This is a genomic window from Salinibacterium sp. NYA9b (genome assembly GCF_976973725.1).
This window is the reverse complement of record NZ_OZ333476.1, coordinates 1653115-1710785: the sequence shown is the minus strand read 5'-3', so window position 1 is coordinate 1710785 and position 57671 is coordinate 1653115. Positions and strand designations below refer to the sequence as shown.

Here is a 57671-nt window from a genome sequence, read left to right as displayed (position 1 = left end):
TGGCCTCATCGTCTTCACCGGGGTGATAGAACGGGGGCTGGTACGGATCTGCTTCGAGCGCGGCATCCGTAATCGGGATGTGCATTTCGTCGCGGAACTTCTTGAGGTTGTCGAGCGTGAGCTTCTTCATCTGGTGGGTCGCGTTGCGGCCCTCGAAGCTGGGACCGAGGCCGTAGCCCTTGACCGTCTTCGCGAGAATGACGGTTGGCTGGCCCTTGTGCTCACTCGCTGCCTTGAAGGCGGCGTAAACCTTGCGGTAGTCGTGACCACCACGCTTGAGGTTCCACACGTCGTCGTCCGAGAGGTGTTCAACCATCTTGAGCGTGCGGGGGTCGCGGCCGAAGAAGTTCTCGCGAACGTAGGCGCCAGACTCTGCTTTGTAGGTCTGGTAGTCGCCGTCGGGGGTTTGGTTCATGAGGTCGCGCAGTGCGCCCTCTGAGTCGTTGGCGAGCAGGTCATCCCACTCGCGGCCCCAGACAACCTTGATGACGTTCCAGCCGGCACCACGGAAGAAGCTCTCGAGCTCCTGGATGATCTTGCCGTTACCGCGAACCGGGCCGTCGAGGCGCTGGAGGTTGCAGTTGATGACGAAGTTGAGGTTGTCGAGCTTCTCGTTGGCTGCCCACTGCAGGGCTCCACGGCTTTCGACCTCGTCCATCTCGCCGTCGCCGAGGAATGCCCAGACCTGCTTGTCAGACACATCCTTGATGCCACGGTTGCTGATGTACTTGTTGTTCTGGGCCTGATAGATCGCATTGATCGGGCCAAGACCCATTGACACGGTGGGGAACTGCCAAAACTCGGGCATGAGGCGCGGGTGCGGGTAGCTCGAGATGCCATTCGGTGCCTGCGACTTCTCTTGACGGAAGCCCTTCAGCTGGTCTTCGCTCATGCGACCTTCGAGGAAGGCGCGAGCATACATACCGGGGGAGGCGTGGCCCTGGTAGAAGATTTGGTCTCCGCCAGATTCGTGGTCTGCACCACGGAAGAAGTGGTTGTGTCCTACTTCGTAGAGAGCGGCAGACGACGCGTACGTCGAGATGTGGCCGCCAACGCCAACGCCGGGGCGCTGCGCGCGGTGCACAGTGATTGCGGCATTCCAGCGAATCCACGCACGGTAGCGACGCTCGAGCTTTTCGTCACCGGGGAAGTCGGGTTCATCTTCTTTTGCAATGGTGTTGATGTAGTCGGTGGTCGGAACCATCGGCACACCAAGGTGCAAGTCTTTAGAACGCTTGAGAAGGCTGAGCATGATCTCGCGACCGCGCTCGTGGCCTTGTGCTGCAACGAGGGAGTCGAGTGATTCGTTCCACTCGGCGGTCTCCTCCGGGTCCTTGTCGGTGTTGGTTACCGAGTATGGGTCCTGGTCGTTTACCGTCACCGTTGACCTCTTTCGTGTAGAGAACAGAGTCGTGCGAGTCGAGGCACTACCGGGTTACGGATGTGATGGGATCGACTACGCCCATCGATTCTAGTTGTCGAATGCGGCAAGATTCGAACCGGGCCAATTTCTCCTGTAATTGTGGGGAATTCGGACGGTTTTCTGGGGGAAGGTTTCGTATGACCATCACGCGAGGGGCAATTGCGCCCGACTTTGAGCTTCGCAATCAGCACGGACAGACAGTTAGCGGGCAGGAACTGCTTTCACGACGAGCGGTACTCGTCGTTTTCATTCCCCTCGCGTTTTCTCCCGTGTGTACCGACGAGGTAACTCAGCTCAATGAGTGGCACGACGTTGCCGCCAGCGCCGGGGTCGAAATCGTCGTGATTTCTGCTGATTCGACGGCCACTTTGCGGGCATGGTCAGAGGCTGACGGCATCCGTCTCTCGTTGCTTTCTGACTTTTGGCCTCACGGAGCGACTGCGCAAGCCTTCGGCGTATTTCTTCACGACAAAGGTTTTGCGAGCCGCACCAGTTTCCTCATCGATAAAGCCGGAATCGTGCGGGATGTTATTAGTTCCGAGCTCGGCGAACCCCGCCTATTTGCTGACTACGAACGGGCAATCGAACAGCTTTCGTCCGACCGGTAGTGACGGTTTTATGGTGGGTGCGCAACCGGCACCAAAATCCCGTGTAACATTATCGAGCGCTGCTTCGCATTGCGTCGCTGCGGGCCTTTAGCTCAGCTGGTAGAGCGCCACGTTTACACCGTGGATGTCATCGGTTCGATCCCGGTAGGGCCCACCGCAACAGAAAACCCCCGTCATTGACGGGGGTTTTCTTCGTTTCCTGCGCACATTCGGCGCTATGCTCCCTGCACGACCCGCGGCAGTCCGGTCGATGCGGTCCCAACCTGACGAGGTGGAGCTCCATGTCGAATGACGTCTCAGATTCTGTGCTCGAGCGCGCGCACGACCATTCCCAGCGCTATCTTCAGAGCCTGGCTGCTCGCCATGTCGGTGCGCGCGCGGGGCGCGACGAGATGATGGCGGCGCTGCACGAACCACTGTCGACGCTCGGGCACGACGACCATGCCGTGATCGATCTCCTCGCTGACCAAGCGGAAACAGGGATGACCGACTGCGGCGCTCCGCGGTATTTCGGTTTCGTCATCGGCGGCGCCCACCCTGTTGCTCTTGCCGCCGATTGGCTGGTGTCAACGTGGGACCAGAATGCGGGCATCCACGCGATATCTCCTTTTGCTGCTGCCGTCGAGGAGGTCGCCGCTGAGTGGCTGCTTGACCTGTTCGGTTTGCCTGATGACGCCTCGGTCGGCTTCGTTACAGGCGGACAAATGGCGAACTTCACGTGCCTTGCGGCGGCCCGTCACAACGTGTTGAGGCAAGCCGGTTGGGATGTCGAACTCGACGGACTCGCGGGTGCGCCGCGAGTAACTGTCGTGGTCAGCGCCGCGGCTCACGTGACGATCGATGTGGCATTGCGGTACCTCGGATTTGGCACGCGTTCGCTCGTGACCGTCGACGCCGATGATCAAGGCCGGATGCGCGCAGACAGCCTGCGCGACGCGCTCGCCACCGTGCGTGGCCCCGTGATCATTTGTGCTCAAGCCGGAAACGTCAATAGCGGTGCGTGCGATCCTCTGCGCGAGATCGCCGAGATTGCCAACGAGGCGGATGCGTGGCTCCACGTCGATGGGGCATTCGGTCTCTGGGCCCGGGCCAGCGCTGAGCTAGCGCCCCTCGTCGACGGCATTGAGAACGCAGATTCATGGTCCACCGACGCCCATAAGTGGTTGAACGTTCCCTACGACAGTGGCGTCGCGATTGTGAAGCACGCGGCCGACCACCGTGCGGCGATGAGCGCATCAGCGGCCTATCTCATCCAGACCTCAGGGGCTGAGCGCGACGCAATCGATTGGGTTCCAGAACTCTCACGGCGGGCCAGAGCGATACCGATTTATGCCACATTGCGCACGCTGGGCCGCAAGGGCGTCGACGACCTGATCGCGCGTAGCTGCAGGCGTGCTCGCCACATGGCGTCGACTCTCCAACGTGAAGACGGTGTTGACGTGCTCAACGACGTTGTCCTCAACCAAGCGCTCGTGCGGTTTGCCGATTCTGACGACGTCACTCGTGCGGTCGTTGCTGGCGTGCAAGCGGAAGGCACCTGCTGGGTCAGCGGCACAACGTGGAACGGGCACGCGGCAATGCGAGTCTCGGTCACCAATTGGGCGACGACCGAACGAGATATTGATCTCAGCGCGGCCGCAATTCTTGAGGTCTACAGTGCCGAGCGAAGTCGCGGCATCCAATGATCTAGTAGCGCCGGTGAGCGCGCTCTGGATCGAACGGGCCGGTGAGCGTGCAGGCGCTTTGTTCACTCTCGTGGATCGGTCTATCCCTCATATTTGTTGCACTATCTGTTCTGAGTACGGCTCGGCATACCCGCAAAACATTGGTATCGCCTTAGGATTTGTGCATGGCATTCCACGACGACGTTGACGACGCGAACGATGCGAACGACAAAACGTCTTCAGAGCATGAGTTCGAACTACCCTTTCCGAAGCCCGCAACCGGCACATCTCCCGGTGCGGACTCGGCGAATGACACGACCCCTGACGGTCTTGTCGACCTGAGCGAAGCATCCACTGACGGCATTTTCAATCTGGATGCTGCGCTCAATGCAGACACGTCTGTGCCGGTTGCGCCGCCCGCAGACTCTGTCGCACCGCCGGCGCCGCCCGTTGGCGCCTCAGGATTTGCGCCCATCGACCTCAACGAAGAGTTCCAGCGCTCTGACGTCGCAGATGCGCTCGACCAGGGAATGCCTCCTTGGGCCATGGCGCCCGCTCCTGATCCCACACAGGCTGTTTCGCAGCTCGATGCTCCGAGTGATGCAGATTCCGAGCACGCCGCCGGACCGTCGGCAGCCGATGACGACGACGACGACCCCTACCAAATTCCTGCTGATTACACGACGCCAGATTTCTTCGCGTCCCGTATTTCTCGCCGACGCACTCCAGAAGAAATGGAAGCCCACGCTGCGGCAGTAGACGCTGAAAGCGACGCATTGGCTACTGCTCTTGCCGCTGGCGAGGCGGCAGCTGCCGGTGAGAGCGCAACTGCTCCGACTGAGCCTGCGCCGGTCGAATCCGCAGCCGCTCAGTCCGCACCGGATGATTCCGCGGCAACCGAATCTGCCCCCGTTGAATCTGCGCCGCTCGATGCTGCGCCAGTCGCACCTGAGCCGCTCGCGTCAGAATCGGTCGAGCCGGCCCCTGTTGCTGCTGACGCCATTGCGCCTGCCGCGGACGAGTTCGACGAAGATCTTGGTGCGTTCGATCTTGGCGCTACCGAGGGCGCAGATGACTCCGAAGAGTTCAGCTTCGAATCGCTCTTTGCAACGCAGGAACCAGAAGCAGCCGCGCCTCACGCGCCCGCTGAAGACGCACCGTCCGGTGACACACACTGGGCAGAGGTTTCCCCTGTCGCGGGTGACAGCTCCGATCCAATTTCAGCCGAATCGGATGCACCCGCTAACCACATCTGGAAGCTCGGGCCGCTTGAGCCCAACGTTCAGGGCTCCACTCCCGCACCGGCTCCTGTAGAGGAACAGGCTGCGGCAGAGGCGCCTCTTCCTGTGGAAGAAGTCATCGACGGTGCCCCCATGTGGAACCTCGACGGCAAGGATGCACCGGCCGTTGTCGAGGCACCGAGCCTGAATAGCGACGGGTTCCTTTCGCTCGATGAGGTTCTCACTCCTGACTCCGACGTTTCGGATATTGCGAGCGACGCTACTGTGCCCACAGCGGAAGAGGTCGCGCCGCAGGAAGACGCGACCGACTCAACTCTTGCCGATGCCGATGCCGATGCCGATGCCGACGCCGACGCGAGCACAGCTGCTGACGACGACGCTGAATCAAGCGAGTTCGCTAGCGCCCCGTCCGTAGCGAGCGTTTCGGCCTTCGACCTGGATGCTGCGTTCCGCGAAGCCGCTGATCCTGAGCCCTCTGCTGAGAACTCCGCGAGTGAATACCTTGCACCGCCCACGCCTGAGTCCGTGATCGAGCCTGAGTATGTCGCGGCACCAGCAGATCCGGCAGATTCAGTGGCCGCAGACGAACCAGCGTCGACGACGGAGCCCGAGCCGATCGAGGCCTTCGAAGAGGCGACCGAAGCGGTTGCCGAAGAGCCTCTCGACGTGTTCTTCCGCGCGCCGGCCGCAGAGACTGCTCTCGAAGAACCAGAGGAATTTGGCGCGGTTGAGTCCGCAGTCGCCGAAGCTGACGACACTGTGGAATCCAACGACGCTGCCGAACCCAGCGAAGTCTCCGAACCTAGCGAAGTCGCAGAACCTAGCGAAGTCGCAGAAGTCACTGACGCGGCCGAAGTAGATTCACCCTTCACGCGCCGTCAGTCGTTCATCGCACCGGCTGATGAGGAGCCGGCAGCGATTGCTGCAGACGCCGTCGAAACTTTCGACAGTGTGGCGCCCACGACTGAATCAACAGCTGCCATCGCAGAAGTTCCCGAGGTCGTTGAGCCCGTAAATCTCGCTACTGACGCTGTCGAATCGGCGTTCGTTTCAGAACCGGAAACAGAAGCGGAACTAGAAGCCGAAGCAGAAACCGAAGCAGCGTCTGAGGCAACGAGTGCTCCTGAGACTGAGATTGCTTTTGAGGCTGTGACGCTTCCTGAGGCCCCGAGCGCCCCGGAGGCAGCTGACGTTGTCGCTCCCGCGTTTGAACTCCCGGCCGAGCCCTTCGTCGAGTCTGCGGAACCTGCCGATCCTGCCGAACCTGCCGAACCCGTCCAGCCGAGCCCAGTTCAGGCCGCGCCGTTCGTTTCGAGTTTTGCCCCGGAAGCATCCTTCGTCCCGGTCGCGGAACCAACTCCCGCAGCAGAAGAAATTCCAGCAGCCCCAAACACTCCCGTTGCGGACGAGTCGGCGACTGCGGAAGCACCGGCAGCGAGCGAAGAACAGCCTGCTAGTGCAGAAACTGCGACAGATGACGACGTCCCGACGCCTCCCACCCGCCGTTCGATGGCGGATGAAGACATTCTGAACTGGGCAGACAGCCCCGAAAACCAGTCAACGGGAACGCTGAGCGTCATTGAGGTTCTCGAAGCTCAGTTGCGATTGCGCGAAGAAGAAGCCCGTGAGTACCGCGAATGGGAAACTACATTCCGGTCCCGAGGTGGCCCCGTCGCCGATCAGGTCATCGAGCAAGTTCGGTCCGAATTCTCGGATGTCGTCGACCACGATGAAGTGCCCTCTGCGGCTGCGGAGACTCACACGCCAGTCGAGCCCCAGGCAGAGACCGCGCACGTCGACATTGATCAGGCTGCTTCTCACTCCGCTGGAACAGCCAGCGAATCAGCGGATGCGCCTCCCGCAGTGCCGGAAGAATCGTCCGCCACAGTTGCACCCGCGCCAGCACCTGCTGCGGCCCAATTGCCGTCGTGGGACGTTCCGCCGCCCAGCGAGTCCTGGTCGCCTCCCGCGGACTTCGAAGACGAGATCCCCTTTGCTGCTCACGCAGATCCGGCCGGGTCGATCACACTTCCTGTTCTACGCGACGACTCTGAGCAGCCGTCTGTTGAGCAGCCGTCTGTTGAGCAGCCGTCTGTTGAGCAGCCTGCTGCTCCGGCAGCGGCTACCGAGCCCATTGCCGACCCCGCAGCTTCTTCGTTCGATGCCGACTCCGGCTTTCTTTCCTTGGGCGATGCTCCGGAAGCTCCCGCGGCCGAAGCGGAAGCTGCCGAAACGCCTGATGCTGCCATCGTTCCTGAAGCACCGGTAGTTCCTGAAGCACCAGTAGTTCCCGAATCGTTCGCTGCACCCGAGTTGCCTTTCGCCACACTGCCAGCAGCTGTGCCCGAGGCGCCCGAAGTGGCTGACGAGACCGCAGCTCCGGCCCCATCTGACGTTCAGGCTGCTCCTGAATTCCCCGCCGACGAGGATGGCGACTACGACGAGGTCGAATTCGCTCCGCCTGCTCTCGTGGAGCCGGACGTCGCGCCGAGCATTCCGCGCGCGAACCTCGACGAGCATGTCTCGTTCGGTGATTTCGGATTTGCTCCGCCGCCCGCAGACGGCGCATCGGACGAGGTTAACACTGAGGCCACCTCCGCTGAATTCGCTGTCGACTCCGCCGCGGATGACAACGACGAACCCTTCGCGTTCGATCTCCAAGCGGACCTGCCGAGCACCGCAGCATCGACGCCTGCTGAGGCGCCGATTGAAACCGAGCAGGACTCCGCAGAAACGACTGCTGTGGCCTCCGAGCCGGTTTCGGAATCTGCTCCCGACGATTCTGCAGCAGCGACCGCCACAACGGAGGGCGCTGCAGCTTTCAGCTTCGCCTCGACCGAGACTCCGAAGTACGTCGCATCGGAGCCGATCAGCTTTGATGACCTGCTGAAGACCGATGACATCGTGGATGCTGACGTCGATTCCGACGCCGATGAAGCGGATGTTGATCCATTGCAGGCGCTCCTCGCGAACGCCGCACCGCCTCTCCATGGTGACCCGCTCTCTGAAGTTCAAACTGGCTCGATGCCCATTGCCCAAGCCGCATTTGAAGCGGACGAGTCGGAAACGGATGACGCTGTTGACGACAGCGACCGCCTTTCGTACCCGACAGAGCTGTCCACCGCCGCATTCAGCGCCGGTGTGAGCGCTGCGCCAATCGACAGCGCTGCGCCAATCGACAGCGCTGCGCCAATCGACAACGCTGGCGCCGAGAACGTTCGCGCTGATAACGCCGATGACGAAATTCCCTTTGCCGCTGGGGCGGCAGGTGCTGCGCTTCTTGGTGGCGCTGCCGTTGCTGGTGCTTCGCTTGCGTCGCAGCCGGCACCAACGGGCGCTCCGGCACCTCTCGCTGCACCGCCAATCACTGAATCAGGCGCGGCTGCGCCAGCGCCGATCGATTCAATGCCTCAGCCAGTTGCTCATTCAACATCAGTTGTTGCTCAGCAGCCGCTCGGTCTTGATGAGGTCGCTCCTACTGCGCAGCGCGTCTTCAGCCTTGAGGAGAGTGGCCTGGAGCCGACTCCGGTTGATCGCCGCATCGGTCACGCCGCACGTCTCTTCTGGCTGTGGTTTGCTGCCAACTCGTCCATCGTGAGCCTCGGTCTCGGTGCAGCGGTATTCGCTGTGGGGATGAGCCTTCGCCAGTCGATCGTCGCTATCCTCGCGGGTGTCGCGCTGTCCTTCATTCCCTTGGGCCTCACAACTCTTGCGGGCAAGCGCAGCGGCCAGCCAACCATGGTTGTCTCGCGGTCGACGTTCGGGCTCCTCGGCAATATCGCTCCGTCGGCGGTTGCCTTAGTCGCACGACTCTTCTGGGGCGCTGTGCTCTTGTGGGTCTTGGCTTCTTCGGTCGCCATTGTGCTGATCGGCTCCGACCTCAACGGTGGTCTTGGCGACCGACAGTTGCTTCTCATCGCATTGGCACTGTCGTTCCTGATCGCGCTGGTAATCGCTTTCGCCGGTTACCCGCTGTTTGCGCGCATCCAATTGATTCTGAGCATCATCTCGGGTGTGCTGATTGTGGGCCTCATCGGCTTCACGGCGCAGTACATCGACGTTTCGCAGGCGCTCACCACTCCCGACGGTTCGTGGCTGCTGACAGTCACCGGCGCCGTCTTGGTGTTCAGCTTCCTTGGTTTGGTGTGGGCCTATAGCGGTGCAGATATTGCCCGTTACCAGCGCCCGTCCTCGAGCGGTCCAGCGTCGATGTTGTCTGCCACCTTTGGTGCAGCACTTCCCGCCTTCGTTCTCATCGCCTACGGTGCGCTTCTTGCGGCTTCTGACCCCGCAATTGCTCGCGGTTTCCTCGCTTCGCCACTCGACACCCTGCTGCTCTTGCTGCCGAGCTGGTACCCGATTCCGTTGCTGCTTGCTGCTGCACTGAGCTTGCTCTCGGGCATCACTCTGAGCCTCTACTCCGGTGGTTTCGCGCTCCAGGCAATTGGGGTGCGGGTGCCGCGTCAGTGGTCAATCGTCATCGTTGCGGTCGTGCTCGGTGCTCTCGGTATCCTCTTCGCCTTCGGCATCGATGGTGGAATCAACGAACTGTTCCGGGATGTCGCAACCACGCTTGCGGTCCCCACCGCTGCGTGGGCGGGCATCTTTGCTTCGGAGACCATGATTCGCACTCGCAAGCTCGACAGCGCTGGGCTGCTTGCTCGCGGTGGAGTGTATGCCGATGTCCGTTGGGTCAACCTCGGTGCCTACATCGTGATCTCGGTGATCGGCTTCGCTCTCACGAGCGCGACGATCAGCTGGCTTTCGTGGCAGGGGTACGGCTTTACGGCACTCGGCGTTGATCTGAGTTCTGACCTCGCCGGCACCGACCTTGGTGTGCTCGTCGCGCTTGGCCTCGGAATCCTGACGCCCCTGGTGGCAGGTATTCCAGCGATTCGTCGTCAAGAGGCCGAGCAGCCTGAGCGCGCACCGCGTCCCGCCTAGACTGATCGCGTGTCTACTACTGTCGCTCATGTCCTTGCCGCGGCCGAACGGCTCTGGCCTGCATCCGGTGCCGAGTCGTGGGATGCGGTGGGGTTAGTCGCGGGAGACCTCGACGCCCCGGTGTCTACGATCTCTTTCGCGGTCGACGCGGTCATCGACACCGTCGACGAGGCTATTGCTGGTGGTGCGGACATGCTCATTACGCACCATCCGCTGCTCCTGCGCGGAGTCACATCCATAGCCAGCGACCGCTACAAAGGCGCGGTGCTGACCAAGCTTGTGCGTGCTGAGTGCGCTCTGTTGGCCGCACATACGAACGCGGATGTCGTAGAAACCGGAACGTCAGGTCGCTTCGCCTCCAAGCTGGGCTTGTCGTCGATCGCCCCCATCGTCGCCGGTCAGACTCCCGATCGCGGCATTGGCCGCACGGGGCAACTGCCGGAGCCGATGACCCTCGGTCGTCTTGCTCGCCTGATCGCGGAGATTCTCCCGCCCACGGCTACCGGCGTTCGTGTTGCTGGTGATTTTGAGCAACTCGTTCAATCGGTGGCGTTGTGTGGGGGAGCGGGTGACGCATACTTGAACGAGCCTGCCGTGTTGGCGTCGGATGTCTACATCACGAGTGATCTGCGGCATCATCCGGCTTCTGAAGCTCGTGAGAATGCTCGGCTCCTGAATGGCCCAGCGTTGATCGATGTCTCGCATTGGGCGAGTGAATGGTTGTGGCTCGACGCTGCAGCCGAAGAGTTGCGGGCATTGCTGCCAGACGTAACGATTACGGTGAGCGAATTGCGCACCGATCCTTGGGATTTTGCGGTTGTGCAGTAAGCACACCGGTATACAGAGAGAAACATGACTATGGCATTGACCGCTAGCCCCGCTGATCAGGCGCTGCTCCTCGACCTGCAGGCCTTTGACACGAAGATTGCCCAGTTGGAGCACCGTGCAAAGAAGCTTCCTGAGCACGAGAAACTTACCGAACTGAAGCAGCACCGCGACAAGCTTCAGTTGACGATGTTAGAAGAGCGTGGCATCAAAGAAGACATCGAGCTCGAAATGAGCCGCGTTGAGTCGGATGTCACGGTGGTTGAGGCTCGCATCGCCCGTGATACTTCGCGCCTTGATGCGAGTTCGTCGGCCAAAGATGTTGCTGCGCTTGAGCAGGAGCTCGCCGCGCTGCGCACCCGTTTGAGCAACCTAGAAGACATTGAGCTTGCCGTCATGGAGAAGCTTGAAGCCCAGCAGAAGGTTGTAGACAATCTGACTGAGCAGGCGGACAACCTCCGTACCCAGGCCGCCGAGCTCGAAGCCAGCCGCGATGAAGCCCTCGTCGTCATCGAGGCGGAGTTGGGCACGACCCGTACCGGTCGCTCTGCTTTGCAGGCTACGATCCCGGACGATCTTTTGGCGCTCTACGAACGTCAGCGCGAACGTTACGGTGTTGGCGCTTCGCTGTTGCGCGGGGGAGTTTCGCTGGCATCCGGCGTGAAGCTCCTCGAGAACGAAATGCAAGAGATTCGGGCCGCAGCACCTGACACCGTGATCATGTGTGCCAGCAGTGAAGGCATTCTTGTTCGCACAAACGAGTCGGGACTCTAACCGCTCGTTGAACGCTAAGCTTGGCAGTTGAATGGGTCGGCAAGACGGTCGCGTTATCCGTTAAGGGTACCGAGGAACGTCCGGGCTCCGCAGAGCAGGATGGTGGGTAACACCCACCCGGGGCAACCCGCGAGAACAGTGCAACAGAAAGCAGACCGCCACAGACTTCGGTCTGGGGTAAGGGTGAAACGGTGGTGTAAGAGACCACCAGCGGCCGGGGTGACTCGGCCGGCTAGGTAAACCTCGTCCGGAGCAAGATCAGACAGAAGACGCTAAGGCTGCTCGCCGAGTCTTCGGGTAGATCGCTAGAGGTGTGCGGCAACGTACATCGTAGATAGATGACCGTCCAGCACGAGATTTCGGTCTCGTGTGAACAGAACCCGGCGTACTAGCCGGCCCATTCCTCAGTCTGAATGTGAGCGTCAGGCTCAGCCAGACTCGCCCGTGCGGTCGCCGAGTGCCTCTAGACGACGCCCGAAGTGCCCAAAAGCGTACCGATGAGGAACGTGGTGGCGAGGGCGAGCGCTCCACCGATCACAATCCGCAGCGTTGGTCGCACCCAGCTGTTGCCGCCAACACGCGCCGACAGCGCCCCGGTGATCACCAGTGCTGTCAAGACGGCGATGAAGGTCGCTAGGACCCGGATGGGTTCTGGTGCCAGCAGGATGGCGGCGAGCGGCAGCACTCCACCGATCGTGAACGCGAGCGCAGAGGCCCCGGCTGCTTGCCAGGGGCTCACGACGGCGTGTTCGGTAATGCCTAGCTCCGCTTCGAGGTGGGCCGCTAGAACGTCGTGTTCGGTGAGCTCCTCTGCCACGCGTTGCGCTGTTTCTGCGCTGATTCCTTTAGCGCGGTAGATGGCCGCGAGCTCGGCGAGTTCCTCCTCCGGCATCTCGGCGAGTTCTCGTCGCTCTTTCTCGATGAGTGCCCGCTGGCTATCGCTCTGGCTGCTCACGGAAACATATTCTCCCAAGGCCATCGAGATGGCGCCACCGACGAGGCCGGCGACTCCCGCGGTGATCAGGGGAGCGATGGCGGATGTCGCACCAGCGACGCCGACAACGATTGCAGCAACAGAGACAATGCCATCGTTCGCGCCAAGAACTCCAGCGCGGAGCCAGTTCAGGCGCCCAGCGATGTCGCCGGAATGGGGTTCATTGGTGTGAAAGCTCATGGCTATTCCTTTACGGCGAGGGCGGCAGCACCGAGAATGCCAGCGTTGTTGCGAAGTTTGGCGGGCACGATCGGCGTCTTCAGCTTCAGCAGTGGGAGAAACTTTTCGTGGCTTTTTGACACGCCGCCACCGACCAAGAAGAGGTCGGGGGAGAAGAGCAGTTCGAGGTGGGTGTAGTAGCGCTGGAGACGCTTTGCCCACGCTTTCCAACTGAGGCGGCGCCGTTCCTTCGCGGAGAATGACGCGCCTTTTTCGGCATCCTGGCGCCCGATGGTGAGATGACCCAGCTCTGAATTCGGAACGAGGGTTCCGTTATAGATCAGCGCACTGCCGATTCCGGTGCCGAGCGTTGTGAGCAAAATCAGACCGGGTACGCCTTGAGCCGCGCCGTAGCGCACTTCGGCAACGCCAGCGGCATCCGCATCATTGACAAAGTGGATGTCGCGGCCGAGGGCCTTCTCGAATAGCGCTTCGGCCTCGAGACCGATCCACTCTTTGGAGATGTTTGCGGCAGACATCGTCTTGCCGTTGCGCACGATTGCGGGGAAACATACGCCAACCGGCATCGACTCGGGAATTCCGCCGAGTTTTTCGATGAGCTCAACGACGACCGCGACGATCGCATCAGGTTTGCCCGATTTGGGCGTCGCGATCTTCATCCGGTCGCTCACCAGCTTGCCGGTGTCGGTGTCGACAATGGCCCCCTTGATTCCGGTGCCACCGATGTCGATTCCTAGAGCCTGAGTCATGCTGTCCTCTTTCGCGTGGTTAGGGGAGCGTCAGATTATTACGGGAGAGTCAAAATTTCGGTGCCACGTTCGGTGACGACCATGGTGTGCTCGAATTGTGCGGTCAAGCTCTTGTCGCGAGTGGTGACGGTCCAGTCATCGGCCCACAAATCCCAATCGTTGGTTCCGAGGGTCAGCATGGGTTCGATGGTGAAGACCATTCCCACCTCGATGACGTCGTCGAACTGCGGTGCAGAGTCGTAGTGAGGGATGATGAGGCCGGTGTGAAAAGCGCGGCCAACGCCGTGTCCGGTGAAGTCGCGAACCACGCCGTAGCCGAAGCGCTTTGCGTAGGACTCAATCGCCCGGCCGATCACGTTGACCTGACGCCCAGGGGCTACGGCCTTGATTCCCCGGTTAAGCGCTTCTTGCGTGCGTTCAACGAGATTGCGAGCGTCGTCAGAAACGTCGCCGACGAGGAAAGTCTTATTGAGGTCACCGTGCATGCCATCTTTGTAGGCGGTGATGTCGATGTTGATGATGTCGCCATCTTTGAGCACCGTGTCATCCGGAATGCCGTGACAAATAACCTCATTGATGCTCGTGCAACACGACTTCGGGAAGCCACGGTAGCCCAGCGTTGACGGGTAGGCACCGCGGGACACCATGTACTCGTGCGCGATCTGATCGAGGTGTGCGGTAGTGACTCCGGGGGCAACCGCCGCACCAACTGCTTCGACGGCGCCGGCGGCAATGGTGCCTGCGGCACGGATGCGGTCTACTTCTTCAGCCGTGTAAACATCTGAACCGGTGAAGGTGCGCGGCGCCTTCTTGCCCACGTATTCGGGGCGGGTAATAGCCGAGGGGACGGCAAGTTGGGGTGGGATTACTCCCGGAACGAGGTGACCAGAATTATTCCGAGGCATTTCAGCAGTCTAACCGCGTAGCCTTGCTCTCGACGAAGGGACGAACCGCATGGAGCAATGGTGGTACAACCACAAGACCGGCGAAGTCGAAGAAGGACCGCAGTCGCTAGCCGTAGATCGTGATGGCCCATTCGATACTCGGGCTCAAGCCGAACACGCCCCGCAAATCATCGCGGAGCGCGCACGCAAGTGGGCAAGCGAAGATTCTGAAGACTAGACGCTCGGAGCACTCACGGGCCGTTCCCGGCCGAGGAGACTCCTAGTAGGAGTGCTCCTCTGTCGGGTACGTACCCGCGGCCACATCGGCGCGGTACTCGTCGACAGCGCCCGCGAGCGTTGCGCGCAAATCGGCGTACTGCTTAACGAACTTCGGGATGCGTCCCTTGGTGAGGCCCGCCCAATCAGTCCAGACCAGAAGCTGCCCATCAACGTGAGGGCCGGCACCGACACCGATTGTCGGAATCGACAGTGCTTCGGTGATCTTGGCTGCGGCATCCGCGGGAACCATCTCGAGCACGACGGCAAACGCGCCAGCCTCTTGAACGGCGAGAGCGTCGGCGAGCAATTGCTCAAACCCTTCTCCGCGACCCTGGATGACGTGGCCGCCGAGACCGTGCTCGCTCTGAGGAGTGAACCCGATGTGAGCCATCAACGGGATGCCGGCATCCACGATGCGTCGGATCTGTTCGGCGCTGCGCACACCGCCTTCAAGCTTCACGGCGTGTGCCCCGGTCTCTTTCATGAAGCGGAACGCAGTATGAAGCGCCTCCTCGGAACCTGTTTCGTAGGATCCGAAAGGCATATCCGCCACGACAAAAGCGCGCGTAACAGCGCCGGCGACGGCGCGCGTCAGGGGGATCAGGTCATCGATGCTTACCGGCAGAGTGGTGTCGTAGCCATAGACATTGTTGCCAGCGGAGTCGCCGACCAGCAGGAAGTCGATGCCGGATTCGTCGAAGATTCCAGCAGTCAGCTGGTCGTAACTGGTGAGCCCAACGATCTTAATTCCGTTCTCTTTCGCCGTCTGAAAATGGCGAGTGCGAACTCGTTTGAGCTTGGCTTGGGCTTCAGCGGCGGCAGAGTCAGTCATAGCCGCCAGTCTAACGACACCGGCGCAGGGTTCAATTGGGCTACCACGGCGGCGAGTGCGCTGCAGAGATGCCCTAGAGCAAGTACCCTTAGAGCGGCAGAATCGATGTCGCAATCTCGCGGCAAAGCACGGATCGAGGGACTATATGTCAATGGACAAGCAGCGCGATTTCGTTCTTCGCACAATTGAAGAACGTGGCATCAAATTCGTTCGACTCTGGTTCACGGATGTTGTGGGAACGCTCAAGAGCGTTGCTGTTGCGCCCGCCGAGATCGAGGGTGCATTCGCTGAGGGTCTTGGCTTCGACGGTTCTGCCATTGAAGGGTTCACGCGCGCCTATGAAGCAGACATGCTCGCGCATCCCGATCCCACCACTTTTCAGATTTTGCCGTGGCGCGGAGAGATCGACCCCACCGCACGCATGTTCTGCGACATCACGACGCCTGATGGCCAGCCCGCAGCATCTGACCCTCGTAACGTGCTCAAGCGCACGCTCGAGAAGGCAGCTGAGCGTGGCTTCACGTTCTACACGCATCCCGAAATCGAGTTCTACCTTCTCAAGTCGAGCAAGCTCAAGAATGGCAGCCCGCAGCCGGTAGATTCCGCTGGTTTCTTTGACAACGTTCCTGGCGGCACGGCACACGACTTCCGTCGCCGTTCGGTGCGGATGCTCGAAGACCTCGGCATCTCGGTAGAGTTCAGCCACCACGAGTCCGGCCCCGGCCAAAACGAGATCGACCTTCGTTACGCCGACGCACTCACCACTGCAGACAACATCATGACGTTCCGCACTGTCATCAAAGAAGTTGCCATTGAGCAGGGCGTGTACGCCACGTTCATGCCGAAGCCGATGTCTGGCCAGCCGGGCTCGGGAATGCACACCCACATGTCGCTCTTCGAGGGCGACCAGAATGCGTTCTACGACGCCAGCGGGCACTACCAGCTGTCGAAGGTTGGCCGCCAGTTCATGGCCGGCATTCTCAAGCACGCTCCGGAGATCACTGCTGTCACTAACCAGTTCGTCAACTCCTACAAGCGCTTGTGGGGCGGAGACGAAGCTCCGAGCTTCGTCACGTGGGGGCACAACAATCGTTCGGCTCTCGTACGAGTTCCGCTGTACAAGCCCGGCAAGGGCCAGAGCGCGCGCATTGAATACCGTGCTCTCGACTCGGCAGCAAACCCCTACTTGGCTTACTCGCTGTTGCTCGCCGCTGGGCTTAAGGGCATCGAAGAGGGCTATGAGCTTCCGCTCGAAGCCGAGGATGCCGTTGGCGACCTGTCCGAGCACGAACGCCGTGCCTTGGGTTACGAACAGCTTCCGTCGAACCTGAACCATGCGCTGAGCATTATGGAAAACTCCGAGCTCGTCGCAGAGACGCTCGGGGAGCAGGTGTTCAACTTCGTGCTGCTCAACAAGCGTCGCGAATGGAAGGCGTACCGCGCTCAGGTCACTCCCTACGAATTGGAGAGCAGCCTAGAGATCCTCTAGACCCTCCGTCACCATGTCGTCGCCGCCATACACTCTGACCGAACTCGCCAAGCTGGGTTTCTTGGAACTCAGCGAGGCCCGAGAGCGTCTTGTGGCGCTCGACCGCCCCGAAGTGCCCGCAGCGTTATTCGCGCGCGCAGCAGACCCCGATCAGGCTCTTCGGCTGCTCGTGGAACTCTCCGAGGGCTCACCGCAGCAACTCACGCCAGTGCTGGCCAATGACGAGGCCGCAGTGCGACTGGTTCGAGTCCTTGGCGCGTCTTCGGGGCTTGGCGACTTCTTTGTGCGGCATCCGCAAGAACTCGACGCGATGTGTTCGCCCATTGCGCAGCCTTACTCGCCCGAGGAATACGTTGAGCTCCTCACCGAAGTCACCAACGACCTCGAGGGCGAAGACGCGTGGGTTGCGTTGCGGGTGCGCTATCGGCGAGAGCTCGCGAAGCTGACCGCCTGGGATCTCGCGCAGGAAGACCCTCTTGCTGCTGTTGACCGTGTGGCAATGGCCTTGGCCGATTTAGCCGGTGCCGCGCTGGAAGCCTCACTGTCTGTGGCACGCCGATCGGTGAACTTTCCAGAAGCTGACATCGCCGCTACCCGGATTGCCATCATTGGCATGGGCAAGGCCGGCGCCCGTGAACTGAACTACGTGTCGGATGTCGACGTCATTTTCGTCACTGAACCCGACGGTATTAGCGCCGACCGTGCGGTCACGATCGCTACCCCTTTGGCGGTGCAGACGATCCGCGGCATCCAAGACCTCACGGTGGAACCCGCACTGTGGGAGGTCGACACCAACCTTCGCCCTGAGGGCAAAGACGGTGCCCTTGTGCGCACGCTTGAATCGCATCTTGCCTATTACGATCGCTGGGCAGAGAGCTGGGAGTTCCAAGCACTTCTGAAGGCTCGCCCTCTTGCGGGCGACTGGGAGCTCGGCGGTCGCTACATTGAGGGCGTTTCCCCGCTCGTGTGGTCCAGTGCGTCTCGTGAGAATTTCGTGGCGTCAGTGCAGCGGATGCGCGAGCGTGTCACCGAGAACATCCCACCGCAGGAACGCGATGTGCAACTCAAGCTCGGCCCGGGTGGACTTCGCGATATTGAGTTCACGGTTCAGCTGCTGCAGCTCGTTCACGGACAAAGTGACGAAGGGGTGCGTCAAACGTCCAGCCTGCGCGCTCTCATTGCTCTCGCCGAACACGGTTATATCGGCCGCACTGAAGCTGGCGAGTTCGCTCGGGACTACCGCTTTCTCCGGCTGCTGGAACACCGCATCCAGCTGTCGAGACTTCGCCGCACCCACCTCATGCCGCGAGATCAAGATGACCTGCGCGTACTCGCTCGTGCGACGGGCATTGCGACAAGCGCGAAGGATCTCACCGAGCAGTGGCAGCGCACCAAGATTGCCGTGCGCAGACTTCATGAGCGCCTGTTTTATCGCCCGTTGCTCTCGGCCGTGGCCGCTTTGCCCGAAGAAGGCCTCGCGCTCTCGAGCGAGCAGGCCGTCGCTCGACTGGCCGCTATCGGCTTCCTCGACCCCAAAGGCGCACTAGCGCACATTGCGGCGCTCACCGGGGGAGTCTCCCGGCGGGCCACTATCCAGAAGGCTCTGCTGCCCGTGATGTTGCAGTGGTTCTCAGATGGAGCCGATCCTGACTACGGCCTCCTCGCGTTCCGCCGGCTCAGCGAAGCACTCGGTGAGGCGTACTGGTTCCTGCGCATGCTTCGCGATTCTTCTGGGGCTGCAGAGCGGCTCACTCATGTGCTCTCGGCATCCAAATACGTGGGTGGGCTCTTCGAGCGCATCCCCGAAGCTGCAGCGTGGCTGGAGCACGACAAAGAACTCAAGCCGCGCTCTCTTGCGGTGTTGCAAGACGAAGCTCGGGCCATTGTCGCTAGACACAAAGGGCACGAGGATGCCGCGGCCAAGGCGTTGCGCACAGCCCGTCGCCGTGAGATCTTACGCTTGGCCATCGGCTCGATCGTGGGAATGACCACGATTCAAGAGCTGGGCCGCGGGCTCAGCGACGTTACAACGATGATGCTCGAAGGAGCGTTGGCGATTCTCCGGCCAGAACCTGACGGAATCGAGTTCGGGATTATCGCCATGGGGCGTTTTGGGGGAGCCGAAGCAGGTTTCGGTTCCGACACCGATGTCATGTACGTCTACCGGGCAACGGACGGTACTAACGAAGAGGCTGCCAAACGAGCTGACAAGCTCGCCAAGGGGCTCACTCGCATCACTGAGGACGTCAAGCTTCCGCTCGATCTCGACCTCGACCTTCGACCCGAAGGCAAGAATGGGGCCATCGTGCGCTCCCTCGAATCGTATGCGGCCTATTACGCCCGCTGGTCGCTCACCTGGGAAGCTCAGGCGCTCTTGCGCGCCCGTGGCGTTGCCGGCGACGCCGCGCTGCTCACTGATTTCGAAGCACTCGCGAACCGCGTTCGCTACCCCTCCGTGATTTCGCCTCAGGACGTGCGTGAAGTCAAAAGGATTAAGGCTCGCGTGGAGTCTGAACGTCTTCCGCAGGCCGCGGATCCGTCCCGCCACCTCAAACTAGGCCGCGGTTCACTCAGTGACGTCGAATGGTTCGTGCAGCTCTTGCAGCTTCAGCACGGAGCTACGGTCGAAGGTTTGCGCACAACCTCAACGCTCGACGCATTGAATGCGGCGGTCGCCGAGAAGCTCGTCACTGCCTCCGACGCGGCTCGCCTGCGTGAAGCGTGGGTTCTCGCCTCCCGCGCACGTTCGGCTGTCACCCTGTGGACCTCAAAGACCTCGGATGTCTTACCCACGGATCGACTTCAACTCGAGGGTGTTGCCCGCATGCTCGAATATCCACCGGGCTCAGCGAGCAAGCTCGAAGAGGACTATTTGCGCGCCACGCGTCGCGCTCGACGCGTCTTTGAGCGCCGCTTTTATGGCGTCGCTAATGTGCCGAGGTCGTAAGGCTCGAGGCAAAGTCTGGCTGCTTCTGCCATCGGTTCAGGTTGCCCTGAAACCGCTCCGAATGTTACGGGCATGTTAAACCTGTAACCACTTATGGTGCCAACGAGCGTCCCCCGGGAGCCTGAAAATCGTGTACCCCATTGTGGGGCAGCGGGTGGGTGCATCCTTGGCAGCCCCTGCTCCGTGCGCTAGGGGCAGACTACTAGTTCTACCCATAAATGGGGCGTCGAGCTGTGGCCAATAGGGTTCCTGACGTGCACTTTTCCGCCTTCACCCGAACTCGCTTTCGGCTCCGATTGCGCCGGGATTCGAGCGATTCGCGCCCTCCTAGTGGGGTACAAAATTGTGCACAAAATGCGACAGCCTAAGTGCCGACACTCTTCTCGAACTCCTGACCCGGGTGAGACCACCTGGAGGTGTAATACGACGAAATACCCGTATTGCGGTGGGCAAATCCATCGGGCAATAATCAAGCAACTCACCGCTGAGAAGCATCCTCAGCGTCGCGGATGATCACCTTTCCCAATCACAATGTCGGGGGCATCCGTGTTCATATTTATTCTGCAACTTCGCCACATGATCGAGGGTCACCCTGAGATCTACATGTTCGCAATCTACTCGTCGCTCATCTGGGCGCTGTGGTTGCTCAAAGTCGTGTTGTCGTCGCGCTACCGTCCGTATACGGGCACGTTCACCGGAACGACGAGCGTAGTAGTCCCGGTGCTCGATGAGCCGGAGGATCTCTTTCGGGATGTGCTCGCCCGCATGGTCGAGCAACAACCGTCTGAGATCATCGTCGTCATCAACGGTGCGCCGAACCCCACACTGGAACGCATCAGTGAAGAGTTCGCTCCGCTGGTGCGCTGGGTGCACACGCCGATTCCCGGTAAGCGCAATGCCGTGATGATCGGTACGGAGCTGTCGACAGGCGACATCACCGTTCTCGTCGACTCCGACACCGTCTGGACCGACAACACCCTTTCGGAGCTGGTGCGGCCGTTCGCTGACGCGAAGGTCGGCGGCGTCACAACACGTCAGCGCATCCTTGAACCGGAGCGAAGCTGGATCACTCGCTGGGCTGACTGGCTGGAGAACTCGCGAGCTCTCTACTCGATGCCCGCTCAGAGCGTGCTCGGACAGGTCGGTTGCTTACCGGGGCGCACCATTGCGTTCCGTCGCTCGATCATGACGCGCGTCATGGACCGCTTCATGAACGAACGTTTCATGGGCGTATTTCTTGAAGTAAGCGACGATCGCACTCTCACCAACCTTGCTCTTCAAGAGGGTCACCGCACGGTGTACCAGCACACCTCGCTCGTCTATACCGATGCGCCGCTTGAGGTCAAGAAGCTCTACAAGCAGCAACTGCGCTGGGCTCGTGGCAGCCAATACAACACCCTTCGCATGCTGCCGTGGATGCTGGGGCACGCACCAGTACTGGCCGTCTTCTTCCTGATGGACATCATCCTGCCGTTCCTTTTGGCTGGAGTGATCGCTGGTTGGATCTATCGCGCCATCAGCGGACAGGGATACAACTTCTACGAAGGGTTCCTCTCGGAGTATGGCGTTCAAAGCGGAGTGCTTCTCGTGCTCGCGCTCATGGTGGTGTCTTCGGTACTGAGCATGGCGATCCGACAGATTCGGCACCTCTCAGAGAAACCGATGGACTTCTTCCGCTTGCCGGCGTTCATCATCGTGTCCACTGCCTTCCTCATGCCTATCCGCCTTATTGGATTCTTCAGGATGGGGCATGCCAGCGGCTGGGGCACCCGTGCCGGGGCCTATGCCGGAGGTAACTCCAACGACCTCTTGGTCGGACAGCTCGACCACGACAGTGCGACGATCGCCGACCTGGACTTCGAACCAAGCACTGCTACTGGTGCTGTTGCCGTGCTGGAAGCGCCTCCGAGGCGGTCAACACGAGCAGCTGCTCCTGCGGCGCCACAGCGACGCCGGCTCAACCCCAAGGCCGCATGGCCTTACGTGATCGGTTTTTCAATCTTTGCAGTAGAGGCGGTTTCCATTGTTTTCTTCTCGTAGTTCCCATGTCCGAAACGGTGCAGCAGCCTGGTGGGCTGTCAGCAGCAGCCGAACCCGCTGGACGGGAGTCGGCAGTGCCGCGCTCGTGCTCACGCTCGGTGCGACAAGCGCATTCGTCTGGATTTCACCCAGCAGCACGGTAAATCAAGCTCTCAGCACGGCAGCAAAAACGGTTCTCCAAGCGGACACCGTGGCCGAGGAACGCGCTGACTGGGAGGCAGAAAAAGAGAGCCTGCTGTCGGAGATTGATGAACTTGAAGCGTCGATTGGTGTCGCCAAGAACAACCTGAAAGAAACGAATGCCCAATCCGCAGCGATCCAACAAGAGCTCTGGTCTGTTGAAGGAACGCTGAAAGCTCTTCAATCCAGTCGAGCTGAAAACGCGACGGTGGCGTCACCGTCGAAGTCGAACACGCCCAATACTTCGTCCGGTCCCGCAGCTATTACTGCCCCGTCAAAGGCCGCGATCGTGAACCCAGCCTCGACGTATCTCGGGCTCTATACCGAACAAGCACCGTTCAACTGGGCGACGTACGACTCGACCGCTACCAAGGTGGGCAGCAACCCGAACGTTGTCGGCTACTTTGGCGGCTGGGATGAGGACTTCCGTGCGAATGCGGTCACGCGTTCGTGGGAGAAGGAAACACTTCCGATTCTTACCTGGGAGTCACGACCAATTGGTTCTGGCAACGATCAGGTAGAAGAGCCCGACTACACGTTGCCCGCTATCATCGGCGATCCTGAAGCGGGCACGCCGGGAACATTCGATGACTATTTGCATCAATACGCGAAAGACATCGTGGCGACAGGACTACCTCTCGGCATCCGACTGGACCACGAGATGAACGGTGTCTGGTATCCATGGTCCGAGACAGACGGCCAAGGCAATTCGATTAACGAGAACCGCGTTGGTGACTTCGTCACTATGTGGCAGCACGTCCACGATATCTTCGCCGAGGAGGGGGCCAACGATCTCGTGATCTGGATCTGGGCACCCAACATCATCAATAACCTTCCGGCGACGCATCAATCGTCGGACTTCCTCGACGGGTTGTATCCGGGCGACGAATACGTGGACTGGGTGGGACTGTCGGGGTACCTTCGCCCCGCTTACAAGCCGGAGAACGACTTCACCTTCAGCTACACGTTCGACGCCAGTTTGAACGAGTTGCGCCGGATCACCAACAAGCCAATCTTCCTGACGGAAATCGGAGCATCCGAGACGGGTGGACACAAAGCCGGTTGGGTGACCAGTCTCTTCGAATCGCTCGCGAAGCCAGAGAACGACGACATCATCGGGATTTCGTGGTTCAACTTAGCTGTCACGACCTATGTCGAGGGTGAGCGCTCGACCAATGACTGGCGCATCGACTCTCGCGCAGATTCTCTCGCCGCCTTCATCGAGGGCTTGGCGCGACCTGACAGCGATTTCACCCTCACCGCACGCTGAACCGATGAATAAGGAGCACAACATGAACAGCACAGCACCTTCAGCCCAGAACACCATCGGTCAGTATGGAGACGCAGAACGTCCCCGACTGAGCGTCGTCGGCACCGGATATCTCGGTGCGACTCACGCAGCGGCTATGGCAGAAATGGGGTTCGATGTCATCGGCGTCGACACCGATCCGGCCAAAGTAAAGCAGCTCAGCGAAGGAAAGGTTCCCTTCTTCGAACCAGGACTTCCGGAGCTCATCCGCACGCACGTTGCGAGCGGACGATTGCGGTTCACTACAGACCTTGCTGAGGCTACGGCGAATTCCGACATCCACTTCATCTGTGTCGGTACGCCCCAGCAGCGGGGGAATAACGCTGCAAACCTCGATTACGTGGAGGAAGCTACGCGGCAGGTCGCCCGCTATCTGACCCACGACGGCCTAATTGTCGGCAAGTCGACCGTGCCGGTAGGAACGGGAGCCCGCTTGCGTTCGATCATCGCCGATTCAGCCCCGGCAGAGGTGAACGTTGAGTTGGTGTGGAACCCCGAGTTCCTGCGAGAGGGTAAAGCAGTCGAAGATACGCTGCGCCCCGATCGGATTGTTCTGGGCGGAGTGTCACCGCGTTCTGAAGCAGCAATGCGCGCGGTCTACGCCATTCCCATCGAGACGGGAACCCCCGTGATCGTGTGCGATCTGCCGACCGCTGAACTCGTCAAAGTGAGCGCAAATGCCTTCTTGGCGACAAAGATCTCCTTCATCAACGCGATTGCCGAAGTGTGTGACGCCTCGGGCGCTGATGTAGCGGTCCTGGCTGACGCACTCGGCCACGACGTGCGCATTGGGCGGCAGTTCCTCAACGCAGGGCTGGGCTTCGGGGGCGGATGCCTTCCCAAGGATATCCGGGCGCTCATCCACCGTTCGAGTGAGCTCGGCGCTACCAAGGCTGCGGCGTTGCTGCAGCAGGTCGATGAGATCAACATGTCCCAACGCTTGCAAGTCATCGGTCTCGCGATCGATGCCTGTGGTGGTTCGGTTCTCAACCGCAGAATCGGCATCCTCGGCGCGGCCTTCAAGCCACTGACTGACGATGTGCGGGATTCTCCAGCGCTCAACGTTGCGGCCGCACTCCATCTCCGGGGAGCTCAGGTCGTCGTCTACGACCCCGAAGCATCCGAAACAGCTCAGCGGATGTTCCCCACGCTCACCTATGTCGACTCGGTCGACGAGGCTGCCGCGGGATCGGACGCCCTCTTGGTCTTGACAGAGTGGGATGAGTTCAAGGCCAGCGACCCTGTGGCGCTAGGGCAAATTGTCGGCAGCCGCGTCATGATCGATGCCCGCAATTGCCTCGACGCCGCAACGTGGCGTGCAGCTGGTTGGTCGTTCAGTGGGCTAGGGGCGTCGTCGTCACGTGCTCCTGTAATCGATGGCACCGGACTGGACCTGACTCGTCGCACGCCGCAGCTCGTGAGCGCCTACTAAAACACAACCGGGCTAAATAATAAGGGCCGCATCCCGAAGGATGCGGCCCTTATTGTGTGCTGTGTTAGCGCTTAGACGCCGAAGTACAGTTCGTACTCGTACGGGTGCGGGCGCTGTGCGAACGGAAGCAGTTCGTTCGTACGCTTGTAGTCAATCCAGGTCTCGATGAGGTCCTTGGTGAAGACGTTGCCTTCCATGAGGAACTCATGGTCAGCTTCGAGAGCAACAAGTGCTTCTTCGAGCGAAGCGGGCACCTGAGGAATCAGGCGTGCTTCCTCGGGAGGCAGCTCGTACAGGTCCTTGTCAACGGGCTCGTGCGGCTCAGTCTTGTTCTTGATGCCGTCGAGGCCAGCCATGAGCTGAGCAGCGAACGCGAGGTAAGGGTTACCCGATGCATCCGGTGCGCGGAACTCAATGCGCTTTGCCTTGGGGTTCGTTCCGGTGATCGGGATACGGATGGAAGCCGAACGGTTTCCAGCCGAGTACACGAGGTTCACGGGAGCTTCGAATCCGGGGATCAGGCGGCGGTACGAGTTGACCGTCGGGTTGGTGAAGGCGAGCACAGCAGGTGCGTGCTTGAGCAGTCCACCGATGTACCAGCGAGCGGTGTCGCTGAGTCCGCCGTAGCCCTTTTCGTCGTAGAACAACGGGGTTCCGTCGTTCCAGAGCGACTGGTGCGTGTGCATTCCCGAACCGTTGTCGCCGAAGAGCGGCTTCGGCATGAACGTTGCCGTCTTGCCCCACTCGTTGGCGGTGTTCTTGACGATGTACTTGAACTTGAGGATGTCGTCACCGGCGTGAACGAGGGTGTCGAACTTGTAGTTGATCTCACCCTGACCTGCAGTGCCGACCTCGTGGTGGCTGCGCTCAACCTCGAGTCCAACATCGATGAGCTTCATGACGATGTCGTCACGGATGTCTGCGTGCTGGTCAACGGGGGAGACGGGGAAGTAGCCGCCCTTGAAGGGGGTCTTGTTGGCGAGGTTTCCGCCGGCTTCGGTGCGTCCGCTGTTCCAAGCGCCTTCGCTGGAGTCGACTTCGTAGAAGCTCTTGTTGGCGCTTACTTCGTAGCGAACATCGTCGAAGATGTAGAACTCTGCTTCGGAGGCAAAGAACGCGGTGTCGGCGATCCCGGTCGAAGCGAGGTACTTTTCGGCCTTCTTGGCAACCTGGCGCGGGTCGCGAGCGTAGATCTCGCCGTTGCGGGGGTTGTAGATGTCGAAGATGATGACGAGGGTGCGCTCGACGCGGAAGGGGTCGACGTAGGCGGTCGTGACGTCAGGGATCAGTTGGAGATCCGACTCGTGGATCGACTGGAAGCCACGGATCGATGAACCATCGAAGAGCTGGCCGACAGCGAAGAAGTCTTCATCAACTGCGGCGGCGGGGATGTTGAAGTGCTGCTGGATACCGGGGAGGTCGGTAAACCGGATGTCGACGAACTTGACGTCTGTGTCCTTGATAAAATCAAGAACCTCAGACGAATTGGAAAACTTCGGATGAGACATTGAGTGGAACTCCAAGGGGTTCATTTGATGATCGGCTGTCGTTACAACCATCTCTTAGGGTACAGAAGAAGGATTTCGCAATCATCTCCGAATTGTTTCCGGCATGTTACGGAGCTGCGATTCGTTAGGCTGAACCAGTGAATCAGCATCAAGAAATTCCCGATGAATGGCCAGGTAAGCGCTTTGGGCTCCCAGCGGAAGGCCCGCGTTCGATTGGTCGACTGGGGCGCAGGCTCGTTGCTCTCGCTATCGACTGGGGCTTTGCCGTCGTCGTATCGATAGCGTTTTTCAACTACGACGCGTTCGCCACTCTCGGTGTTTTCGTCGCAGCCCAGATCGTTGTGCTGATCACCACAAACGGCAGCTTCGGACATCTCATCACTGGAATGCGCGTCGTTCCCCTTGCTGGGGGCTACCTCGGCATCTGGCGGCCCATCGTGCGCACTCTGTTGATGGCGCTCGTCATTCCCGCCGTCATTTGGGATGTCGATCAGCGAGGTATGCACGACCGCATCGCAGGCACGCTGCTCGTTCGACGCTAACCTCCGGGTTAACGCGACAGAGCCGACGAGCACAGTGGCTCATTGGCTCTGTGGCTCATCGGCTCTGGAAGCGCGAAAGGGTGATGCGGATTGTTAGGCGCGCTGTGAGCGCTGTGCGCGGGCCTTCATGGGGTCGACTCCCTTAGGAATCGGGAGGCCGTTCTTGTCGAGTGACGTCAGCCGGTTGGAGACTGCGAGAATTTCGGGCTTGCGAAGAACGTTCTTGAGACGGCCGAGGGTGGGTGCGAGCTTGTGCAACGCAACGGAGTCCGCGTCGGGTCCGACATAGATGAAGTGCACGGGAACATTGGGCAGGAAGCGATTCATCTTGCGACGCTCATCTTCCAACATCTTCTGCGTGCGGCTGCGGGGTCCTTCGCCGATGAGTGCGATGCCACCCTTGCCGATTGCGCGGTAGACAGCATCCTGCGTCTTAGGGCTGATCGCAACAGGCATTTCGCTCGCGGTCCAACCGCGACGCAGCGAACTCTTGAGCACGGCACCGACAGCACCGGGCTGGCCGGCAATTTGCGAGTAGGCGGCGCGTTCTGCGCGGCGTCCCAAAACAATGAGGAACGCGAGAAGGCCAGCCATTACACCGGCAATGATGTAAAGCACGAACCCGAAAACGTTGTCCCCGGCGAGAAGGAAAGCCAGAACGAGCCCGACCACAATGGGCAAGAGGAAAGCCAAGAGGAAGAACCAGATTGCGAGGTTGTCGTAGCGCCTCGTCATTTGGAAGACCTGGTACATCTGCTTGATGCGACCGGGTTCTTTTTGAGCCTTCGGAGCCTTCGGAGTCTTTTCGCTGCGTGCCATGCATCTAGGATACGGCCTCTGACGCCTCTATGGATTCGAAGTTCTCACGCGAGGCGTCCGTCGGCCCGTGCGGAGCACTATTCCGAGTCCTGTCCTGAGTGATCTTGTGCGATGGTGCTTGTCCACAAGCGGCTGCTGCAAGCGTCAGCGGGCGCGTATGAGGGCAAATGATGGAGCTGTGAATGACGACTCGATAGCTGGCTACCGCACGGTACGCACCCTCGCAGAGGGCTTATCCTCACGACTTGTTCTCGCGTGCCCGAGTGGTGATATCGAACGGGACGACGCCTCGAGCGTGCGTGTGATCAAACGCTTGCTTCCCGACAGCGGAGCGCTCGACCTGCTCGCCGAGATTGAGTGTCTGTCTCTAGTGCAGGGCGCTCACGCCGTCGAACTGGACGATATCGCGGCGGCCCCTGATGGCTCGCCGGCGCTGATTACGCACTGGCGCACCGCGATAACGCTGAGGCGCGTTATGCGTGAACGACAAACGCTGCGCCCCGGAGAGGTAATCACCATTCTTGCGCCGCTCGCTGCGGCACTGGATCGAGTGCACCGTGCCGGCGTCGCTCTCGGAAACCTGACAATGGACGCTGTGCACTTCGATAGCTCCGGAATGCCCTTCTTTGGAGATTTTGGCTCGGCTCGATTGCACGGCAGCATTCCAACACCAGCGGAGCTGTGCGAGGCGCCGTGGTTCCAAGAAGACCGCTCAGCCTATGCCGTCACGGCAAGCGGCGTCATCGCGGCGATGGCGCTGGAGCATAACCTCCGAACGCCGATCGCGGAGCTGTTGGCTTGGCTGTCCAGCGAGGAGCACATGCGCAGTGCTGAGTGGCAGTGGGAATGTGAACGGCGGCTGTTTGCGCTGGGAGCACCAGAGCCGGTGCGCCTGGGTCCCGCTGAGTCGACGCAGACGTTCGATGCTGTTCAGCACGCACGGGGTAGCGCGGTGACACCACATGATCGACCGCGTCCGCCACGAACCGAACTCGATTCGGTGGTTGCCCTTCCGGAGTGGCTTCAGGGCAGGGTGGGCGAACTGGTTGCCGCGGCGAAGGATCAGGCTGTGCGCGGCAAGACGATTCTTCGGGACTGGTGTCGCCCGATCAGAAAGCGCACATGGGCTCTCGCTGCAGTCGGTGCGCTCTGTGTGGCGTTGGCGGTTGTTGTCGCGTCTTTTGACGGCACCGAAGCCCCGGCCGCTGTCGCTTCTGCTGATGGCGATTCGTCGGCAGCAGAGTCTCACCCCGAACGCGAGAACGAGGGGGAGGAGATCGCCGTTGGCTCATCAGAAGAGGGCGCCTCAGAGTCGTGGCGCAACGACCTCCCGGCTGAGCCCAAGGCGGCCCTTGACGCGTTGCTTTCGACTCGAAACGAGTGTCTACGGGATCTGTCGATTGAATGCCTTGAAGCAGTTTCCCGTTCCGATTCACCTGCGTTCGCCGCAGATTCTGCCCACATTCACAATGTGTTGAATGGTGCAGAGTTATCTTCCGACGTTCTGTTGACTGCCGCGGATGCCGCAGAGATTCAGCGGCTCGGAGACAGTGTCCTGTTCGAGTTCGTTTCTGCAGATGAAAGCAAACCGGCCTCGCTACTTCTAGTGAAGAGCGAGGCCGGTTGGCGAATCAGGAGCTATACGCTGCCTGAGTGAACTGAGATCAGTTAGATTCCAAGCTTGTCAGCGAAGTCTCCGCCTTCGAGGCGGTTCTTCACGTCCACGAGGAAGCCAGCAGCGTCGGCCCCATCGACGATGCGGTGATCGTAGCTGAGCGCGAGGTAAACCATCGAACGGATGCCGATGGAATCACCATTGGCATCGCTGATCACTACGGGCTTCTTGGTCACGATTCCGGTGCCGAGGATTGCCGACTGCGGCAAGAACACGATCGGAGTGTCGAAGAGAGCGCCACGTGAACCGGTGTTGGTTAGCGTGAACGTTCCGCCCGAAAGCTCGTCAGGGGTCAACTTGTTGTCGCGGGTGCGCTGAGCAAGATCTGCGATCTCGCCAGCGAGTCCTGCGATGTCGAGTGACGCAGCGTCGCGGATAACGGGCGTAAGCAATCCACGCTCGGTGTCCACTGCGATGCTCATGTTCTCCTGGGCGGGGTACACGATGGCATTGTCTTCGATCGTCGCGTTGATGATCGGGTGAACGGTCAACGCTTCTGCGGCAGCAAGGGCAAAGAACGGCAGGAATGAAAGCTTCGTGCCAGTCTTAGCCAAGAACTCGTCTTTCACAGAGTTGCGGTAGTTAGCAACTGCAGTGACGTCAACTTCAACGACGGAAGTGAGCTGAGCAGATGACTGCATAGAGAGAACGGCACGCTCGGCGATGACCTTGCGTAGTCGCGACATCGGAACGGTGGTTCCCCGCAACGGCGAGACTTCCCGAGCTGCGGGCGCCGCGGCAGCAGGTGCCTCTGATTCAGCATCAGTTGCGGCTTCGCTTGCAGCGAGAACGTCCTGCTTGCGGATGCGACCGCCGACACCAGTTCCCGTAAGCGTGCTTACGTCGACGCCGCGCTCGTTTGCGAGCTTGCGCACGAGAGGAGTGAGGTATCCGGCTTGCGAGTCATCGCTGTCAGACGCTTCCTCGGCGGCGGGAGCCGACGCGGCAGGTGCAGCTTCGGCGGCAGGTGCCGCTTCAGCAGCGGGTTCCGCTTCGGCAACAGGTGCAGCTTCAGCAGGGGCCTCGGGCGCGGCAACCGGCGCGGCAGCAGCAGCGGGAGCCGCTGATTCTGCGACGGGCTCGGCAACTGGCGCTTCAGGCGCAGCAGGCGCTTCGGCTTCAGCAGCGGGCGCCTCGACGACGGGAGCGGGCTCGGCCGCGGGGGCTTCAGCAGCGGGTGCTGCAGCCTCTTCGGCGGGCGCTTCGGCGGCAGGTGCTGCAGTCTCTTCAGCGGGAGCCTCTGCTGCAGCGGGAGCCGCTTCGGCAGGTGCTTCCTCAGCGGCGGGAGCAGCATCTGCGCCGCCCGATCCGTCGCCGATTTTTACCAGCGCGGTGCCAACTTCTACTGTTTCGTCTTCGGCAACCAAGATCTCTTCGATGACTCCGGCAACGGGAGAAGGAATCTCCGTGTCGACCTTGTCAGTGGAGACCTCGAGCAGGGGCTCGTCAACCTCTACACGCTCGCCGACTTGCTTCAGCCAGCGGGTCACCGTGCCCTCGGTGACACTCTCTCCGAGTGCCGGAAGGTTAACGGATTCGCTCATCAGTACTGCTCCTTTGTGATGCTTGTCATCAATAGCTTAGTTCCGTGGTTAGGCGGAGCCTAGACCGCGTGCAGCGGCTTGCCGGCCAGGGCGAGGAATGCCTCGCCGAGAGCCTCGTTTTGGGTGGGGTGTGCGTGAAGCAACGGGGTGATGTCTTCGGGGTGTGCTTCCCAGTTGACGATCAGTTGTGCTTCACCGATCAGTTCGCCAACGCGGGCTCCGATCATGTGAACTCCGACGACTGGACCGTCGACTACGCGAACGACCTTGATGGAACCAGCGGTGCCGATGATGGCACTCTTGCCGTTTCCGCTGAGGTTGTAGTCGTAGGCCTTGACGTTGTCAGCGCCGTGGGCTTCGATCGCCTTTGCTTCGCTCAGGCCGATGGACGCTACCTCGGGGTCGCTGTACGTGACCTTCGGAATGTGGAGGTCATCGATCACGATGGGCTTGAGGCCAGCGAGTTCTTCGACAACGAAGATTCCTTGCTGGAATCCACGGTGAGCGAGCTGGAGGCCAGGAACGATGTCTCCGACGGCGTAGACGCCAGGAATGTTGGTGGCGAGGCGCTCGTTCGTGAGAACGAAGCCGCGGTCCATCTCAATGCCGACTTCTTCGAAGCCGAGTCCAGCGGTCGACGGGCCACGGCCGACGGCAACGAGCAGGAGCTCGGCTTCGACCGTTTCGCCGTTTTCCAAAGTAACGACGACGCCGTCGTCGTTCTGCTCGACGCTCTTGAAGCGAACGCCGGTGTGGAAGTTGATGCCACGACGGCGGAATGCTCGTTCAAACTGCTTGCTGACCGACTCGTCTTCCATGGGAACGAGGTGGGGGAGACCTTCAATAATGGTGACGTCGGCTCCCCAGCTCTTCCAGACGCTCGAGAATTCAACGCCGATGACGCCGCCACCGAGCACTGCGACCTTCTTCGGAACGAAGTCGAGTTCAAGTGCCTGTTCGGAGGTGATGACGCGGCCACCGATTTCGAGTCCTGGCAGCGAGCGAGAGTAGGAGCCAGTCGCCAGAATGACGTTCTTGCCTACTACGGTGTCTTCGCCAACCTGAACGGTGTTGGGCGCGACGAGCTTGCCTTCGCCCTCGATGACGGTGATACCGCGCATCTTGATGAGGCCCTGCAGGCCCTTGTACTTGCTCGCGACGATGTCTTGGCGGTACTTGGTTACCGCTGAGATGTCGATGCCGTCGAGTGTGGCGGTGACGCCATACTTCGCTGCTTCGCGCGTCACGTCAGCGACCTCTGCGGAGTGCAAAAGTGCCTTGGTCGGAATGCAGCCCACGTGCAGGCAAGTGCCACCGAGCTTGTTCTTCTCGATCAGGCCAACGGTCATCCCGAGTTCGGCGGCGCGCAACGCAGCTGCGTAGCCACCGCTTCCTCCACCAAGAACGACAAGGTCAAAATTGTGCTCAGCCAATACAGCAGCTCCTCTGTAAGGAAATTTTTCGTCGGAACGCACTGTGTGTAGTCAGTGCGACCGGATGGTGCGGAAACATCCCGCGTTTAAAAAACCTTACTACGGACGAGAAAATTCCTCGGCCAGTTCAATGAGTGTTCGAACACCGATTCCAGTGGCGCCCTTGCCGACGTAGCCCCAACCTCCGCCGCGGTTGTCTGACGGACCGGCAATATCGATGTGAGCCCACGGGATGGTTTCGGTGCTGTTGGGGCGCTTTCCTACGAAGTCCTTAAGGAACGCGGCCGCGATGAGCATGCCTCCAGCGGTGTTGCCTGGCTTGATATTGGCGATATCGGCAATATCAGACGCGAGCAGTGGGCGGAGTTCAGGGCTAATCGGCATCGCCCAGAAGGGCTCGCCCACACGGTCTGCAACCGCGACCACTTGGTTGACGAGAGCTTTATCACCCATCGTGCCGGCGTAGCGGTTACCCAAAGCGACAACGGCTGCGCCGGTGAGTGTTGCAATGTCCACGATGGCGTCGGGGTTCTCTTCGCTGGCAGCGACCAGACCGTCAGCCATGACAAGTCGACCTTCGGCATCCGTGTTGAGAACTTCGACGGTTTTTCCGCCGCGGATTGTCAACACGTCATTGGGTCGAATTGCGCTGCCAGAGGGCATGTTCTCGGCGAGGCAGAGCCACGCGGTCAATCGCACGTTGGTGCCGAGCTTCGCGCACGCTTCGACAACGGCCATGACAGTCGCTGCTCCGCTCATGTCAAACTTCATGCCGATCATGCCGAGTCCAGGCTTGAGCGAGAGCCCGCCCGAATCGAACGTGATTCCCTTGCCAACAAGTGCGAGGTGCTTTGCGGAGTCAGAAGGGGTGTAGCTGATTTTTACGAGGCGAGGACCGCGAGTGGATCCTTGGCCGACTCCGAGAATTCCACCAAAGCCGCCCTCTTCGAGTTCTTTTTCTGCGTAGACCTCTACTGCGACGTTGTCGAGCGACGCGAGTTCACTCGCACGATCGGCGAAGGTTTCGGGGTAGAGCTCTCGGGGGGCCTCGTTGACCATGTCGCGAGTGACGTGCGTGGCATAAGCGATTACGGTCGCGCGTTCAATGAGCGCGGCATCCGCAATGGGGCTCACTACGGTGATGTCGGTTGCGAGCTTCTTGCTCGCTTCGGGAGTAGTTGAGCGATAAGCATCATAGGAGTAAGCGCCGATCGCAGCGCCCTCGAGTACAGCGAGCGTTTCCTCACTCGACTGCGCTCCGAGGGACAGAGTGATGTGCGGTGCCCCTCGCAATTGGCGAGCGGCTGAACCGGCGGCGTAACGCAAGGATTCGACGGTGGGGGAGGCATCTCCGAGACCGATGAAGGCGACTGCCGGAGCCGCGATGTCGGTGGCAGGAATGCGGTGGAGTTCGTCAGCCGCACCGGTCGCGCCAATGAGACTCAGCGCCTGCTCGAAGGTTGCAAGTTGCGACGACGTGTCCACGAGTTTCGGCCCGGTGTCGGTTTTCACCACCCCGATAACGAGAACATCGGATTCAACTTCGGAGGCGGGCGCGGTGGACAAGTGCAACGTAGCAACGGTCATGTCCTCATGATAACCAGCATCCGCCTTCGTGTTCGCTAGGAGCTTGACGCTGTGGAGCCGAAACAGAAGGATGCCATCGCACCCGCGATTAGAGTGGAGGCATGCGAGATCCAGCCGGTTTATATGACATCGCCACCGATGTTGCTGGAGTGCCGCGCGGTCTTCCTCTTGTAGCGGGACTCACGGGCTTTGCGGATGCCGGTGGTGCCGTCAGTCAAGTGAGCCAATATCTGCTCGACACCCTTGAACGCACCGTTGTCGCATCGTTCGACAATGATGCTCTCCTGGACTACCGAGCGCGTCGTCCCACGATCTATTTTGATCAGGACCATTTGAGTGACTACCGTCCAGCCAAGCTCGAGCTTTACTTGGCGAAGGATGAGCTGGGGCAGCCCTTCCTGCTTCTCACGGGTTACGAACCTGACTTCCAGTGGGAGCGATTCTCGGCAGCAGTGTTGAGGCTCATTTCGAAGCTCGACGTTAAGTCGACCACGTGGCTGAGTTCCATCCCGATGCCGGTGCCGCACACGCGCAGCATTGGGGTGACCGTCAGCGGCAATCGCTCGGAGCTGATCGACTCGCTTTCAGTGTGGAAGCCCCACACTCAGGTGCCTGCTAACGCAATGCATGTGATTGAGTACCGCTTGCAGGAGATCGGGCATCCCGTCGCCGGCTTCGTGCTTCTCATTCCGCACTACCTCGCCGACACCGAATGGCCGACCGCTGCCGTAACGGCGCTCGAGAGTGTGAGTGCTGCAACCGGATTGATCTTCCCCACGGATCGCCTTCGTGAAGAAGGGCGCGCATTCGTCGCAAAGATTGATGGTCAGGTTGAGAGCAACCAAGAACTTGCTCGCCTAGTAGGAACGTTGGAAGAGCGACACGACAACTACATGGAAGAGAACCCCATGCGGTCGCCGTTGACGGATGAAGCTGGAGAGCTGCCTTCAGCAGACGAAATCGCCGCCGAGTTGCAGAAGTTCCTTGCCATCAAACGCGCTGGTGACACTGACGGCACCTCTGGTCTCCCTTTGTAGTACCCGCGGTGTGCGGCATCCGCGATTCTCTTCGCGGGGGCTAAGGGTGTCCGCTTTGCTCCGGCACCCGCATGGTGCGAAGCATGAGAAAAGCGTGGCATAATAGGAGTAAGACCCGGTCTTGTTTCTCGATCTGTTTCGCCATGCGGTGAGATGGGCGGAGGCTTGACATGGGTCTTAGTACTGCCCGAAAACCTCAGAAAGGTGTTCAGATGGCGACCCGAACGAAGGCTGCAGAGTCCGCACCCGCAGCAAAGAAGGCTCCTGCTAAAGCAGCCACAAAGGCTGGCACGCGTAGTAAAGCTGCCGCTGCAGTCGAAGAAGTAGCCCCCGACGCAGAAGGCGCCGAGAGCACGACTACTAAGGCAACGACGAAGAAAGCTGCGACGACGAAGTCGACTGCTGCTGCGTCAACCGCCAAGAAGCCTGCCGCCAAAAAGCCGGCGACGAGGAGCAAAAAGGCAGCTGCAGCTGCAGCTGCTGAAATCGTTGAGGCAGACGGCGAAGAGGCGAAGGCCGAAGACGAGCAAGAAGAAAAGTCAACGAGTAAAGACGAGGCGTTGCCCACAGGTGCGCTCGTTCTTTCGCTCGTCGATGACGAAGACGAAGTTCCTGTCTACTCGGCAGCCATTACTGGCGCTACCGCCGACCCTGTCAAGGATTACCTGAAGCAAATCGGTAAGGTTGCTCTGCTCAACGCCGCTCAAGAAGTTGAGCTCGCGATGCGCATTGAGGCCGGCCTCTTCGCTGAAGACAAGCTTTCACAAATGGCCCCCGGTGAAGTGCGTTCGACTCTCGGTCGAGAACTTCAGTGGGTAGCTAAAGATGGTCAGCGGGCCAAGAGCCACTTGCTCGGTGCCAACCTCCGCCTCGTCGTATCGCTCGCTAAGCGTTACACCGGTCGCGGCATGCAGTTCCTCGACCTCATTCAAGAGGGCAACTTGGGTCTGATTCGTGCAGTCGAGAAGTTCGATTACACCAAGGGCTTCAAGTTCTCGACCTATGCAACGTGGTGGATCCGTCAGGCCATTACACGCGCGATGGCAGACCAGGCTCGCACCATTCGTATTCCTGTGCACATGGTCGAGGTCATCAACAAGCTTGCTCGCGTTCAGCGCCAGATGCTTCAGGACCTTGGTCGCGAACCTACCCCCGAAGAGCTGTCGCGTGAGCTCGACATGACGCCAGAAAAGGTCGTCGAGGTTCAGAAGTACGGCCGCGAGCCCATCTCGCTTCACACACCGCTTGGTGAAGACGGTGACAGTGAGTTCGGTGACCTTATCGAAGACACTGAAGCAGTTGTTCCGGCGGATGCTGTGGGCTTCACAATGCTGCAGAAGCAGCTTGAAAGCCTTCTCGATTCCCTTTCGGAGCGCGAAGCCGGAGTTATCCGCATGCGTTTCGGCCTGGGCGACGGAATGCCCAAGACGCTCGACCAGATCGGTGACACGTTCGGCGTAACTCGCGAACGCATCCGTCAGATCGAGTCCAAGACGATGGCGAAATTGCGCCACCCGTCACGCTCGCAGTCACTGCGCGACTACCTCGAATAGGCCAATAATGGGTGCTGAAGCGAACGCTGGAAAGAGTCTCACTGTTGAGGTTGATGGAGCAGTCTATGAACGGCTTCCCATCAAGACTCGATTGGTGGTTCGTGAAGACGATATCGTCCAGGTCGTGTCGGAGTACGCTTCGTCTGTCGTGCAGGATGGCGACCTGCTTTTCGTGACCGAGAAAATCGTGGGCATCACTCAGGGGCGGGCCTACCCGATCTCTGAGGTCGAGCCACGCAAGCTTGCGACCTTCCTCTCGAAGTACGTTACGAAAACGTCGCACGGTATCGGTCTCGGCATGCCCGAGACGATGGAGATGGCGTTGAGGGAGTGCGGAACGCCGCGCATCCTGTTCGCGGCTGCTGTCGCAGCGGTGACCAAGCTTGTGGGTCGTCGTGGCGACTTCTATCGCATTGCCGGGCCCAAGGCTCGTGCGATCGATGGTCCGACGAAGAACACCATTCCGCCTTACAACTCGCACGTGGTGCTCGGCCCCGCGCGTCCAGATGGTGTCGCGCAAGACATCAAGGTCGCTCTCGGCCGCAACATTGAGGTTCTCGTCGTAGACATCAATGACTTCGGTGGCAACATCCTCGGGTCAACGACAACCAAGGCCAACAACGCGCTCGCGCTCAAGGTATTGAAAGACAACCCTCTGGGGCAAGATCACCAAAGTACGCCGCTTGGCGTCATCCGTCGGTCTTAGCAACACTTCGGCACCAGCCAGCCACCGCAAGGTGAACTGGCCGGGGGGAGTAATGCCCTAGAAGTCGATGACTTCGCGGAACTTGGGCAACAGGCCTGTCTTGATTCCAGTGAGACTCGGCTTCATCTGAAAGACACCAGTGTTGTAGTTGCCCTCGATGATTGCCGGTCCGTTTGGCGTGATCGCGACGTCCCACCCGACATAGGGGATTTCTGGGATGATGCGGCTGACCGTGTCGAGCATGGCGAGCACTTCGTCGTACAGCGGAACCTCAAACCCTACGATCGGGGTGCCGGTCTGGGGATGCACGGTGAAGGTGTTGGCGTACTTGTCGAAGGCGCCGTAGTTGGCAATTCCGGTCTTTTCGTCGAGCACGGTGTACATGCCACCGCGACCATAGTTGTCAACGTCGGCGCCATTGCCCATTCTCAGCACGGCTTCCATTACGTGCACATCGGTGCCATCGAAGAAGGTGATCATCCGCAACGAGTTCACGCTGGTGGGGCAGAGTGCAGACATCCCGGGGTGCTGCTTGAGAAACGCTTCGACCAGGAACTGGCGCTTGTCCATGAGCTCTCGGTACAGAGCATGCGCGTCAGCGAGATCGTCGCCGCCGTGCTTTTCGATGCCGGCACCGCTCATGCTGTCGACAACCTTCACCATGATGGGGTCATGGTGCGCGACGAACTCGACGAAGTCAGCTTCGGAAGCCGTTCTCAAGTCGAGCCAGGCTCGACCAAGCCACTTGTTGAAAGTGGTGTTGAAGGTCGGCTTGTCATAGAAACGTTCGCGGTACTCGCGCTGGTTGTACTTCACAACGATGGAGTTGGCGTTGCCGCTCGTAATCCACGTGCGGCGTTCAGCACGACTGAGAACGTTGAATTCGAACTCTTCGTAGTCGAGGTAGCCCGCTTGGTAGACAAGGGAACACCACACCATGTCGAGCAGAATCGCAATCACGGGCGTACCGCTGCGTTTACTGATTGCTCGCGCGACGGCGAGCATGTTTGATACGTCGAGCGAGATAAGTCGCGACACGTAGTGCCGGATGCGCTTCACAGTTCTCCTACGAAGGTCATACCGACACACGTGTCGGCGGCGAGCAAACTATCTGATGATGCTCAACGCTACGTTATGCATTCAGACGGCTGGACTCGTCGTGCCACTTAATCGCTGTCGGGAACAGCTTGTCTTTGAATTTGGCGCCGTGGTGGGCGCAAAAGAGAAGATCGCCACTGGCGAGCGTGGCGCGGATATATGCCTGCGCGCCACAACTGTCACAGCGGTCAGCCGCCGTGAGGGTGTAGTCCATCTCATCGACTGGGGTGTCTTCGGTTGCAATGTTCGACATGGCCTACTCCTTCTTGCTTGCGGTTGTTATTCCGTACGCCTATACAAGCATGGGTGCCTGAAGATTCTTCCTACATTGCGGGCATTTCGCTCAGCGCGTAGCGCGGTTGACGGCTGGCGGTGTGCACGGGGCAGCGGGTGTCGGTGAGCAGCAATGTCGGGCGGAGAACGTACTCTAGAAGATGGCCTTCCGTCGTCAAACCCTAGGAGATCACTATGGCGAGCTCTGACTACTCAGCCCGTCACCTGTCCGTACTCGAAGGGCTTGAAGCCGTTCGTAAACGTCCGGGTATGTACATCGGCTCCACCGACTCCCGCGGGCTCATGCATTGCCTGTGGGAGATCATCGACAACTCGGTGGACGAGGCGCTCGATGGGCACGGTTCAGAGATCAACGTCATCCTGCACGCCGACGAAAGCGTTGAGGTTCGCGACAAGGCCCGTGGCATCCCGGTCGATGTTGAGCCCAAGACAGGTCTCACCGGCGTCGAAGTGGTTTTCACCAAGCTGCACGCGGGCGGAAAGTTCGGTTCGGGCTCCTATGCCGCATCTGGCGGGCTCCACGGAGTGGGCGCTTCGGTTGTGAATGCCCTTTCGGAGCGACTCGACGTCGAAGTCGACCGCAATGGCAAGACCTACGCGATGTCGTTCCATCGCGGCGAGCCAGGCACTTTCGCCGATACAGGTGAACCGACTCCGGATGCTCCGTTCAGCCCCTACGTGTCGGGCAGCGAACTGCGCGTTATTGGCAAGGTTCCCAAGGGGCGTACTGGCACAAGAGTGCGCTACTGGGCTGATCGCCAAATCTTCACGAAGGGCGCGAGTTTCCAGTCTGAGGGGCTGATCGACCGCCTACGCCAGACCGCGTTTCTGGTTCCTAACCTCACCCTGAATGTGTCAGATGAGCGTGGTGAAGAACCCATCCGCGAATCGTTCTCGTTCGAGGGCGGCATCTCTGAGTTCGTTGAGCATCTGGCCGTTGATCCACCCATCACCGACATTTGGCGCCTCACAGGATCCGGCGGGTTCACTGAGAGTGTTCCGGTGCTGCAAGACAATGGCCACATGGTTTCCACCGAGGTTTCCCGCGACTGCGTCGTGGATGTTGCACTGCGCTGGGGCACCGGATACGACACCGTGATCAAAAGCTTCGTCAACATTATTGCGACGCCCAAGGGCGGAACGCACCTCGCAGGGTTCGAGCAAAGCCTGCTCAAGTTCTTGCGTGCCGAAACGGAGAAGAACGCTCGTCGCCTGAAGCTCGGTAACGACAAGCTCGATAAGGATGATGTGCTCGCGGGCCTCACGGTCGTGTTGACCGTTCGTCTTCCTGAGCCGCAGTTCGAGGGGCAGACCAAAGAGATCCTAGGTACACCTGCGGTACGGGCGATTGTCGCCAAGGTGGTGGCGGCCGCGCTCTCCGAGCGCTTTACGTCAACCAAGCGCGATGACAAGTCACAGGCAGCGCTAGTGCTCGACAAGGTCGTCGCCGAAATGAAGTCGCGCATTTCTGCGCGCGCTCACAAGGAAACTCAGCGTCGCAAGAACGCGCTTGAAAGCTCGAGTCTTCCCGCCAAACTTGTTGACTGCCGCTCCAACGATGTCGCAAACAGCGAATTGTTTATCGTTGAGGGTGACTCGGCGCTCGGCACAGCGAAGCTCGGCCGCGATAGCGAATACCAGGCCCTTTTGCCCATTCGAGGCAAGATTCTCAACGTCCAAAAAGCATCCATCAGCGACATGTTGTCGAATGCGGAGTGTGCGTCGATCATCCAAGTCATTGGAGCTGGTTCGGGGCGTAGCTTCGATTTGTCGACAGCGCGCTATGGCAAGGTCATCATCATGGCCGATGCAGACGTCGACGGCGCTCATATCCGCACGCTGCTGCTTACGCTCTTCTTCCGCTACATGCCCGACATGATTCGCGACGGGCGGGTGTACGCCGCAGTGCCGCCACTGCACCGCGTCGTCGTAATCAATCCGGGCTCTAAGCCCAACGAGACTATTTACACGTATTCCGAAAAGGAACTCAACGGCGTGCTCGCCGGGCTCAAGAAATCGGGCAAGCGCTATCAGGATCCGATTCAGCGCTACAAGGGCCTCGGCGAGATGGATGCCGACCAGCTGGCAACCACCACAATGGATCGCAACAACCGCGTACTCCGTCGTGTGAATATTTCGGATGCCGAGAGCGCGGGAAGTGTTTTCGAGCTTCTGATGGGCAACGAAGTTGCTCCGCGCAAGGAGTTCATCATTCAGGGGCAGGGTCTCGACCGGGACCGCATCGACATTTAGTTGCCAAGCGGATGCGGGGCGTCGTCGACGGCCCGGCACCGATGGTGAATGAAGCAGCGAGAGGGCTGCCCTCTGAATCAATCAGGTGGCAGCCCTCTCGGCTGTGCGGCTGTGTCCGTTGCTCCTAAGAGCCAGCGGTCCTACGGCGTAGTGCCGATGGATCCGATAACACTGTCGAGTGGAATGCCCGAGCCGTCTCGCTTGGTACGTTCGGTCGGCAGCTGGCGCACGGCACCATCGGGGCCGACCGCCGTTGCCGGAACTGCTCCGACCCATGCCAGGGTGAGCACATCTTCGCCCTTGAGCAGGGAATGCGCTCGCACTCCGCCGGTGCCGCGGCCTTTCGCCGGGAACTGGGAAAACTCACTGAGCTTCACCCGGCCCGGATCTGTGCCCGGGATAGTGACGCTTGAGCCTGAGATCGTGACGGCAACGTTTTCGGAGTCAGCATCCAGTGCGTCGAAGAAGATTACTTCGGCACCAGAACTGACCCGCACACCTGCCATGCCGCCGGCGCTCAGCCCCTGAGGGCGAACAGCGGACGCCGCAAAGTGCAGCAGTTGAGTGTCGGAGGTGACAAACGTTAGCTCTGCGTCGTCGGCGCTGTGAGCCGCACCCACGAGTTCGTCTCCCGGCTTGAGCGAGATGATCTCGAAGTCCGGTTTTGACGGCCAGATGCCCGGTGTGACGCGTTTGACGGTGCCTTGGCGAGTAGCGAGAGCAACGGGCTGATCACTCTCGAGCGACACAATCGCCAACACACGTTCTTTCTTGTCGAGCGTCAAGTACTCACTAATCTTGGCGCCGGCACCGAGCTGAACAGAACTCGTTGGCACGTTGGGTAGGTCTATTGCAGTGAAGCGGATGAGTCGGCCGCGGTTCGTGATCGCACCGATCTCAGTGCGGCTTGTCGTTGTCACGCGCGAACGGATTGCGTCGTGCTTCGAGCGACGCGACCCGGCCAAAACGGTGTCGCCCTCGCTGATTCCGACTCGAATGATTCGTCCCGTTGTCGAGAGCAGCACCACGCACGGCTCGTCGGCGATCTCAAGCACAGGCTGGTTCTTGCGCGCAGCTGCACGTGATGTTGTGGCGATGGAGGCAGGAGCTTCTGTCAGCAGCGTGCGTCGCGGTGTTCCAAATTTCTCCGCCACGGCGTCGAGTTCGTTTCCGACGAGTGCTCGGATGAGAGTCTCATCGGCGAGCAAGGCCTGAAGTCGAGCGATCTCGGCCCGAAGTTTCTCTGCCTCGGCTTCCAGCTCGATGCGGCTGAATTTGGTGAGTCGACGCAGGCGCAGCTCAAGAATGTACTCGGCTTGCAACTCGCTCAGATCAAAGACCTCGCGCAGGCGTGTGCGAGCTTGATCGCTGTCGTCGCTCTGACGAATGACCTGGATCACTTCGTCGATGTCGACGATCGCGATCAGCAAACCTTCGACCAAGTGCAGGCGTTCGAGGTGACGAGCAAGGCGATACTTGCTTCGACGAGTGACCACCTGAAGGCGGTGCTTCAAAAAGACTTCGAGCAGAGCTTTCAGCCCGAGCGTCTGCGGGCGCCCATCGACGAGAGTGACCGCATTGATGCTGAAGTTGTCTTCGAGCGGCGTCAGGCGGTAAAGCTGCTCGAGTACGGCATCCGGACTGAAACCGGTCTTGATACCAATGACGAGGCGCAGCCCGTGGTTACGGTCGGTGAGATCTGTGACATCAGAGATGCCGACAATTTTCTTGTTGTTGACGCCATCCTTGATCTTTTCAATGACGCGTTCGGGGCCAACCAAGTACGGCAGCTCGGTAACGACGAGTCCCATCTTGCGGGCAGTGATTGACTCCACGGTTACGGTGGCACGAGTCTTGAAGGCACCACGACCGTTCGCATAGGCGTCTTTGACGCCGCTGAGGCCAATGATCCTTCCTCCGGTGGGGAGGTCGGGGCCGGGCACAAACTGCATAAGCTCTTCGAGCGTCGCGTCGGGATGCGCGAGCAAATGCCGCGCCGCCCCCACGACCTCAATGAGATTGTGCGGTGCCATATTGGTGGCCATACCAACGGCGATACCGCTGGCGCCATTGACCAAAAGGTTGGGGAAGGCTGCGGGCAACACTTCGGGCTGCGTAGTCGAGTTGTCGTAGTTGGGCACGAAGTCGACAACGTCTTCATCGAGATCATCCGTCATGGCGATCGCGGACGCTTGCAGGCGTGCTTCGGTGTACCGCGGTGCAGCGGGGCCGTCATCTAGCGATCCAAAGTTGCCGTGGCCATCGATGAGGGGCACTCGCAGGATGAAACTCTGCGTCAGACGCACCATGGCGTCATAAATGGAGGCATCACCGTGGGGGTGAAGCTTTCCCATGACGTCACCGACAACGCGCGACGACTTGACGTGGCCCTTTTCTGGGCGCAGTCCCATCTCGCTCATTTGGTAAAGAATGCGACGCTGGACGGGTTTCAGGCCGTCGCGCGCATCGGGGAGTGCGCGCGAATAGATTACGGAGTACGCGTACTCCAAGAACGAGCCCTGCATCTCGGTTGTGACATCGATGTCTTCAATGCGTTCGCCGGCAGGGGAGTCTGGGGTGGGTTTAGTGGGAGTAGCCATAGGATTGCCCTAATGTTACCGGCGCTCAACCCAGACTCAGCGAACCTTACCGATGTGTTGTCAAGTTCATTCCAGGCAATTGCGGGCGAGGAGAATCGGCTGAGCCTGCCTCCCGTGCGCCACGCCGTCGTGTTGCTCGTCGACGGCCTCGGCGCGCATAACCTCAAGGCCCGTGTGGGGCACGCGAGAACTCTGGCCAGTGCGTTCTCAAAGAGTGCCGTTATCCAGTCGGGATTCCCCACCACCACCGCGGCGGCAATAGCGAGCCTGACGACAGGCCAGCGAGCAGGACAGCATGGACTGGTGGGATACAGCGTTCTCGATGCAGGCAACGATCGTGTTATCAATCAACTCTCGGGATGGGATTCCCGCATCGACCCGGCGACGTGGCAGCGGGTGCCGACTTTGTTCGAGCGCGCTACGGAGCGCGGTTTCACTGCGGTGGCGGTCGGAGCCGCTCGCTACCGAGCTTCGGGCTTCACTCACGCGGTCTTGCGCGGTGCACGGTATGTCGCAGCGGGTTCCCTCGCCGAGCGGCTGCGTGTAGCCGTAGCGGTGGGGCACGCCAGCGCCGAGCCGTCACTCACCTATGTCTATGCGCCAGAACTCGATATGGCAGGTCATGCCAATGGCTGGCAATCGCCCCAGTGGACGCATGCGCTCGAGTCTCTTGACTCTGCGTTGGCGAGTGCCGTGCGCGAACTCACTTTCGACCAAGGGCTTCTGGTCACCGCCGATCACGGAATGATCGATGTGCCTCATGAGTCACACGTGTTATTCGACACAGCCCCTGAACTGCTCGACGGCGTCGCCTACGTTGCGGGGGAGCCGCGCTGCCTTCAGCTGCACCTCGCGCCCGAGCTCGCTGCAACAGAGCGAGCGGCGGTGCTTGATCGGTGGCAGCAGGCTGAGGGGCAACGTTCGTGGGTCACGAGCCGCGACGCTGCGATCGCTGCGGGGTGGTTCGGTGAAGTACACCCCGAAGTCACGCCACGTATCGGCGACATTATTGTCGCCGCACGCAAGGGGATCGCGTACTACGACTCCCGCGTAACTAACAACGCTGGTCGAAAAATGGTCGGACAGCACGGATCTTGGTCAGACGAAGAGCTTCGTGTTCCGCTACTGAGATTCGGCGCCTTCGCTCGCTAAGCGGGGTCTTCGTCTGGCTTCGTACCGAAGACGATGTCGTCCCAGCTCGGCATGGCAACCCTGCGGCGTCGTGATTTCGCTGTCGGCTGTGGTGCGGTTGCCTGCGGCGGCGCTGGCGCATCGCGGCGTTGCTCTGCGGCGGGCGGATCAAGCAGGCGCATCGATGGCTCGGAACCGGATGGGGGGCTCGACTCGTCATCGTCGGATTCAAAGTTGGCTGGCTCCCGTTCGCCGCGGCGACGGCGAAGAGCATCGAGCAAGTCTGCAGTCTGGTTGCCGACACCCGCTTCAGCGCTGCGATCGCGCATTACAGGAAGTTCCGCCGGCTTGATGGGGGCGGGCTCGTCGTGGAGTTCATCAACGTCGAATGCTCCGCTGTCGAAGCGTGCGGCATCCGTATTCCCCTCAGCGGGCGCAACGGCGCGAAGTCGAGGGATTAGCGCACCGGTGGATTCGCCCTGCTGCGAGAGAGTCTTAGCTTCGTTATTGAGCGGCACAAGAGACTGACGCTTCGGGTCGTACTGCCAGCGCGCATCGTGATCGATGCTGTTCGAGCTGAACGAAAGTTTGACCGTCCAGCCATTCTCAGGATCTTTCCAGCTAGCCCAACGCTCGTCGGCGGCGTTGACATCCACAAGTCGTTCGCGAATAGCGGATCCGAAGGTGCGTGACGACGTCAGGGAGTCCGTTTCGCCCGCGACATGTACCGGCACCCCGAGCGCAGATTTGACGACGAATTCGCGCTCAGCGACGACAGGCCCCTCGAAGCGCTCGATGTAATCGATGTCGGCTCCCGTAAGGCTCGCAACGTCCTGGGCGGACATTCCTGCCCGGATATGCGCCTGAATCTCACGGGGAGCAAGCTTGGGGCCGCTGCCTGTCTGGGCTCGGCTCTGTCGCAGACGTGACTGCAACACGTTGTCAACGGCGAGACGGAAGCGCGTTCCGTCATTGCTCGACACGATCAGCGCACCGTCTTGTACTTCGATTACCCGAAGGTCTTCCATAGTGAACTTCTCCAGCCCTCACGATTCCCTTTAGGGTCGCACGCCTTGAGTGGTTTATATGGGAATAACACGCCTCCATGAACAGTTATCACAGGCGCTGCACAGTGATGCAGAATCGACGGTTTGCAATTCGTCTCGCTTTCATGGAGACTGTGCCCGCCGATTCCGGTGATTCAACGTAAAAAAGAAGTGGATGGGCATGGCCACCGACTACGACGCACCTCGTAAGACCGACGACGACTCCGAGTCGATCGAGGCTCTTAAAGAGCGTGTTCCTGACAAAATGTCGGGCTCGGTTGACGTCGACGATTCAGACAACCCGGCGAACTTTGAGCTTGCCGGCGCAGACCTTTCTGACCTGGACCTCGATGTGGTCGTTCTGCCTCCTCAGGCGGACGAATTCACTTGCGTGAGCTGCTTCCTCGTGAAGCACCGCTCGCAGGTCGACCACACAACCAAGCTGGGCGCTATTTGCCTGGAGTGCGCAGCCTAGACTGCGCGATTGCTCCAGCTAACAATTCGGGAGTGCGACTCGACAACAACCAATACGGTGTCGGGTCGCTCTCATCGAGTAGCTCAAGTTTGACCACGGGCGAGACCCACCCTCGAATCATCAGCCAGGCACGCGCATCCAGTCGCTGCCCGCGTTCGAGCGTCGCTTCATCACCGGTGTAACTCGTGACTTCGCCGATGATGGCTATCGGCAGTCGAGCACTTCCCGCACGAAGTTCTTTGTCGTCGACAGTGATCTTTGGTGCAGACCACAGCAGGAACAGCACGATCCCGATGTAGAGCACTGCTGCGGTGATGTATCCCACAAAGATATTGATCGGCAGGAACACCAAAATGCTCGCGGGAATGATGAGTGCGGTGCTGATGTAGAGCCACGCTGTGGGCCACAAGCGTTCACGGTAGTAAGTCACTCATCCATTACACACTGATTTTGCGTCGGGCGTTTCGGGCCGACGCCTTATTTGCACTAGCCTCGACTCGTGATTGACAACGTAGAGGTGCTTATTTCAGCAGGCCAAACACCTGCGTACGCGCACCCGGGGGATGCCGGTGCTGACCTGTATTCGGCGGGTAACTACACTCTCGCCCCCGGTCAGCGTGAGACTGTCGCGACGGGCGTCTCGATCGCCCTGCCCGACGGCTATGTGGCGTTCGTGGTGCCTCGCAGCGGTCTTGCTGCCCGCCACGGCATCACGGTGGTCAATAGTCCAGGAACTGTGGATGCCGGCTACCGGGGTGAAATCCGCGTTACGTTGCTCAATACTGATAGTTCAGCCACATTCGAGATTGAACCGGGCGATAGAATCGCGCAATTGATCGTTATGCCCGTTTCTCGGGCCAGATTCATTCCCGTTTCTACTCTTCCCGGAAGTCATCGCGGTGAGTCGGGCTTTGGTTCGACTGGATACCGCGCAGAGTCAACACAACAAGGAGCCACTTCGTGAGCGACACCACTGAAACCGATCAGCCGCAGGATCACCCGAAGTCCGCGCCGGAGAATCGTGCGACTGATGGTCCTCTCGACGAAAGCGAAGCGAATGCGGTTCGCCCGTATGTCGATCTCGGTGGCGTGAAGATTCTTCCACGTCAAGAGCTTCATTTGCGCCTCGAAGTCGAGGAAGCAAGCAAGCGCGTTGTCGCCGTTGGGCTCGACTACGCCGGTTCGACCCTCCAAATTCAACCTTTTGCTGCGCCCCGGTCAAGCGGACTCTGGCACGAGATTCGTGAGCAGATCATCGATCAGGTCCACACGCAGGGTGGGACAACGAAGGTCTCTGATGGTCCTTTCGGTCCTGAGGTATTCGCTGAGATCCCTGTCGCCGGCAAACCGGGCGAGAAGCGAATCGCGCGTTTCGTCGGCGTGGATGGCCCGCGCTGGTTCCTGCGGGGAGTAATCGCCGGTGAGGCGCTTACTAGTCCGGAAGCAGCAACCAAGATCGAAGATTTGTTCCGCTCGATTGTGGTCATCCGTGGCACTACGCCGATGCCTCCTCGTGACCTTATCCCGCTCCACATGCCAGCAACGGGTGAGAAAGAAACTCAGGCGTGAGTTCGGTCGACGAACCGTCGAACGCCCCTGGCGATGATCAGGTTTCCGCGGATCCGACGGTTCGTGAAGCGTTAGCCGCGGCGGCCCGTCGTTCTGCCGTTGGCCACGTTGCACCAGGGGAAGCACCGACCTCTGGCGCTCTGCTGGCAGCAATGGGAGGAGTGCGCGGCTTGGTGGAGTCCATTTTGCCGGGGCTCGCTTTCTTGGTGATCTTCACGATCACTCAAGAGTTGGTCGCTTCCGTCGTGGCTCCCGTCATCGTGGCGTTGGGTTTCGTCGCCGTCCGTCTAGCGACGAGAACTCCGGTCTCGTCAGCGATGGTTGGTGTTGTCGGCGTTGCGCTCTCTGCAGGCCTTGCGCTTTTTACCGGCCGTGCTGAAGACAACTTTCTCCTCGGTTTCGTCATCAACGCCGTTTTCCTGGTCGCGATCGTGGTGAGCGTGATTGCGCGACGACCCCTCGTTGGCCTTATCGCGGCGTTGCTGGTGCCAACCGCAGCTGATTGGCGAGAGGACAAGGCAAAGTTTCGCGTTGCACTCATCGCAACCGTGCTCTGGGCAGGCCTATTCTCAGTGCGATTGGGTATCGAACTTCCCCTTTATTTCGCCGAAGCAACCCAGGCCTTGGCGACCATGAAGCTTCTCCTCGGCGTTCCGCTGTACGCCGCAGTGCTGTGGGTTACATGGCTTCTCATGCGCACGGCATACGGGCGCACAGCGTCCGAGTAGTTCCTCACCATCGCCGTGGCGTCGAGGCGAGCGGATGACGATGGTGTATATTTATCTCGACGTCAAGATACTTTTGGCCGCGATCGCAGCGCGCTTGTTGCGATTCAGCCTTAGGCTTGCCTTGCTGGATGCAGCGCACGCTCCGCGCAAGGATTGAAGAACCGTAGCAAGGGAGATGACAGTGTCGACAGTCAATAGTTTTGGGTCGAAAGACACCCTCACAGTCGGGTCATCCGACTATGAAGTGTTCCGCATCGACAAGGTAGCGGGATACGAAAAGCTACCGTTTAGCCTCAAGGTTCTGCTGGAGAACCTGTTGCGTACAGAAGACGGTAAGAACGTCACGAAGTCGCAAATTGAATCCCTCGGGTCGTGGGTGCCCAGTGCAGACCCCGACACCGAGATCCAGTTCACGCCTGCACGCGTTGTTATGCAGGACTTCACGGGTGTTCCGTGCATCGTCGACCTCGCCACTATGCGTGAGGCGGTCGCTGAACTTGGGGGAGACCCCACCAAGATCAACCCACTCGCGCCTGCAGAGCTCGTGATCGACCACTCGGTCATTGCCGACCTCTTCGGTTCCGACAATGCGCTTGAGCGCAACGTTGAGCTTGAGTATGAGCGCAATGGTGAGCGCTACCAGTTCCTTCGTTGGGGCCAGAGCGCGTTCGACGACTTCAAGGTTGTTCCTCCGGGAACCGGAATCGTTCACCAGGTCAACATTGAGCACCTTGCTCGTGTCACCTACACGCGTGAAGTTGACGGCAAGACTCGGGCATTCCCCGACACCCTCGTCGGCACCGACTCGCACACCACGATGGTCAACGGCCTCGGAGTGCTCGGGTGGGGCGTCGGTGGAATCGAAGCCGAGGCAGCAATGCTTGGCCAGCCCGTTTCGATGCTCATCCCCAAGGTTGTCGGTTTCAAGCTCAACGGCACGATCCCCGCCGGCGTCACCGCGACCGACGTTGTTCTTACGATCACGCAAATGTTGCGCCAGCACGGCGTCGTTGGCAAGTTCGTTGAGTTCTACGGTGAGGGAGTCGGCGCAGTGCCGCTCGCCAACCGTGCAACTATCGGAAACATGAGCCCCGAGTTTGGTTCTACTGCCGCGATGTTCCCCATCGACGACGTGACCCTTGACTACCTGCGCCTCACCGGTCGCAGCGACGAGCAGGTCGAACTCGTCGAAGCGTACGCAAAGCTTCAGAAGCTCTGGCACGACCCGAGCGTCGAGCCTAGCTACAGCGAATACATCGAGATGGATCTCGGAACCGTCGTTCCGTCGATCGCTGGACCGAAGCGCCCTCAGGACCGCATCGAGCTCACCAAGGCCAAGAGCCAGTTCGAGATCGATCTCAACAACTACGCCTCGATGGATCACTCCAAGGTCGACGCTGCGGTTGAAGGAACGTTCCCGGCATCCGATCCTGTGGGTCTCACTCCGCAGGATGAGGACTCGGCTCACGAGCGTTCGCACTCGCACTCGAGCCACGCTCCGTTGACGGTCTCGCAGCCGACTTCGGTGAAGGTCGACGGCGGAGAGTCGTTCACGATCGACCACGGTTCGGTTGCCATCGCTGCAATCACGTCGTGCACGAACACATCTAACCCTTCGGTGATGCTTGCTGCTGGCCTTTTGGCTCGCAACGCGGCAGCTAAGGGCTTGAAGTCGAAGCCGTGGGTCAAGACCACGCTGGCTCCCGGCTCCAAGGTTGTCACTGACTACTACGCCAAGTCGGGACTTGATGAGTCGCTTGAGGCCCTCGGTTTCTACACCGTCGGTTACGGCTGCACTACGTGTATCGGCAACTCCGGTCCTTTGGAAGATGAAATCTCCACCGCGATCAATGAGAACGATCTTGCGGTCACCGCAGTTCTTTCCGGTAACCGTAACTTCGAGGGTCGCATCAACCCCGACGTGAAGATGAACTACCTCGCGAGCCCGCCGCTGGTTATTGCTTACGCCCTTGCCGGAACGATGAACTTCGACTTCGACAACGATGCACTTGGCCAGGACCAGGAGGGCAACGATGTCTACTTGAAGGACATCTGGCCCGACGCCGCCGAAGTTCAGGCGACGATCGATTCCTCGATTGACCGTGAGATGTTTACCCACGAGTATGCGGGTGTCTTTGACGGTGACGAGCGTTGGCAGAATCTGCCGACGCCGACCGGTTCCACTTTCGAGTGGGATGACGAGTCGACTTACGTGCGTAAGCCCCCGTATTTCGAGGGAATGACCATGGAGATCACTCCGGTCAGCTCGATCACGGGTGCTCGCGTTCTCGCCAAGCTGGGTGACTCGGTCACGACCGACCACATCAGCCCCGCCGGTTCGATCAAGGGTGACAGCCCCGCTGGTATCTACCTCGCGGAGCACGGCATCGACCGCAAGGACTTCAACTCCTACGGTTCGCGTCGGGGAAACCACGAAGTAATGATTCGCGGAACGTTCGCCAACATCCGTCTTCGCAACCAGCTTCTCGATGGCGTTGAGGGTGGCTACACTCGCGACTTCACCACGCCGGATGCCGAACAGTCGTTCATCTATGACGCAGCTCAGAACTACGCAGCTCAGGAAACTCCGCTCGTCGTTCTTGGTGGCAAAGAGTACGGCTCGGGTTCGTCGCGTGACTGGGCAGCCAAGGGAACAAGCTTGCTCGGTGTCAAGGCCGTAATTTGCGAGAGCTTCGAGCGTATTCACCGCTCGAACCTCATCGGAATGGGCGTTCTGCCGCTGCAGTTCCCTGAAGGCCAGAGCTGGGAGTCATTGGGACTTGACGGTACCGAGAGCATCAGCATCTCGGGCGTCGAAGAGCTCAACGATGACCGCATCCCGAGCACCTTGCACGTTGTGGCCGAGCCGACCGCTCACTCGCCCGAGGGCAAGGCAACGATTGAGTTCGACGCGAAGCTTCGCATCGATACTCCCGGTGAAGCTGACTACTACCGCAACGGTGGCATCCTTCAGTATGTATTGCGTTCGCTGGTCTAACTAGCGGATACACGACAGGCGCGCGGCGGAGAGCATCGCTCTCGCCGCGCGCCTTTTGTGTGTGCTGCTGAGGCTGTGGGTCGTCCCAGAACCTCATGCACATTTGTTCAAAACGCGCACGAAGAAGCCTAGACTGGATGCATGAATTTACTCGAGGGAATCAACGGTCCCCGAGATCTTGACGGTCTCTCCACGGCGCAACTTACTCAACTCGCGCAAGAGATTCGTGAGTTTTTGATCGAGAACGTTTCGCGGACTGGTGGGCATCTTGGCCCCAATCTGGGCGTTGTAGAACTCACCACCGCTATTCACCGGGTGTTCGATTCCCCGAGGGATGCTGTGGTATTTGATACCGGACATCAGAGTTACGTTCACAAGATTCTTACCGGTCGCAAAGACTTCGCGAAGCTTCGGTCGCAAGGCGGACTCGCGGGGTATCCGCAGCGTTCCGAATCCGAGCATGACATTGTCGAAAGCTCGCACGCGTCTAGTTCCTTGTCCTGGGCTGACGGAATCTCCCGTGCTTTCGAAATGACGGGGCAGGGCGATCGGCACGTGGTTGCCGTTGTGGGTGATGGTGCCCTCACCGGCGGCATGACGTGGGAAGCGCTCAACAACATCAGTGATGACAACAGCCGCAACCTCGTGATTGTCGTCAATGACAACGGTCGTTCCTACGCGCCAACTATTGGTGGCATGGCACACTTCCTCAACAGCGTGCGAACGCGGCGTTCCTACCGCTCGCTCCACGGCTCAAGCGAGCGATTCTTTGGTGCATTTGGTGGGCCTGGGCGCGCTCTGTATCGCGGTATCCGCGGTGGCACCCACGGCTTCCTCTCACGCTTCAGCAACAACGAAGCCCTGTACTCCAATCTCGATATCAAGTACTTGGGTCCGGTTCACGGCCACGACATCGGTGCACTCACCGAGGCACTCCAGCAGGCGAAGTCGTACGGTGCGCCGGTAATCGTTCATGCGATTACCGAGAAGGGGCGTGGCTACGAGCCTGCTCTTATGGATGTCGCTGATCAGTTCCATGCGGTTGGCCAGATCGACCCGGTGACAGGCGAACCGATCGAACCCAGCGGTGCGGCATCCTGGACCTCGGTCTTTTCTGAGGAGATCGTCAAGCTTGCGGATGAGAATCCACGACTCGTCGGTATCACTGCAGCGATGTTGCGCCCTACCGGGCTTCACCGCTTTGCAGAGAAGTATCCCAAGCGGGTCCATGACGTTGGCATCGCCGAGCAGCATGCGGTTACGTCTGCCGCCGGACTCGCCTTTGGTGGGTTGCATCCTGTTGTGGCGCTCTACGCCACCTTCATGAACCGGGCGTTTGATCAAGTTTTGATGGATGTCGCACTCCATCGTGCCGGAGTAACCTTCGTGCTCGACCGAGCCGGCGTGACCGGTCCCGATGGTGCCAGTCATCACGGAATGTGGGATCTTGCGCTCTTGCAGGTCGTGCCCAACATCCGCATTGCCGCACCTCGCGACGCTGCGCGCCTCCGTGAGGAGCTGGGGGAAGCTGTGGCGGTCGACGATGCGCCAACCGTCATTCGCTTCGCTAAGGGCACTGTAGGCACCGAGTACGACGCCGTGCGGCGCACTGATGATGGCGTCGATGTGTTGCGCGAAGACGATCAGCGTGATGTTCTCATCGTTACGGTCGGTTCGATGGCTAAGACCGGGTTGCAGGTCGCTGAACTCCTTGCGGCTCAGGGCATTGGTGCCACTGTGATCGACCCTCGCTGGGTGGTTCCGGTGCCCAAGAGCGTGATTGACTTTGCTGCTGACCACCGCATCGTGATTACGATCGAGGATGGTGTGCGCGTGGGAGGAATCGGCACGCGCATCAGACAAGACATGCGGGCCAATGGTGTCGATACTGCGGTAAACGAGTTGGGATTGCCTGACAGCTTCCTCGACCACGGTAGTCGCGATTACATCCTCGACCAGGTCGGGCTGACACCTCAGCACATTGCTCGCGATGTGGTCGCTCAAGTGTTGGGGAGCAAGATCCCCGTGGCTCGTCCGCTGGCGGATCGCGACTCCGAAGAGTTCCGGTTGCCCGCCGAGCGCGGCTAGCCGCCTCGGGCCGAACGCCCGAGTAGTCTCTGTGGCGTTGCGGCGAAACCCCTTGATTAACAGCCGAAGGCCCGGTTCAGAACTGATCTGAACCGGGCCTTTGACGGATGCCGTCTATCGACGAAGGGCTACTGCACTCCGCGAATCGGCGGGTTGTGGAACGTGCTGCCGAATGCTCGCTCCGAAGCTCCCGCGCGGTCGAGGTACGGTGTGACGCCACCCATCTGGAACGGGTAACCCGCGCCGAGAATGAGGCAGAGGTCGATGTCCTCCGCCGCGGCCACGACGCCGTCTTCGAGCATCCGGTGAATCTCATCGGCCAGACCATCTTCGATCCGGATCTGAAGCTCCTCGGACGTCATCGGCGTTTTTCCGCCCTTGACGATCTCGACGGCCTTCTTGGAGACGCCCTTTGACTTGCCCTTGTTGTCGCGGTCGAAAATGAATCCGAGTTCGGCGAGCTTGTGAAGGTTCTCACTCTCGAAGAATCGGTCGGGGAACGCGGCATGGTGAGTGTCAAGAACGTGAGCTCCGACCTTCAGGCCGACCAACTCGAGGAGTTCGAATGGCGTCATCGGCAGACCGAAGGGGCGCGTCGATTCTTCAACAACTTCGAACGGCGTGCCGGTATCCACAGCGTGCATGGCCTCGCCGAGCACCTTAGCGAGAATGCGGTTCACGACGAAACCAGGGGTATCGGTCGTGATAACAGCGTTCTTGCGGAGGTTCTTGGCCGTAACCATGGCTGTTGCGAGCGACTCATCGTTGGTGTGCGGGGTCTTCACGACCTCAATCAGCGGCATTACTGCCACCGGGTTGAAGAAGTGGAAGCCCACGACGCGCTCAGGGTGCTTGAGCTTGGCTCCGATTTGTTCCACCGACAGGGAGGACGTGTTCGTCGCCAAGATCGTCTCGTCAGAGATGTACTGCTCGACTTCAGCAAAGACGGCCTGCTTAGCGCCGAGTTCTTCATAGATGGCTTCAATAACCCAGTCGCAGTCAGCGAAGTCAGCCTTGTTGGTTGTGCCCGTGACGAGAGCCTTGAGACGGTTGGTGTCGTCAGACGAGAGGCGACCCTTCTCATGCAACTTGTCGATTTCGGTGTGAATGGCGGCAACGCCGGCATCCGTTGCGGTCTGGTCGAGGTCAGTGATGACAACGGGGACCTGCAGTCGACGGACGAAAAGCAGTGCGAACTGACGTGCCATGAGCCCGGCGCCAATAACGCCAACCTTGGTCACCTTGCGCGCAAGCTCCTTGTCGGGAGCTCCCGCTGGGCGCTTTGCGCGCTTCTGCACGAGATTGAAGGCATAAATGCTCGCCTGGAACTGGTCACCGGAGATCATGTCGGCGAGAGCGTTGTCCTCTGCTTCGAAACCGGTCTTCTTGTCGGTGTTCTTGGCGGCCTTGAGCAGCGCGAGAGCAGCGTAAGGAGACTTTGCAACGCGGCCGATGCGGTTAGCCAGCATCTTGTCGGCGATGCCGATAGCGACATCCCACTTCACGGTGCGTTCGATCTTGCCCGGCTCGTTCTTGCGCTTGACCTTGGTGGTGCCAGCGATGACTCCGTCGGCCCAGCGGATTGAGTCTTCAAGGAAGTTTGCCGGACCAAACATGGCGTCGGCAATGCCGAGTTCGAAGGCCTCTGGGCCCTTGAGCATCCGGTTGTTCTTGAGTGGGTTTTCGATGACGACCTTGAGGGCGTTTTCGATACCGATCAGGTTGGGGAGCAACCACGCGCCACCCCAGCCAGGGATCAGTCCGAGGAAGACCTCGGGAAGCGCGAACGCAGGAACCGAGCTGTCGATCGTGCGGTAGTCAGCGTTGAGAGGAATCTCAACACCGCCACCGAGGGCAAGCCCATTGACGAATACGAACGATGGCACGCCAAGTTCGCTGAGCTTGCCGAGCGCCCAGTGGCCCAACTGAGCCATCTGCTTGCCGGTCTCGCGGTCGGGGATTTCGCTTACCTTTGAGAGGTCAGCACCGGCCGCGAAAATGAAGGGCTTGCCCGTGACAGCGACACCGTGGATTTCGCCAGCGGTCGCGCGTTCCTTTTGCTCGTCGAGGACCTTCGCGAACTCGAGCAGAGTTGCCGGGCCGAGAGTGTTTGGGCGGGTGTGGTCCTTGCCGTTGTCGAGCGTAATGAGCGCGAGAGTGCGACCCGCGGAGAGCGGTACATCACGCACGAAGGAGTGAGTAATTACCTCGTCTTTTGCGAGGTCCGAAAGACGTGCGAACTGTTCGGTCATTGTTACTTTGCTCCCTTGTAGTTCGGGTTTTCCCAAATGACTGAGCCACCCTGGCCGAGTCCAACGCACATCGCTGTGAGGCCGAACTGCACCTCGGGGTGCTGTTCAAATTGGGCAGCAAGCTGGATCATCAGGCGAACACCCGACGACGCAAGCGGGTGGCCCATCGCGATAGCGCCGCCCCACTGGTTGACTCGAGGATCTTCGTCATCGATGCCAAAGTGATCAAGCAGCGACAGAACCTGAACCGCAAAAGCCTCGTTCAGCTCGAAGAGGCCGATGTCGTTGATCGTCAAGCCAGCCTTACGGAGCGCCTTCTCTGTGGACGGGATCGGGCCGATGCCCATGATCTCCGGTTCCACGCCAGCGTAGGCGAAGCTCACCATGCGCATCTTGGGCTTCAAACCAAACTCGCGTGCGGCATCCCCGCTAGCAATAATGCTGGCGGTTGCACCGTCGTTCAGCCCGGAAGCGTTGCCAGCGGTAATGCGTCCGTGTGAACGGAACGGCGTCTTGAGCGCTGCAAGGCCCTCAAGAGTGGTTTCGGGGCGCAAGCCCTCGTCGCGGGTGGCCAAGCCCCAGCCGGACTCGCTCTTGGTGGCAACCGAGATGAGGTCAGGCTGGATGTTGTTCGCGTCGTACGCGGCGGTGGCGCGCTGTTGGCTGCGCAGCGCGAACGCGTCGGAGCGTTCCTTGGTGAGATGCGGGAAACGGTCGTGTAGCTTCTCGGCCGTGTTGCCCATGTTGAGAGCTTCAGGATCGACGAGCTTTTCTGAGAGGAAACGAGGGTTGGGGTCAACGCCCGAGCCCATCGGGTGGTGGCCCATGTGCTCGACGCCACCAGCGATTGCGAGATCGTAGGCGCCGAACGCGATGCCGCCAGCCACGTTTGTGACGGCCGTCATGGCGCCGGCACACATGCGGTCGATCGCATAGCCGGGAACAGACGTGGGCAGGCCAGCCAGCAAAGCAGCGCTGCGACCGATCGTGAGACCCTGATCGCCGGTCTGAGTTGTTGCCGCGATAGCGACTTCGTCGAAGCGATCCTTGGGGATTTGCGGATTCCGCTCCAGCACACCAATCATCGCCTTGACGACGAGGTCATCGGCTCTGGTATTCCAGAACATGCCCTTCTCGCCTGCACGTCCAAACGGAGTACGGACTCCATCTACGAATACAATCTCAGTTTCCTTGGCCACAATGCCTCCACTAAATCCTTGGATGTAGCACTGATCCTAGGCTGGGGAGATTAGCGGATGGAATCCTTTGACTGTTCCTACGACTTGGTGTCCGCGGAGTCCTCAGGCGTTTGGTTGGCTTCGACAAAGGCTTCGGCGATTGACTGTGCAGATACGTCAAGTTGCCAGCGGCGGGCGCCGAGCGCCGTGAGGGCGTCTGAGATGCTGTCGACCGTGATCTCCGCCGGTGGGTTCCATGCCACACGCCGCAAGTGATCGGGCGTGAGCAAGTTCTCAATGGGGATAGACATCTCTTCAGAGAACTCTGCCATGAGGGCACGAGCCGCTTTGAGGCGACGATCCGCTGCGGGGTTCTTGTCTGACCACACCCGTGGTGGCGGCAGAGTGTCGCTGGCCACTCGCGATGCTGGAATGTCAGTAGACGCTAGCCCGGCCAAAATGGCCTGCCACCAGCGATCAATCTGGGTGCGGCTCGCGCGCCCGCTGAATTCTCGGAGGCTCGACAGCTCCCGCTTCGACTCCGGCAGCAATTTTGCGGCAGACAGCAGGGCGGAGTCTGGAACGAGGCGGCCAGGGGCAGTATCGACTTCTCGCGCGTAGGCGTCGCGGGCCAACCACAGCTCGCGCGCTACAGCCAAGTTTTTGCCGCCGCGAATGGAATGAACTCCGCTCAGCCGGCGCCATGGTTCGGCGCGCACGTGGCTCAAGTCACGAGCAAGAACTGACTCGAATTCTTGGCGCG

Annotated in this window: 42 protein-coding genes, 1 tRNA gene and 1 other RNA gene (2 of these 44 only partly in view); 26 read left to right on the top strand and 18 right to left on the bottom strand. The window is 60.0% G+C overall.

Translation table 11 applies throughout. The features are described from left to right. On the bottom strand, positions 1–1381 hold the 5' portion of the coding sequence (gene aceE, locus ACWFSR_RS08135) for a pyruvate dehydrogenase (acetyl-transferring), homodimeric type (RefSeq protein WP_197105773.1). 1346 nt of this gene lie to the left of the window's left edge; 1381 of the gene's 2727 nt are visible here — the first part of the coding sequence; the start codon lies at positions 1379–1381; its stop codon lies off the left edge, out of view. A gap of 179 nt (positions 1382–1560) precedes the next feature. On the opposite strand from aceE, the gene ACWFSR_RS08130 reads away from it, so the two are divergent. The 7 genes from ACWFSR_RS08130 to rnpB all read left to right on the top strand — a co-directional run bounded on the left by ACWFSR_RS08130 (position 1561) and on the right by rnpB (position 11883). Continuing rightward, positions 1561–2031, top strand: coding sequence for a redoxin domain-containing protein (locus tag ACWFSR_RS08130; protein WP_447522151.1), 471 nt, complete (start codon positions 1561–1563; stop codon positions 2029–2031). An 81-nt stretch (positions 2032–2112) separates the two neighbouring features. After that, a tRNA-Val gene (locus tag ACWFSR_RS08125) sits at positions 2113–2185 on the top strand. 127 nt (positions 2186–2312) lie between these two features. Then, entirely contained in the window at positions 2313–3716 is a 1404-nt protein-coding gene (locus tag ACWFSR_RS08120; RefSeq protein ID WP_447522150.1) for a pyridoxal phosphate-dependent decarboxylase family protein, read from the top strand. 164 nt (positions 3717–3880) lie between these two features. Next, complete coding sequence (locus ACWFSR_RS08115) at positions 3881–9880, top strand: cytosine permease (protein ID WP_447522149.1); 6000 nt, start codon at positions 3881–3883, stop codon at positions 9878–9880. A 9-nt stretch (positions 9881–9889) separates the two neighbouring features. Beyond that, positions 9890–10708 (top strand): Nif3-like dinuclear metal center hexameric protein, encoded by an 819-nt coding sequence (locus ACWFSR_RS08110; RefSeq protein WP_197105769.1) that lies wholly within the window; start codon positions 9890–9892, stop codon positions 10706–10708. A 24-nt stretch (positions 10709–10732) separates the two neighbouring features. Further along, positions 10733–11479, top strand: a complete 747-nt coding sequence (locus ACWFSR_RS08105; RefSeq protein WP_231599686.1) for a zinc ribbon domain-containing protein — start codon at positions 10733–10735, stop codon at positions 11477–11479. Positions 11480–11511: 32 nt separating this feature from the next. Continuing rightward, positions 11512–11883: RNase P RNA component class A (gene rnpB / locus ACWFSR_RS08100), an RNA gene on the top strand. 59 nt (positions 11884–11942) lie between these two features. Here the strand turns inward: rnpB and ACWFSR_RS08095 are convergent. Genes ACWFSR_RS08095 through map form a run of 3 tightly spaced genes read right to left on the bottom strand, consistent with a single transcriptional unit; the run spans position 11943 to position 14307 of the window. Then, positions 11943–12653, bottom strand: coding sequence for a VIT1/CCC1 transporter family protein (locus ACWFSR_RS08095; protein ID WP_197105768.1), 711 nt, complete (start codon positions 12651–12653; stop codon positions 11943–11945). Positions 12654–12655: 2 nt separating this feature from the next. After that, positions 12656–13402 (bottom strand): polyphosphate--glucose phosphotransferase, encoded by a 747-nt coding sequence (gene ppgK / locus ACWFSR_RS08090; protein ID WP_197105767.1) that lies wholly within the window; start codon positions 13400–13402, stop codon positions 12656–12658. Positions 13403–13440: 38 nt separating this feature from the next. Continuing rightward, positions 13441–14307, bottom strand: a complete 867-nt coding sequence (gene map, locus ACWFSR_RS08085) for a type I methionyl aminopeptidase (RefSeq protein WP_447522148.1) — start codon at positions 14305–14307, stop codon at positions 13441–13443. 49 nt (positions 14308–14356) lie between these two features. Here map and ACWFSR_RS08080 point away from each other — a divergent pair, with 49 nt between their 5' ends. Further along, entirely contained in the window at positions 14357–14524 is a 168-nt protein-coding gene (locus ACWFSR_RS08080; RefSeq protein WP_197105765.1) for a methionine aminopeptidase, read from the top strand. A 42-nt stretch (positions 14525–14566) separates the two neighbouring features. Here ACWFSR_RS08080 and panB read toward each other — a convergent pair whose 3' ends face one another. After that, complete coding sequence (gene panB, locus ACWFSR_RS08075) at positions 14567–15397, bottom strand: 3-methyl-2-oxobutanoate hydroxymethyltransferase (protein ID WP_197109873.1); 831 nt, start codon at positions 15395–15397, stop codon at positions 14567–14569. Positions 15398–15548: 151 nt separating this feature from the next. On the opposite strand from panB, the gene ACWFSR_RS08070 reads away from it, so the two are divergent. From ACWFSR_RS08070 to ACWFSR_RS08050, 5 genes are all read left to right on the top strand, one after another. After that, on the top strand, positions 15549–16886 hold the full coding sequence (locus ACWFSR_RS08070) for a glutamine synthetase family protein (protein WP_197105763.1): 1338 nt from the start codon (positions 15549–15551) through the stop codon (positions 16884–16886). Positions 16887–16899: 13 nt separating this feature from the next. Beyond that, a complete protein-coding gene (locus ACWFSR_RS08065; protein ID WP_447522147.1) occupies positions 16900–19833 on the top strand; it encodes a bifunctional [glutamine synthetase] adenylyltransferase/[glutamine synthetase]-adenylyl-L-tyrosine phosphorylase in 2934 nt (977 codons plus the stop codon). Between the two features lie 546 nt (positions 19834–20379). Further along, the gene (locus tag ACWFSR_RS08060) at positions 20380–21873 is read left to right on the top strand and encodes a glycosyltransferase family 2 protein (RefSeq protein WP_197105761.1); all 1494 of its coding nucleotides are present in this window, start codon (positions 20380–20382) and stop codon (positions 21871–21873) included. Next, on the top strand, positions 21857–23323 hold the full coding sequence (locus ACWFSR_RS08055) for a glycosyl hydrolase (RefSeq protein ID WP_197109874.1): 1467 nt from the start codon (positions 21857–21859) through the stop codon (positions 23321–23323). Before ACWFSR_RS08060 ends, ACWFSR_RS08055 begins: the two co-directional genes overlap by 17 nt. Before the next feature lie 22 nt (positions 23324–23345). After that, a complete protein-coding gene (locus ACWFSR_RS08050; RefSeq protein ID WP_447522146.1) occupies positions 23346–24794 on the top strand; it encodes a UDP-glucose dehydrogenase family protein in 1449 nt (482 codons plus the stop codon). A 71-nt stretch (positions 24795–24865) separates the two neighbouring features. Here ACWFSR_RS08050 and glnA read toward each other — a convergent pair whose 3' ends face one another. After that, positions 24866–26302 carry a type I glutamate--ammonia ligase gene (glnA, locus tag ACWFSR_RS08045; RefSeq protein WP_197105758.1) on the bottom strand — a complete coding sequence of 479 codons (1437 nt, stop codon included), beginning with the start codon at positions 26300–26302 and terminating at the stop codon, positions 24866–24868. Positions 26303–26439: 137 nt separating this feature from the next. Here glnA and ACWFSR_RS08040 point away from each other — a divergent pair, with 137 nt between their 5' ends. Next, positions 26440–26844 (top strand): RDD family protein, encoded by a 405-nt coding sequence (locus ACWFSR_RS08040; protein WP_197109876.1) that lies wholly within the window; start codon positions 26440–26442, stop codon positions 26842–26844. A gap of 93 nt (positions 26845–26937) precedes the next feature. Here ACWFSR_RS08040 and ACWFSR_RS08035 read toward each other — a convergent pair whose 3' ends face one another. Further along, the gene (locus tag ACWFSR_RS08035) at positions 26938–27663 is read right to left on the bottom strand and encodes a DUF4191 domain-containing protein (protein WP_197105756.1); all 726 of its coding nucleotides are present in this window, start codon (positions 27661–27663) and stop codon (positions 26938–26940) included. A gap of 178 nt (positions 27664–27841) precedes the next feature. On the opposite strand from ACWFSR_RS08035, the gene ACWFSR_RS08030 reads away from it, so the two are divergent. Next, positions 27842–29320, top strand: coding sequence for a hypothetical protein (locus ACWFSR_RS08030; RefSeq protein ID WP_447522145.1), 1479 nt, complete (start codon positions 27842–27844; stop codon positions 29318–29320). A gap of 11 nt (positions 29321–29331) precedes the next feature. Here ACWFSR_RS08030 and sucB read toward each other — a convergent pair whose 3' ends face one another. The 3 genes from sucB to ACWFSR_RS08015 all read right to left on the bottom strand — a co-directional run bounded on the left by sucB (position 29332) and on the right by ACWFSR_RS08015 (position 33902). Beyond that, complete coding sequence (sucB, locus tag ACWFSR_RS08025; protein WP_447522144.1) at positions 29332–30882, bottom strand: 2-oxoglutarate dehydrogenase, E2 component, dihydrolipoamide succinyltransferase; 1551 nt, start codon at positions 30880–30882, stop codon at positions 29332–29334. A gap of 59 nt (positions 30883–30941) precedes the next feature. After that, the gene (gene lpdA, locus ACWFSR_RS08020; protein WP_197105753.1) at positions 30942–32315 is read right to left on the bottom strand and encodes a dihydrolipoyl dehydrogenase; all 1374 of its coding nucleotides are present in this window, start codon (positions 32313–32315) and stop codon (positions 30942–30944) included. A gap of 99 nt (positions 32316–32414) precedes the next feature. After that, positions 32415–33902 (bottom strand): leucyl aminopeptidase, encoded by a 1488-nt coding sequence (locus ACWFSR_RS08015; RefSeq protein ID WP_447522143.1) that lies wholly within the window; start codon positions 33900–33902, stop codon positions 32415–32417. Positions 33903–34003: 101 nt separating this feature from the next. Here ACWFSR_RS08015 and ACWFSR_RS08010 point away from each other — a divergent pair, with 101 nt between their 5' ends. The 3 genes from ACWFSR_RS08010 to ACWFSR_RS08000 all read left to right on the top strand — a co-directional run bounded on the left by ACWFSR_RS08010 (position 34004) and on the right by ACWFSR_RS08000 (position 37198). Then, a complete protein-coding gene (locus ACWFSR_RS08010) occupies positions 34004–34939 on the top strand; it encodes a proteasome assembly chaperone family protein (protein WP_197109881.1) in 936 nt (311 codons plus the stop codon). A gap of 212 nt (positions 34940–35151) precedes the next feature. After that, the gene (locus ACWFSR_RS08005; RefSeq protein WP_197124376.1) at positions 35152–36492 is read left to right on the top strand and encodes an RNA polymerase sigma factor; all 1341 of its coding nucleotides are present in this window, start codon (positions 35152–35154) and stop codon (positions 36490–36492) included. Between the two features lie 7 nt (positions 36493–36499). Beyond that, entirely contained in the window at positions 36500–37198 is a 699-nt protein-coding gene (locus tag ACWFSR_RS08000) for a coenzyme F420-0:L-glutamate ligase (protein WP_447522142.1), read from the top strand. A 57-nt stretch (positions 37199–37255) separates the two neighbouring features. Here the strand turns inward: ACWFSR_RS08000 and ACWFSR_RS07995 are convergent, their stop codons facing one another. Both ACWFSR_RS07995 and ACWFSR_RS07990 read right to left on the bottom strand, forming a co-directional pair. After that, entirely contained in the window at positions 37256–38257 is a 1002-nt protein-coding gene (locus ACWFSR_RS07995) for a sugar-transfer associated ATP-grasp domain-containing protein (protein WP_447522141.1), read from the bottom strand. 73 nt (positions 38258–38330) lie between these two features. Beyond that, entirely contained in the window at positions 38331–38549 is a 219-nt protein-coding gene (locus ACWFSR_RS07990) for a DUF7455 domain-containing protein (protein WP_197105747.1), read from the bottom strand. A 215-nt stretch (positions 38550–38764) separates the two neighbouring features. Between ACWFSR_RS07990 and ACWFSR_RS07985 the strand changes: the two genes are divergently transcribed. Further along, complete coding sequence (locus ACWFSR_RS07985; RefSeq protein WP_197105746.1) at positions 38765–40843, top strand: DNA gyrase/topoisomerase IV subunit B; 2079 nt, start codon at positions 38765–38767, stop codon at positions 40841–40843. 140 nt (positions 40844–40983) lie between these two features. Here ACWFSR_RS07985 and ACWFSR_RS07980 read toward each other — a convergent pair whose 3' ends face one another. Continuing rightward, positions 40984–43443: a DNA gyrase/topoisomerase IV subunit A gene (locus ACWFSR_RS07980; RefSeq protein ID WP_447522140.1), complete on the bottom strand. Its 2460-nt coding sequence runs from the start codon at positions 43441–43443 to the stop codon at positions 40984–40986. 12 nt (positions 43444–43455) lie between these two features. On the opposite strand from ACWFSR_RS07980, the gene ACWFSR_RS07975 reads away from it, so the two are divergent. Then, a complete protein-coding gene (locus tag ACWFSR_RS07975; RefSeq protein ID WP_197105744.1) occupies positions 43456–44595 on the top strand; it encodes an alkaline phosphatase family protein in 1140 nt (379 codons plus the stop codon). On the opposite strand, the gene sepH is transcribed toward ACWFSR_RS07975, so the two are convergent. Then, positions 44592–45602 carry a septation protein SepH gene (gene sepH, locus ACWFSR_RS07970; protein ID WP_197124387.1) on the bottom strand — a complete coding sequence of 337 codons (1011 nt, stop codon included), beginning with the start codon at positions 45600–45602 and terminating at the stop codon, positions 44592–44594. The two genes, ACWFSR_RS07975 and sepH, sit on opposite strands and share 4 nt — an antisense overlap. 199 nt (positions 45603–45801) lie before the next feature. Here sepH and ACWFSR_RS07965 point away from each other — a divergent pair, with 199 nt between their 5' ends. Further along, the gene (locus ACWFSR_RS07965) at positions 45802–46095 is read left to right on the top strand and encodes a DUF4193 domain-containing protein (RefSeq protein ID WP_100389298.1); all 294 of its coding nucleotides are present in this window, start codon (positions 45802–45804) and stop codon (positions 46093–46095) included. Here ACWFSR_RS07965 and ACWFSR_RS07960 read toward each other — a convergent pair. Beyond that, positions 46070–46525 (bottom strand): DUF3093 domain-containing protein, encoded by a 456-nt coding sequence (locus ACWFSR_RS07960; protein ID WP_197105742.1) that lies wholly within the window; start codon positions 46523–46525, stop codon positions 46070–46072. The two genes, ACWFSR_RS07965 and ACWFSR_RS07960, sit on opposite strands and share 26 nt — an antisense overlap. A 69-nt stretch (positions 46526–46594) precedes the next feature. On the opposite strand from ACWFSR_RS07960, the gene dut reads away from it, so the two are divergent. The 5 genes from dut (at position 46595) to dxs (ending at position 53478) form a co-directional block, all read left to right on the top strand. Next, a complete protein-coding gene (dut, locus tag ACWFSR_RS07955) occupies positions 46595–47059 on the top strand; it encodes a dUTP diphosphatase (protein ID WP_197105741.1) in 465 nt (154 codons plus the stop codon). Next, positions 47056–47664, top strand: coding sequence for a DUF3710 domain-containing protein (locus ACWFSR_RS07950; RefSeq protein WP_197105740.1), 609 nt, complete (start codon positions 47056–47058; stop codon positions 47662–47664). Before dut ends, ACWFSR_RS07950 begins: the two co-directional genes overlap by 4 nt. Then, positions 47661–48392, top strand: a complete 732-nt coding sequence (locus ACWFSR_RS07945) for a DUF3159 domain-containing protein (protein WP_197105739.1) — start codon at positions 47661–47663, stop codon at positions 48390–48392. The genes ACWFSR_RS07950 and ACWFSR_RS07945 overlap by 4 nt, the downstream gene beginning before the upstream one ends. Positions 48393–48573: 181 nt before the next feature. Further along, positions 48574–51390: an aconitate hydratase gene (locus ACWFSR_RS07940; protein ID WP_447522139.1), complete on the top strand. Its 2817-nt coding sequence runs from the start codon at positions 48574–48576 to the stop codon at positions 51388–51390. Positions 51391–51531: 141 nt separating this feature from the next. Continuing rightward, positions 51532–53478, top strand: a complete 1947-nt coding sequence (gene dxs / locus ACWFSR_RS07935; RefSeq protein WP_197105737.1) for a 1-deoxy-D-xylulose-5-phosphate synthase — start codon at positions 51532–51534, stop codon at positions 53476–53478. A gap of 128 nt (positions 53479–53606) precedes the next feature. On the opposite strand, the gene ACWFSR_RS07930 is transcribed toward dxs, so the two are convergent. From ACWFSR_RS07930 to ACWFSR_RS07920, 3 genes are all read right to left on the bottom strand, one after another. Continuing rightward, a complete protein-coding gene (locus tag ACWFSR_RS07930; RefSeq protein ID WP_197105736.1) occupies positions 53607–55730 on the bottom strand; it encodes a 3-hydroxyacyl-CoA dehydrogenase NAD-binding domain-containing protein in 2124 nt (707 codons plus the stop codon). 2 nt (positions 55731–55732) lie between these two features. Next, positions 55733–56929, bottom strand: coding sequence for a thiolase family protein (locus ACWFSR_RS07925; RefSeq protein ID WP_197105735.1), 1197 nt, complete (start codon positions 56927–56929; stop codon positions 55733–55735). Positions 56930–57006: 77 nt separating this feature from the next. Continuing rightward, positions 57007–57671: the 3' portion of an HRDC domain-containing protein gene (locus ACWFSR_RS07920; protein WP_307783866.1), read on the bottom strand. It continues 592 nt past the right edge of the window; 665 of the gene's 1257 nt are visible here — the last part of the coding sequence; its start codon lies beyond the right edge, outside the window; its stop codon occupies positions 57007–57009.

Bases quoted from the DNA above. Each gene is read 5' to 3' on its own strand.
- ACWFSR_RS08130 (WP_447522151.1), top strand. From the start codon at position 1,561: ATGACCATCACGCGAGGGGCAATTGCGCCCGACTTTGAGCTTCGCAAT.
- ACWFSR_RS08120 (WP_447522150.1), top strand. From the start codon at position 2,313: ATGTCGAATGACGTCTCAGATTCTGTGCTCGAGCGCGCGCACGACCAT.
- ACWFSR_RS08115 (WP_447522149.1), top strand. From the start codon at position 3,881: ATGGCATTCCACGACGACGTTGACGACGCGAACGATGCGAACGACAAA.
- ACWFSR_RS08105 (WP_231599686.1), top strand. From the start codon at position 10,733: ATGACTATGGCATTGACCGCTAGCCCCGCTGATCAGGCGCTGCTCCTC.
- ACWFSR_RS08095 (WP_197105768.1), bottom strand. From the start codon at position 12,653: ATGAGCTTTCACACCAATGAACCCCATTCCGGCGACATCGCTGGGCGC.
- ppgK (WP_197105767.1), bottom strand. From the start codon at position 13,402: ATGACTCAGGCTCTAGGAATCGACATCGGTGGCACCGGAATCAAGGGG.
- map (WP_447522148.1), bottom strand. From the start codon at position 14,307: ATGCCTCGGAATAATTCTGGTCACCTCGTTCCGGGAGTAATCCCACCC.
- ACWFSR_RS08080 (WP_197105765.1), top strand. From the start codon at position 14,357: ATGGAGCAATGGTGGTACAACCACAAGACCGGCGAAGTCGAAGAAGGA.
- panB (WP_197109873.1), bottom strand. From the start codon at position 15,397: ATGACTGACTCTGCCGCCGCTGAAGCCCAAGCCAAGCTCAAACGAGTT.
- ACWFSR_RS08070 (WP_197105763.1), top strand. From the start codon at position 15,549: ATGGACAAGCAGCGCGATTTCGTTCTTCGCACAATTGAAGAACGTGGC.
- ACWFSR_RS08065 (WP_447522147.1), top strand. From the start codon at position 16,900: ATGTCGTCGCCGCCATACACTCTGACCGAACTCGCCAAGCTGGGTTTC.
- ACWFSR_RS08050 (WP_447522146.1), top strand. From the start codon at position 23,346: ATGAACAGCACAGCACCTTCAGCCCAGAACACCATCGGTCAGTATGGA.
- glnA (WP_197105758.1), bottom strand. From the start codon at position 26,302: ATGTCTCATCCGAAGTTTTCCAATTCGTCTGAGGTTCTTGATTTTATC.
- ACWFSR_RS08035 (WP_197105756.1), bottom strand. From the start codon at position 27,663: ATGGCACGCAGCGAAAAGACTCCGAAGGCTCCGAAGGCTCAAAAAGAA.
- sucB (WP_447522144.1), bottom strand. From the start codon at position 30,882: ATGAGCGAATCCGTTAACCTTCCGGCACTCGGAGAGAGTGTCACCGAG.
- ACWFSR_RS08015 (WP_447522143.1), bottom strand. From the start codon at position 33,902: ATGACCGTTGCTACGTTGCACTTGTCCACCGCGCCCGCCTCCGAAGTT.
- ACWFSR_RS08010 (WP_197109881.1), top strand. From the start codon at position 34,004: ATGCGAGATCCAGCCGGTTTATATGACATCGCCACCGATGTTGCTGGA.
- ACWFSR_RS08005 (WP_197124376.1), top strand. From the start codon at position 35,152: ATGGCGACCCGAACGAAGGCTGCAGAGTCCGCACCCGCAGCAAAGAAG.
- ACWFSR_RS08000 (WP_447522142.1), top strand. From the start codon at position 36,500: ATGGGTGCTGAAGCGAACGCTGGAAAGAGTCTCACTGTTGAGGTTGAT.
- ACWFSR_RS07990 (WP_197105747.1), bottom strand. From the start codon at position 38,549: ATGTCGAACATTGCAACCGAAGACACCCCAGTCGATGAGATGGACTAC.
- ACWFSR_RS07985 (WP_197105746.1), top strand. From the start codon at position 38,765: ATGGCGAGCTCTGACTACTCAGCCCGTCACCTGTCCGTACTCGAAGGG.
- ACWFSR_RS07980 (WP_447522140.1), bottom strand. From the start codon at position 43,443: ATGGCTACTCCCACTAAACCCACCCCAGACTCCCCTGCCGGCGAACGC.
- ACWFSR_RS07975 (WP_197105744.1), top strand. From the start codon at position 43,456: ATGTTACCGGCGCTCAACCCAGACTCAGCGAACCTTACCGATGTGTTG.
- sepH (WP_197124387.1), bottom strand. From the start codon at position 45,602: ATGGAAGACCTTCGGGTAATCGAAGTACAAGACGGTGCGCTGATCGTG.
- ACWFSR_RS07965 (WP_100389298.1), top strand. From the start codon at position 45,802: ATGGCCACCGACTACGACGCACCTCGTAAGACCGACGACGACTCCGAG.
- dxs (WP_197105737.1), top strand. From the start codon at position 51,532: ATGAATTTACTCGAGGGAATCAACGGTCCCCGAGATCTTGACGGTCTC.
- ACWFSR_RS07930 (WP_197105736.1), bottom strand. From the start codon at position 55,730: ATGACCGAACAGTTCGCACGTCTTTCGGACCTCGCAAAAGACGAGGTA.